Genomic DNA, 57,249 nt, shown 5'->3' with positions numbered 1-57,249 from the left:
CTGCTGATCGCCGCAGCGTCGCTGGGCACCGCCGCGGCGGTCTCCGCGACGGGGCTCATCGGCTTCGTCGGCATCATCGTGCCGCACACCGTCCGGCTGCTCGCCGGGTCGAGCTACCGCGTGATCCTGCCGCTGTCACTGCTGTTCGGGGCCGCTTTCCTGGCCCTGACCGACGTGGTGGCCCGTACCGCCGCCGCCCCGGCCGAGGTGCCCATCGGCGTGGTCACCGCACTGCTCGGCGGCCCGTTCTTCGTCCTCGTGCTGCGCACCGCCCGACGGGTGCTCACGTGAGCCCCGAACCCGGGCCGGTGGGCGTGCCGGCTCCCGGGCCGGCCGGCGTGCCGGCCGTCGAGGTGCGGGGTCTGCACGTCAGTCTGGACGGCACGCCGATCCTCACCGGCGTCGACCTCACCGTCGCGGCCGGCGAATGGGTCACCGTGATCGGCCCGAACGGCGCCGGCAAATCCACCCTGCTGCGCGCCGTCGGCGGCCTGCTGCCCGCGCCGGAGGCCATCACCCTGTTCGGTACGCCGAGCACCGCGCTGCGCCGCCGCGACCGCGCCCGGGTGGTGGCGACGGTGACGCAGTCCCCGGTGGTGCCGCCCGGCATGTCGGTGCTGGACTACGTGCTGCTCGGCCGCACCCCCTACATCCCGCCGCTGGGTCGGGAGTCGACAGCGGACATCGCCGCCGTGCAGGAGGTGCTGGACCGCCTGGACCTCACCGGCTTTCACCGCCGCGAGCTGGCAACCCTCTCCGGGGGCGAACGACAGCGGGTCTTCCTCGCCCGCGCGCTCGCCCAGGGCGCGACGCTGCTGCTGCTCGACGAGCCGACCAGCGCGCTGGACATCGGCCACCAGCAGGAGGTGCTGGAACTGGTCGACCAGCTGCGTCGCGCGCACGGTCTGACGGTGCTCGCCACCATGCACGATCTCTCCCTGGCCGGGGAGTACGCGGACCGGATGGTGCTGCTGGCCGGCGGTCGGGTGGTGGCGACCGGGACGCCGCACGAGGTGCTGACCGAACACCTCCTCGCCACCCACTACCGGGCCAGCGTCCGGGTGGTCGCCGGCACCAACGGCCCGCTGGTGGTTCCCGTCCGCCCTAACTCCCGTCGTCACCCAGGTCGATGACCGAGAAGAGTGCGCCCTGGGGATCGCGGAGGGAGGCGAACCGGCCGGTCGGGATGTCACGGGGTGGCACGAGGATGGTTCCGCCGAGTTCGGCGGCGCGGGCGGCGGCGGCGTCCGCGTCGGTAACCGCGAAGTACACCGTCCAGTAGGCCGGCAGGTCGGCCGGGAAGTCGTCGGCGAGCGGCGGCATCATTCCGGCGACGATCCGCGCGCCGAGCCGCCACCCGGTGTACGTCATGCCGCCGACCGGCTGCTCGTCCGGCTGCCACCCGAACACCAGCTCGTAGAAGACCTTCGCCCCGTCCGGGTCGGGGGTGACCAGTTCGTTCCAGCTCATCGCGCCGGGCACGTTGAACGCCTCGGCGCCGGGCATCGCCAGTGGCTGCCAGACGCTGAACGTGGCGCCCGCCGGGTCGGCGAACACCGCCATCCGGCCCCGGTCGAAGACCTCGAACGGCGGCACCACTACCTGCCCACCGGCGCGTTCGACGCGCCCGGCGGCCAGTTCCGCGTCGTCGGTGGCGACGTACGTCGACCAGATCGGCACCTGGTCGGGAATGGCCGGCGGGCCGACACCGGCCACCGGCCGGCCGTCGAGCAGGAAGACCGTGTAGCCGCCGGCCTCGGGCTCCGGTGTCACCCGTCCGGTCCAGCCGAAGAGTTCGGGGTAGAAGCGGCGCGCGTCGGTCAGGTCCGGGGTTGCCAGGTCGGCCCAGCACGGCGTACCCGGCGGGACGGTGCTCACGTCAAGACCCCTCTCGGCCGGCGGCCACGGGCGGCCCCCCTGCCGGAATCCTGGCACCGTCCCGCCGTCGCACGGGGCGGAAACGGACGAATCGTCAGCTGAACCGGCGACCCTCGTCCCGTCGGTAGGCCCAGGCGGCGAGGGAGGCGAGCAGCACGACCCAGACGCCGAGCATGATCAGCGCCAGCGGCTCGATCCGGTAGTCCCCGACCGCCGACCACATGAGTTCGGCCGCGCCCCGGGTGGGCAGGTACGGCGCGATCGTCTCGATGAACCCGGGCGCGTCTCCCGGTGCGGAGAGCAGCCCACCGCCGAACGCGAGCGGCAGGAAGACGACCTGCGCCACCACGACCGCCGCCTTGCTGGGCAGCGAGTAGCCGATGGCGAGCCCCATCAGCGTGAACGGCACCGAGATGACGGCCACCGTCACGGCGGTCACCAGGAACGCCAGCGGGGTGACCCGGGCCGGGGTCAGCGTCGCGCCGATCACCACGACCGGGATCAGCGAGAGGTACGTCAGCGCGAGGCCGGCCAGCACCCGACCCGCGAAGCGCGGCGCGGGTCCGGCCGGCAGAGTCCGCGTGTACGGGTTCCACGGCTGGTCGCGGTCCTCGGCGACGCCGACGCCGTACTGGAAGATGTTGGCGCTCATCACCGAGAAGGTGATCATCGACGCGGTGGCGAAGGTGGCGCCGACCGCGTCGTCACCGGTGAACGGCACCACGAAGAAGATCATGGCGGCGGCGGGGAAGAAAGCGCTGCCGACGACGGCCACCGGGATCCGGATGATCTCCAGAAGTTGGTAGCGGGCGTGAACCAGGGCGAGCTGCACGGTGCGCCTCCTCAGAGGGTGGTGGGTCGGCCGCCGGCAGCGGCGGGGGCGGGGTCTTCGGGGGCGGACTGCGCGGCGACGTGGGCCTGCTCCTGGCTGCCCGTCCCGCTGGTGATGGCGAGGAACGCCTCCTCCAGCGAGGTGGGCCGCACCTCCAGGTCGGCGAACGCCGCCCGGGAGCCGACCAGCGCCCGGACCAGCTCGTCGGCGTCGGTGGTGAGCAGGTGCAGTCGTCCGTCGACCCGTTCGGCGCGTACGACGCCGGGCAGTTCGGGCAGCTCGTCGGCGACCAGGCTGACCCGGCGTACGCCGACGATGCCGCGCACGGCCTCCACGGTGTCGTCGGCGAGGACCCGGCCCTGCCCGATCACCACCACGCGGTGGGCGAGCGCCTCCACCTCCTCCAGGTAGTGGCTGCTCAGCAGGACGGTTCCGCCGTCGGAGTGGAACGCGCGGATCGCGTCCCACAGGGTGTGCCGGGCCTCGACGTCCAGGCCGGTGGTCGGCTCGTCGAGCAGTACGAGCCGGGGTCGGCCGACGAACGCCAGCGCCACGGCCAGCCGGCGACGCTGGCCGCCGGAGAGCCCGCCGGTCTGCCGCCGGGCGAGGTCGCCGAGGCCGAAGCGGTCGAGCAGCTCACCCCGGGGCACCGGGTCGGGGTAGTGCGCGGAGACGAAGTCGACGACCTCGCCGACCCGCAGCGTGCCCGGCAGGCCGGTCTCCTGCGGGGTGACGCCGATCTGCCGCCGCGACGCCGGGTCGCGGGGGTCGCGGCCGAACAATTCGACACGGCCCGAGCTGGGCCGACGCAGACCGACCAGCAGATTCATCAGGGTGCTCTTGCCGGCGCCGTTGGGGCCGAGCAGTCCGACGAGCTCGCCGGCCCGGACCTCCAGGTCGACGCGGTCGAGGGCGAGGACGTCGCCGTACCGGCGGCTGGCCTGGTCGGCGCGGGCGAGGGTCATGACTGCTCCTTCGACGGGGTGGGGCCGAGCTGGGAGGGATCGAGCAGGGTGCGGATGGCTTCGGTGTACTCCTCGAACGCCAGCCGGCCCCGCCGGCTGAGCCGGATCAGGGTGGCCGGGGTACGTCCACGATGGGTCTTGCTGATCTCGACGTATCCGGCGTCCTCAAGCTTTCGCAGGTGGACGGATAGGTTGCCGGCGGTCATCGCGAGCAGTTCCTGGAGTCGGGGAAAGGTGATCCGGTCCCCGTCGCCGAGCGCGGAGAGCGCGGCGACGACCCGCAGCCGCGCTTGGGCGTGGATGACCGGGTCGAGGTCGGTCATGACCGGCGTCGCTGTCGCAGCCGGGCGATGGTTCCGGCGATCAGGATCCCGGCCCCGCCGGCCACCGAGATGACGAGGGCGTGCCAGCCCGGCCCGGCGATCACCCCGAGCACGTTGATCACGCTGATCCAGACGCCCAGCCGGAAGAGGTCCCGGTCCAGCCAGATCGCGCCGCCCGCCAGGTGCAACGCCCCGGTCAACCCCACGGCGGCGGCGGACCAGAGCAGCGCCGCCAGATCGTGCGGCAGGTGTTCCGAGACCCGGCCGACCGCCGCGTACACGCTCACCGACCCCAGGGCCCAGGCCCACCCGTACCACCGGCCGCGCCGGGCCGAGTCCCCGGTCACCTGGCCGTACGCCCGCGCGCCGGCCACGGCCTGGATCGCGCCGGCGGCCACCAGCAGGGCGAAGAGCGCGGTCAGGGGCAGCCAGTCGGGCAACCGGACCAGCACCCGCCCGTCCGGGGAGTAGCGCAGGAAGAACAGCCCGAAGCCGACCAGCCACGCCACGCCCCACGGCCAGTAGATGAGCCGGGCGTCGGGTTCCAGCCGGGAGACCGTGGCCGCCCGCTGGTCGCGGATCAGTTGGAGTGCCGTCGCGGCGTCGGCGGGCGGTCGATCGTCGTCGTGTTCCACGCAAACAACTTTACGGCGCAAAGTTGAAGCCGTGTGCCCCGCTCCCGTGGCGGGTACCCGACAGCGGCGCGGAGTGCCTACGGTGGGAGTCGTCTGTGGCTGACCCGTCGCACAGGACAGGAGGGCCGGCATCAATTACCAGGAACGGCTGACCGACCTCGTCGAGCCGGACGAACAGTTGCTCGCCGTCGCGAAGGCGGAGGTCGCCCAGGGCGTCGGGCCAGCCGATCCGCCCGCCGCCGATCCGCCCGCCGTTGACCGCCCTGCAGCGTCCCGTGCCGCTGGCGTCGTCTCCGGGGTGCTGCTCAACCTGCTCGTGCCGCTGCTGTCCTTTTCGGCGGGCGACCGGATCGTCGACCGCGTGGCCTTCGGGGTCGCCGGCCGGGGCACCCCCGGCTCGGCCGCCTCCACGCTGCGGTACGCCCGGCGGCCGGTGCCTCCGGTGACCTCGATCGAGGACACCGTCCTCGCGGTCACCGACCGGCGGCTGCTCGTGTGCGCGTCCGGGCCGATGACAATCTGGTCGAGCCGGGCCGACGACGAGCGGGCCGCCGCCGCAACCCGGATCGTCTGGTCCGTGCCCCGGCCGGCGGTGGCCGACGCCCGGGTGGGTTGGCACCGGCTCAACCCGAAGCGGCTGCGGATCGAGTTCACCGACGGCTCGTGGCTGGCGTTCACGGTGCCGATCGCCGAGCCCGGCAAGCCACTGCGCGAGATCGCCGCCGCCCTCACCGGCCGCTGACCCGCCCGACCCGCCGCGAGCACCGGCGAGCTGGCCGTGGACAGCGCGGTCTACAGCGGCGCCGGCTCCAGTGGTGCGGCCTGCGACGGCGTCTGCGACGGCGCGGGCAGCAGTGGCGCGGGCAGCGGTTCGCTGTGCAGCACCGAGAGGCGGGACACCGCGCGGGTGAGCACCACGTACAGCCGGTGCAGCCCGCGTGGCTCGGCCGCGACGATCGCGGCCGGCTCGACCACCACCACGTGGTCGTACTCCAGACCCTTGACCAGCGTCGCGGGCACCACTGTGACCCGCTCCGCGGCGGCGACGTCGTCGGCGGTCGCGGTGGCCACGCCCGCGGCGGCCAGCGCCGCGCGCAGCTCGTCGACCGCGTCGTCCGCGGCGATCACACCTACCGAGCCGTCGTGCGCGAGCGCCGCCCGCACCTCGGCCACCGTCGCGGCGGTCAGATCGGCCACGGTACGCACCTCCAGGCCGCCGTCGTGACGCAGCGACTCGGCCGGCGGTACGTCCACCGCCAGCGCCGGCAGCAGCAGGTTGGCGAACGCGACCACCGCGGCGGGTACCCGGAAACCGACAGTCAACGGCACCACCACGGCGTCCGGCTTGCCCAGGTGGGTCAGGGACTCCCGCCAGTCGGTCGCCGCCCACGGCGCGGTGCCCTGCGCGAGGTCACCGAGCAGGGTGACCGAGCCGTGCTCACTGCGGCGGGCGATGGCCCGACACTGCATGGGGGAGAGATCCTGAGCCTCGTCCACCACCACGTGCCCGAACCCGGAGGGGCGCTCCAGCAGCCCGGCAGCCTCGTCGACAAGCACCGCGTCGGCGGCGGTCCAGCGGGCGGCCTTCGGCGTACGGGCCGGCTTCGCCCAGAGCAGCTGCGCCTGCTCGGCGTCGCTGAGCAACCCGTCCGCAGCCGTGGCGAGTCGGGCCGGGTCGGAGAGCAGACCGTGTACCAGCCCCTCCGGGGTGAGCGCCGGCCAGACCGCGTCCAGGAAGTCCACCACCGGCCGGCACCGGCTCATCCGGCGCAGCCACGCGTCGCTGGGCGACTCCGCTCGCCGTGCCTCGGCCTGCCGTTGCAGGAGACTCACCACGCGCGCCCGCACCCGCTCCCGGCCGGTGCCGTACGGCAGCCCCTCCCGACGGGTCTCCTCGACGATCCGGTGCAGCGGCTCCAGCCCGATCCGCCACCGGAACGAACCGTCCGAGACGGTGATCGAGTCGCTCGGCGTACCGATCCGTGTCTGCACCGCGCGCCGCAGGACGCTCGCCATCCGCGCGTCGTGCTTGAGCGCCGCCACGGCCGGCGCCTCCACCGCCCGCACCGGCACCCGTGAAATCAGCTCCTCCACGGTGGCCTGCTCGACCTCGACCTCACCGAGCGCCGGCAGCACCGCCGCGATGTACGACAGGAACGCCCTGTTCGGCCCGACGATCAGCACGCCCGCCCGCCGCAACCGCTCCCGGTGCAGATAGAGCAGGTACGCGGCCCGATGCAGGCCGACAGCCGTCTTGCCGGTGCCCGGCGCCCCCTGCACGCAGATCGAGTCGGCCAGGTCGGCCCGGACCAGCTCGTCCTGCTCCGGCTGGATCGTGGCGACGATGTCGCGCATCGGCCCGACGCGCGGTCGCTCGATCTCGGAGGTGAGGATCCGACTGGCCGTGCCCAGTTCCTCGCCCCGGTCCAGCCGCTCATCCTCGAAACTCGTCAACACCCCGTTGCTGAACCCGAACCGCCGCCGGACCGCCACTCCCTGCGGATCGCGCGCGCTGGCCCGGTAGAACGACCGGGAAACCGGTGCCCGCCAGTCCAGCACCAGCGGCTCGCCGTGCTCGTCGGTGACATGCCGCCGCCCCACGTGATACCGCCGACCGTGATGATCGCCGCTGCCGCTGCCGCTGCCGCTGCCGCTGCCTTCGCTGCCGCTGCGTCCGGTGCTGCCTTCGCTGCCGCTGCCTCCGCTTGCCTCGCTGGCGCTGGTCGTGGTCGTGCTGCTGGTGGCGGTGCCTGCGCTGGTGGTGGCTGCGTTGGTCGTGGTGGCGTTGGTCGTGGTGGCGCTGGTCGTGGGTCCGGTGGCCGTCTTGTCGTCGCTCGTGGTTCCACCGAAGTCGAGGCGGCCGAAGAACAGCGGCGTGGTGGGGTCGTCGGCCAGTTCGGCCACCCGGCGGGCCAGCGTACGGCCGAGCATCTCCGCCGCGTACGGGTCGCCGGCCACCTGGTCGCCGGTCGAGAAGAGGGCTTCGGCCCGCTCCCGCATCCGGCGCAGCGCCACGCGCGAGGTGGCCAGATGGGCGCGTTCGGCGACCAGATCCGTTTCGGGGTGGGTGTCCAGGTCAGGTGCGGGCATGCTGACGTCCCATCGTTCACATCTGCTGCGCGCTCGCGTGTCCGGTGGCGGATGGCCGCCCGCCCGGCGCGGTGACGTCCGTTCCGGTGCAGCTCACCTCGGCCGTCAAGCGGGCTGCAACCCTACGCCCTCCCGAGGACCCCTTCCACCGAATTACCGACCAGACCACCCGTTCGCGTTGGCGTGGCGCAGAACGACGTAGCGCTGGGCGCGCACTGCGCGGGTCTGGTGCTGGTCCCGTCGGTCTTCGTCTGGCCGTCGGTGCTGAGCGACGCGGGATCATCGCGTGCGGCTGCCCTGGTGTTGCGGGCGCTACCTCGCGGGGGTATCCACGGGCCGGTGTTGGGCAGGTAGGCAGGGCGGGTCGACCTGGGCCGGGCCGGCCGGTCCTATCCGCGAGGGAGCGCCGGGCGCACCCGGGCCGGGCCGGGGTCCGACCTGGGCCGGGCCGGGCCGGCCGGGCCTATCCGCAAAGTAGCGCCACGCGCTCCCGAGCCGGGCCGGGGTCCGACGTGGGCCGGGCCGGCCGGGCCTATCCGCGGGGTAGCGCCAGGCGCACCCGAGCGGGGCCGGGGTCCGACGTGGGCCGGGTCAGCCGGGCGGGCCGGCGCGTCGGGGGGCCTGGCTAGGCGTGGGCGAACGGGCCGCCGGGCTTGGTTGCTGGGCTCGGCCGGTTCGCGATGAGTGAGCTTGGCCGGTCTCAGCAGCGCCGGTGGTAGAGGTTGCGCCGTGGGGTGCGGAGCGGGTCCATCCAGTCGGGCGGGAGGAATTCGGCCTGGCCGTCCGGCGCGATGCGGACGATCCAGTCACCCTGGTGAAGGAGCCGGTGATGGTGGCCGCACAGCAGGACCGCGTTGCTCAGCGTCGTCGTGCCGCCGTCGGCCCAGTGGCGGACGTGGTGGCCGTCGCACCAACGGGATGGCCGGTCGCAGCCGGGGAAGGCGCAGCCACCGTCGCGCAGCACCAGCGCGCGCCGCAGTGGGCCGGTGAAGAGTCGGCGTTGACGCCCGACGTCCAGGATCTGGCTGTTGCCGCCCAACACGGCCGGGAGAACCGAGGAGTCGCAGGCCAGGCGGCGGACCGCGCCCGGTGTGAGGCGCACCCCGGTTTCCAGGGTGCCTGCGCGTACGCCGTTGACCAGCGCGTCCAGTGACATGGTGACCACCAGTTGGGGGCGGTCCCCACCGTTGTCGGGCAGGTCGCCGGTGCGCAGTGCCAGCCGGCAGATCTCACCGAGTGCGTCCGCCCGGCGTTGACCGGGACTGCGCTCGTCGTGCTCACCGGCCGGGGCGCAGAGCGGATCGATGGCCTCGCGCAGCAGGCTCGCGGTTTCGGTGTCGAGGGTGCCGCTCAGACGTACCTGACCATCCTGCTGGTCGGAGAGGGTGACGTGCCGGCGGGCCTCGGCTCGCTCGGTGGCCCGCTTGAGAGCTGCCAGCTCTGCCTGGTCGGCCACGTCGGGCGCGACGTGTGCGAGGACGCGCTCCCCGAGGCGGCTCAGGGTGGCCGGATCGAACCGATCGGCCCACGTGATCAGCAGCTCGGTGGCTTTGTCGGCCACCTCCGGCCCGGCCTCGACGGGCAGGGCGGCGATGGTCTCCGCCAGCACCCGGCCCTGCTCCACGGTGATGGTGCCGGCGTGCACGGCAGCGCGGACCGCTGGTGGCGCGGCGTCGAGGGTGGCCGCGAGCTGAACGAGCTGGCGGGCGGACCGGCTGGAGAGCCGGAGGCGATCCCGCAACCAGACCGCGGTGGACGAGGCGCCTTCGGCGACGGCCAGACCTCGGGCGTCCAGCTCGCGCACCAGACCGAGCTGGACGGCGGCCAATCGCTGCGCCACCTGGTGAGCTGCGTCGAGCGAGGCGAGCAGTTCGTTGTCGGGGAGGGCCCACGCCGCAGCCTCGACGCAGTCGTCGACGGCACCGCTCGCCTGTGCCAACGCCCCCAACATGAAGCCACGATAGAACAGGTGTACGACAACTTTGCACTGCCGGATGACTCTCCGGCCCGGCTCAGCCAATCCGCCAATACGGGGTACGCGGCTCCCGGCGGCGACACCTGGCAGCCGGCTCCCGGGCGAAATGAGCGAACCCGGGCTCGGGGACGCGGAGGCGGGCCGCCACTGGCGTCGACGCAGCTCGCGACCCCGGGTTCGACCTTCGAGGCGGTCGGCCGGCTGTCGGATGATCGCGGCACAGTGCCTGCGCCGGGCGTCCGACGTGGCGGGATGTGCGGGGTGATGGCGGGTCGGGTGGGCGGCCGGGATCATGGAGGCATGACCGAGGCCCGTCCCAAGCCGCTTCGGATGGTCAGTGACCCGCAGGTGATGCGGGCGCTGGCCCATCCGGCCCGGATCGCGATCATGGAGTATCTCCACAGCCATGTCGATGGCAGCACCGCCACTGAGTGTGCGGAGATCGTCAGGCTGTCACCGAGCGCGACCAGTTATCACCTGCGGGCGTTGGCGAAGTTCGGCTTGGTGGAGCAGGCGCCGAGCCGAGGGGACGCCCGGGAGCGGGTGTGGCGCACGTCGAACCCCAGCCTGATGGTCGACGCGGGCCGCGAGGCCGGGCCCGAGGCACGGGCCGCGGAACAGGCCCTGGTGGAGGCGCATGCGGCGCGCGCCATGGAGCGGACCCGGGACTGGTTGCGCCGCGCCGGGGATGAACCTCCTGAGTGGTACGACACGGCGCTGTTCAACGAGGCGCTGCTCGTGCTCACGGCGGAGGAGTTGGCCGCCCTCAACGAAGCGGTCCTGGCGCTGCTGAGGCCGTACTACCCGCGGCACCGCACGGAGGTGCCGCCGGACGCGCGCTCCGTCGCCGTGCAGTACCGGACGGTGCCGCTGGCATAGACGGGGGTTGTGCTGACCAGTTGTGAAGGATTATTTTCGAAGTGTGTCCTTCACAACTGGTCCGCCGCGCTGGTCCGACGTGTGGCTCGCCGCCTCGGCTCGTGGAATCACGATCTGTGGCGACTTCCTCGCCGCCACCGCGCTCGCTCTCGCCCTCCAGGGTTCCGGAGCTGGCGGGCTCGCCGTGTCGGGGCTGCTGCTCGCGGCCACCCTGCCCCTTGTGGTGCTGGCACCGCTCGCCGGCCGGCTCGCCGACCGGGTCGACAGCCGTACCCTGCTGGTGACCGTCGGGCTGGCCCAGGCCGCGATCTGCACGTTGCTCGCCGTCGTCACCCACCCGGTTCTGGTGGTGGGGCTCGTCGCGCTGCTCGCCTGCGGGCTTGCCGTGACCCAGCCCTGCCTGGCGGCGCTGCTCCCGGCGATGGTCCGCCCGGCCGACCTGCCCCGCGCCAGTGCGATCAGTCAGACCGCTGTCTCCCTCGGCGCACTCGGCGGCCCGGTGCTGGCTGGCCTGCTGGTGGGGCAGTTCGGCACCCGCGTACCGCTGCTGGTCGACGCCGCGACCTACCTGGCGCTGGTGGCGGCCGGCCTGCTGCTGCGGACCCGACGCGGTGGTCGCCGGACCGCCGCCGGGCCGACCGCCCCCGTGCCGACCGCCGCCGCCGGACCGCGCGCTGCTGGGCCGAGTGCTGCTGGGCCGGCCGCTGCTGAACCGTGCGCTGCCGAACCGACCGCTGCCGGCTCGGGAACGCCGACCATAGGCCCGGAGGCCCAGGCCGGTCCGACCGAGGCCGGTCCGACCGAGGCCCGTCCGACCGCGGGCGGATCGGCTGGGGCCGTACCGACGGGGGCCGGGCCATCGGTGGCCGGGCTGCCTGCGGCGGGCGGTACGACCGAGGGCTGGCGACTGCGGCTGGATCCGCTGATGCTCGTCATGGTGGCGAGCACCGCAGTGGTGATCGCGGCGGTCGGCGGCATCAACGTGATCGAGGTCTTCTTCATCCGGGAGACGCTGAACGGCTCTGCCACCACGTACGGCCTCGTGGGTGCCGCCTGGATGGCCGGGATGTTGCCCGGTGGCTGGCTGGCGGCGCGGCTCGCGCGTCGGCTGGACGACGACGGCGCGCTGGTCCGTGCGGTGCTTGTCGCGCTCGCTGGGTGCAGCCTGATGGTGCTGCTGGCCGCGTTGGTGCCGACGGCGGGTGTGCTGGTGCCGCTCTGGCTGGTGGCGGGAGCGGCGAACGGCGCGGAGAACGTCTTCGCCAACCTTCTCATCGCTCGCCGGGTGCCGGAGGCCATGCACGCCCGCGCGTACGCCAGTTTCGGCGCGGCGGTGCAGGGCGGTTCGATGACCGGTTATCTGCTCGGCGGTGCGCTGCTCACGCTGGTTTCGCCCCGGCCGTTGATCGCGGCGGCCGGCGCGGCGGGGCTCCTGGTGGTGCTGGTGTTCGTGCCGGTCGTCGCCAGGGCGGTACGCAGGCCGGGGCGTGAGCGGTCGGCCGGACCGGTACCTGCGCAGTCGACCGGCCCCGAGCGCGAGGGAACGACGGCACCGGAGGGACCGCGACCGGGTGGGACGGATGCGGGGTTGGCCACTCCGGGCCGGCCCGCCGGGCCCGAGCCGGAGGCCGGGGATACGGTCGGGTCATGGCTGAGCGCGTCGCACGCCCGCGGGTCGGGCACATCCAGTTCCTGAACTGTCTGCCCATCTACTGGGGGCTGATGCGCTCGGGCACCCTCCTCGACGTGGACCTGCACAAGGACTCGCCGGACCGGCTGAGCGCGGCGCTGGTGGCCGGCGACCTCGACATCGGCCCCATCACGCTGATGGAGTACCTGAAGCACACCGACGAACTGCTCCTCCTGCCGGACCTCGCGGTGGGCAGCGACGGGCCGGTGCTCTCGGTCAACATGGTCTCCACCCGTCCCCTCGCCGAGCTGGACGGAGCCCGGGTGGCACTCGGCTCGACCTCGCGGACCGGCGTCATGCTGGCGCAGTTGTTGCTCGCCGAGCGGTACGACGTGCGACCCGACTACTTCCGCTGCCCTCCGGACCTGACCCAGATGCTGCTGGAAGCCGACGCCGGGGTGCTGATCGGGGACGTGGCGCTTCGGGCCTACTACGAGGCGCCGTTGCGGGGGCTCACGGTGACCGACCTCGGGCAGGCGTGGCGGAACTGGAGCGGGCTGCCGATGGTCTTCGCCGTCTGGGCGGTCCGCCGCGACTTCGCCGCCGCACACCCGGGCCTGGTGAAAGAGGTGCACGAGGCGTTCCTCCGCTCGCGCGACCTCTGCCTCTCCGAGCTGGACCAGGTCGCCGAGGCGGCTGCGCGTTGGGAGGCGTTCGACGCCGCGACGCTGGCCACGTACTTCCGGACCCTGGACTTCTCGCTCGGCGAGCGGCAGGTCGCCGGGCTGCGCGAGTTCGCCCGCCGGGTCGCCGCGCTCGGCGAGGTCCCGGCGCTGCCCGAGGGTGGCCCGGAGTTCTTCGCCGGCTGAGCAGCCGGCGCGAGCCTGCCGCGACCCGCTGACCGCTGGGCCAGGCCGACAGCCCGCGCCAAGCCGACAGCCCCGGGCGAGGCCGACAGCCCCGGGCCGAGCCAACCGCCGGGCCGAGCCGGCAGCCCCGGGCCGAGCCGACCGTCGGGCCGAGCCGACAGCCCGCGGTCGGCAGTTGATCAGGTGCCGGGGCGCAGCAGCGCCTCGGTGATCTTCTCGCAGTTCTTCATGCCGTAGTCGTAGCCCATGCCGATCGGGTACTTGACCATCACGCCCATCGTCCAGGTGTCGCCGATGGCCAGGCAGTTGATGTGCATCTCCTGCTCCTTGGTCCGGTCGATCCACCCGTTCTTGATGGCGATCTGCTTCTGCTCGGCGGCCGGGAACGCCTTGCGGATGCCGAAGTCACCGGCGCCGCGAACGAGCTTCATCTCGTTGAGCAGCCACTTGGTCCACTTCGGACCGGCGGCGGTGCCGGTGGCGATGCAGTTGCCCAGGCGGGCGGTGTCGCGGGGGGAGAGGGCCGTGCGGGACCACCCCTTGTCGGGGGCGACGCTGCTGTCGGTCAGCTTGCAGATGGAGAGCAGTCGCTTGATCGAGGCGTCCCGGCCGACCGAGTTGTAGAACTGTTCGGCCCGGGTGTTGTCGCTGTCCCGGATGATCCGGGTGGCGTCGGCGAGCTTCGCGTCGCTCGGCGTCTCGCCGGCGTCGGCCGCGCGACGCAGGTAGTCGGCGACGATCCAGGATTTGATCATCGACGCGGTGGTGCTGGTCTCGTCCATGTTCTTCGAACCGATGATCTTTCCGGTCCGGCGGTCGAGCACGCTCCAGGAGTACCAACCCTGAATGTCGAGGTTGAGGTCCTTGGCCTGGAACGGCAGCGGCTCCAGGGCGGCGCTGGGGCTCGGCGACGGCGGGGCCGGCTGACGGGCGCTGCGGTCGGTGGCCGCGCCGGTGGACCGGTCGCTGGTCGTCGCCTCGGAGTCACCCCACTTCGCGGCGGCTGCCGACTCGAACGGCGACCCGGGCAGGAGGCGGAGCGACACCAGGACCAGCCCGATGAGGATTACCGCGACAGCGATCAGGCGCAGCGGCGAGGTCTCGCCCGCGCCGCGCCGGTCGGCACGCCGGTTGCCGGCCATCAGAGCTTTCCGACCGGCTGCTGCGGCACCTTGAGCGCGGCGCCCGGCTGCGGGGTGACCAGTTGGGTGGCCACGCTGGCGCAGACCTGCGCGCCGTAGTCCAGGCCGCTCCTGATCGGGTAGCGCAGCATCACCGCGAGACTCCACTTGTCGTTGACGGCGAGGCAGTTGACGTGCCAGTTGCCGTCGTAGCTGATCGGGGTCCACCCGTTCTTGATGCTGACCGGACCCTGAGCGGTGATCGACTTCGGCAGACCGTCGATGATGCCCCAGCGGCCACCGCCGTACTCCGACTTCTGGTCCTTCTTCGCGGTGCTGCCCCGGACCTTGCTCATCTGATCCAGCACCCACTTGGTCCACGTCGGGCCGGCGGCCTTGCCGTCGGCGATGCAGTCGCCGAGCCGGACCGCGTCGCGGGGCGACATGCGGGTGAAGCTCCACCAGCCCGTGTAGGGCTCGACGTTGCCGCGCTTGGTGTCGGTCAGTCCGCAGATCTTGATCGCCCGCTGGATCACCGCGTCGGGGATGCTGCTCTTCGACGCCTTGTACGAACCGCCGGCGGCCCTGTGCACCAGGTTGGCCGCGGTGTCGTTGCTGTCGATGATGGCGAGCCGAGCCGCTTCTTTCAGCGCGGCGGTCGGCTGCTTCTTGGGGCCGAGCTGGCGCAGATAGTCCGAGACGATCCACGCCTTGATCATCGACTCGGTGGAGCTGGTCGCGGTCATGTTCGACGACCCGGAGATCTTGCCGGTCTGCCGGTCCATCAACGCCCAGGAGAAGAAATCGCCCTTGAAGCTCACCGATACCCGGCCAGCCGCCAGCGTGGGCGGTGGCGGCGGAGTCGGCTTGGGCGCGGCGACGCTGGCCCCGCCACCGCTGCCGCCAGTGCTGTCGTCGGTGGAGAGCCGGGCGTACGCGGTGGGGACCAGCAGGACGCCACCGAGAAGAACTGCCACGACGGCGAACACCATGGTCACGCGAGATCGCATGAGTTGGGTGAGCTCCAGATGTCAGGGCCGGGGGGACCGGCTGTGTTGTCCGGGGCGACCGGTGCGTTCGCCAAGGCCGGGGGAGGTGGCCTCTGTGGAGACGGCGTGGGGGCAGCCGATCGTGTGACCGGCAGAAGTCTACGTCCGGACAGGCCGGGCACCAGAGTTCGACACCAGGCAACGTGCGAAATCGGTGGAAAATCCCGCTGGTATGCGGCTTCTGGGAGGTTTCATCTTCTCCCCGTGACCCAAGTCATACAAGTCGTTGTCACGACTCGTAACCAGGAACTGCCCATCGGTGACGGAACGTCATTCGGGTTTCCTGTTACACCCCCTGGTGCATCGAGGTGCAAGCTGTAACACTTGTCCGCATGTATGGCAACGACTTCTCCGCCCCTGGCGACGCACCGGACGACATGCCCGGCGCCGGCCTGCTCGGCGAGGTCGAGGCCGCCGAGGCGGAGCTGCGTGCCGCCGCCGCGCGCGAGCGCCGCGGCGGCCCCGCACCGGACGAGGACCTGGCCGCGTACTTCACCGAAGTGGTCGACGCGGAGCAGAAGATCGAGCCGCGCGACTGGATGCCCGAGGCGTACCGCCGGACGTTGATTCGGCAGATCGCCCAGCACGCCCACTCGGAGATCATCGGCATGCAGCCGGAGGGCAACTGGATCAGTCGGGCGCCCTCGCTCAAGCGCAAGGCGATCCTGCTGGCCAAGGTGCAGGACGAGGCGGGCCACGGCCTCTACCTCTACGCCGCCGCCGAGACCCTCGGCATCAGCCGCGACGAACTGGTCCAGCTGCTGCTCGACGGAAAGCAGAAGTACAGCTCGATCTTCAACTACCCCACGTTGACCTGGGCTGACGTGGGCGCGATCGGCTGGCTGGTGGACGGCGCGGCGATCGTCAACCAGGTGCCGCTGTGCCGGTGCTCCTACGGCCCGTACGCGCGGGCGATGATCCGGGTCTGCAAGGAGGAGTCGTTCCACCAGCGTCAGGGCTACGAGATCCTGCACACCCTGGCGCACGGCACCCCGGAGCAGCAGGCCATGGCCCAGGACGCGGTGGACCGCTGGTGGTACCCGTCGCTGGCCATGTTCGGCCCGCCGGACGGCGACTCCACCCACTCCACCCAGTCGATGGCGTGGAAGATCAAGCGCTTCTCCAACGACGACCTGCGGCAGCGCTTCGTCGACATGTGCGTCCAGCAGGCGGAGATCCTCGGGCTGCGTATCCCCGACGACGGCCTGCGCTGGAACGAGGAACGGCGGGCGTACGACTACACGCAGCCCGACTACGACGAGCTGATGCAGGTCATCAAGGGCAACGGGCCGTGCAACCGGGAGCGGATGGCGCACCGGCGGGCCGCCCACGCCGACGGCGCATGGGTACGCGAGGCCGCCGCGGCGTACGCCGCCAAGCGGGCCGACAAGAGGGAGAAGGTGGCCGCGTGAGCAACGAGCACTCGCCTCTGTGGGAGGTCTTCGTGCGGGCGCGGCGCGGGCTGTCGCACACCCACGTCGGCAGCCTGCACGCCCCGGACGCCGAGCTGGCCCTGCGCAACGCCCGCGACCTCTACACCCGCCGGCAGGAGGGCGTGTCGATCTGGGTGGTGCCGGCGGGAGCGATCACCGCGTCCAGCCCGGACGAGAAGGACTCCTTCTTCGACCCGGCCGCCGACAAGGTCTACCGCCACCCCACGTTCTACGAGGTGCCGGACGGGGTGGCGCACCTGTGAACGGCCCCTTCGCCTTCGCTCTCGGCCTCGGTGACGACGCGCTGATCGCCGCACAGCGGCTGGCCGAGTGGACGACCCGTGCGCCGGAGATGGAAGAGGACATCGCGCTCGCCAACATCGCCCTCGACCAGCTCGGCGCGGCCCGCCTGCTGCTGTCGTACGCGGGTGAGCTGGAGGCGGCAGGTCGGGACGAGGACGCGCTGGCGTACCTGCGTGACGACCGCGAGTTCCTCAACGCACTGCTGGTCGAGCTGCCCAACGGCGACTTCGCGGTGACCATGGCGAAGCTGTTCTTCCTCGCGGCGTACCAGTTGCCGCTCTACACCGCGCTCGCGTCCTGCCCGGACGAGCGGCTGGCCGCCATCGGAGCGAAGGCGCGTAAGGAGTCGGCGTACCACCTGGACCACGGCGCGCTGTGGGTCAGGCGGCTCGGCGACGGCACCGAGGAGTCGCACCGCCGGATGCAGGACGCCGTCGACCACGTCTGGCCGTACACCCACGAGCTGTTCGCCGCGGACCCGGCGGCGCCGGTCGACCCGGCGGGCCTGCGGGCGGCGTTCGACGAGACCGTCGGCCCGGTGCTGGCCGAGGCGACGCTCACCCGCCCGGAGCGCGGCTGGGCGCCGACGGGAGGGCGCAAGGGCGTGCACACCGAGCACCTGTCCTACCTGCTGGCCGAGATGCAGGTGCTGCACCGCGCGCACCCCGGGGCGCAGTGGTGACCGACGCGCGACTGGCGGCGGCGAGCGTGGTGGACCCGGAGATCCGGGTGATCACCATCGACGAGTTGGGGATCCTGCGTGCGGTCGAGGAGGACCGGGCCAGTGGGCGGGTCACCGTCACCATCACCCCGACGTACACGGGCTGCCCCGCCATGGACGTGATCCGGGCCGACGTCCGGCGCGCGCTGGCCAGGGCCGGTTATCCGGACGCCGAGGTGCGGACGGTCTACAGCCCACCGTGGAGCACCGACTGGATCTCCGATGTCGGGCGGGCCAAGCTGGCCGCCGCCGGGATCGCCCCGCCGTCGCCGGCGCCCGCCCCGGGCGTGGTGGCGTTGACCCTCGCGGTCCGCTGCCCGCTCTGCGGCTCGCCGGAGACCGAGCAGGTCAGCCGGTTCGGCTCGACCGCGTGCAAGGCGTTGTGGCGCTGCCGTTCCTGCTCCGAACCCTTCGACCACCTGAAGGCGCTGTGACAGTCACCATCTCCCGCCCGGTCCGCCGCCGGCCGGCCTTCCACCCGCTGCCCGTCGCCGCAGTCGACCGGCTCACCGACGACTCGGTAGCGGTCACCTTCGACGTGCCGGAGGAGTTGCGGGAGGCGTTCGCGTTCCGCGCCGGTCAGCATCTCACCGTGCGGCGGGTGACCGACGACGGCGACGACGTGCGCCGGTCGTACTCCATCTGCTCCACCCCCGACGACCTGGCCCGGAACGGCCGGCTGCGGATCGGGGTGCGGGAGATTCCCGGCGGCGCGTTCTCGGCGTTCGCCTGCGGCGCGCTGCGCCGCGGCGACACCGTCGAGGTGATGACGCCGCTGGGCACCTTCACCACGGCGTTCGCGGCGGACCGGGTGCGGCACTACGGCGCGGTCGTCGCCGGCTCGGGCATCACCCCGGTGCTCGCGCTCGTCGGGACGGCCCTGGCCGTCGAGCCGGCCAGCACCTTCACCCTGGTGTACGGCAACCGCACGGCCAACCGGGTCATGTTCGCCGAGGAGTTGGCCGACCTGAAGGACCGCTACCCGACCCGGCTGCACCTGGTCCACGTGCTGTCCCGGGAGCAGGGTGAGTCGCCGTTGCTGTCCGGGCGGATCGACGCCGACCGGCTGGAGCGCCTGCTGGGCACCATCGTGCCGGGCGAGGTCATCGAGGAGTGGTTCCTCTGCGGCCCGTACGGCATGGTGGTCGACGCCCGGGACGTGCTGACCGCGCGCGGGCTGCCGGAGTCCGCGGTGCACACGGAGCTGTTCCACGTCGACGCGCCACCGGAGCCGGTGGCCCGCCCCGCCGACCAGCCGGGCACCGGGACGGACGTCACCATCGTGCTCGACGGCCGGTCGTCGAGCTTCACGATGGGCCGCGAGGAGCGGGTGCTGGACGCCGCGCTCAAGGTGCGCGGCGAGCTGCCGTACGCCTGCAAGGGTGGTGTCTGCTCGACCTGCAAGGCGAAGGTCGTCGACGGGGCGGTCACGATGGCCCGCAACTACGCCCTGGAGCCCGACGAGCTGGCCGCCGGCTACGTGCTGACCTGCCAGTCCAGCCCGACCACCGACAGGCTCACGGTCGACTACGACGCCTGACGGTCGGCCCGCGGACCGGGCGGGGTGCCGGACGGTCCACGGTCGATGCAGAGCCTGTCGAACTGCCCCACTGACGGGGCAGTCAGGACGGCCGCGCCGCGCGCTGGCCCCCGAACCCGGGGTGTGCGGAGCGCATCACAGCAGTCCGCACCCGTCCGGAAGAGGGCGCGGGGCGGGCGTAGGCTCGGAGGCGTGACGGTGAGCCGGGAGATCGACGACATCCTGCAGCGTGGCGCGGACGGCGGGCGGATCACGCCCGAGGAGGCCCTGCTGCTCTACACCGAGGCGCCCTTCCACGCGTTGGGCGAGGCGGCGGACACGGTGCGCCGGCGGCGCTACCCGGACAACGTCGTCACGTACCTGATCGACCGCAACATCAACTACACGAACGTCTGCGTGACGGCGTGCAAGTTCTGTGCGTTCTACCGGACGCCGAAGCACGCCGAGGGGTGGACCCACCCCACCGAGGAGATCCTGCGTCGCTGCGGCGAGGCGGTCGAGCTGGGCGCGACCCAGGTGATGCTCCAGGGCGGCCACCACCCGGACTACGGCGTCGAGTACTACGAGGAGCTGTTCTCCTCGGTCAAGCAGGCGTACCCGCAGCTCGTCATCCACTCGATCGGGCCGAGCGAGATCCTGCACATGGCCAAGGTCTCCGGCGTGAGCCTGGACGAGGCCATCGCCCGGATCAAGGCCGCCGGCCTGGACTCCATCGCCGGCGCCGGTGCGGAGATGCTGCCCGAGCGCCCGCGCAGGGCCATCGCCCCGCTCAAGGAGTCGGGTGAGCGTTGGCTGGAGGTCATGGAGCTGGCCCACCGGCAGGGCGTCGAGTCGACCGCGACCATGATGATGGGCACCGGTGAGACGCACGCCGAGCGGATCGAGCACCTGCGGATGATCCGCGACGTGCAGGACCGCACCCGTGGGTTCCGGTCGTTCATCCCGTGGACGTACCAGCCGGAGAACAACCACCTCAAGGGCCGCACCCAGGCGACCACCTTGGAATACCTGCGCCTGGTCGCGGTGGCCCGGCTCTTCTTCGAGACGGTGCCGCACCTGCAGGCGTCCTGGCTGACCACCGGCAAGGACGTCGGGCAGTTGTCGCTGCACATGGGCGTGGACGACCTCGGCTCGATCATGCTGGAGGAGAACGTCATCTCCTCGGCCGGCGCCCGGCACCGCTCCAACCTGCACGAGCTGATCGGCATGATCCGCTCCGCCGACCGGATCCCGGCCCAGCGGGACACCCTCTACAACCGGCTCGCCGTGCACCACACGCCTGCCGACGACCCGACCGACGAGCGCGTGGTCTCGCACTTCTCCTCGATCGCGCTGCCCGGCGGCGGCGCCGGGAAATCGCTGCCACTTGTCGACGCCCGTTGACCGTTCGGGTGATCGGGCCAGGTCCACAGGTATCGATTGGGTGAACGTTGCCCCGACAGCTGTCGCCGATCGGGGGCCACAGCCGCCATCAATCTGGACAATTCTCGATTCGCTCGCGCCGCCGCGCCCGGATAAGCCGGGTTCGGGGCTGCGGGGTTGATCGAGGCCCGCTAACGTCCCCGCCCGAACCCATCCTTCACTCACGGGCGGACCCTTCATGATCTACCGTAACCGGCCGCTGGCGCGGCTCGGCGCGGCGGCGCTCCTCGCGTCCTGCGCTCTCACCGCTTTTGGGGTCCCGGCGCACGCCGCCGGCACCCCCACCGACCTGTCGGTCGCGTTGGCAGGCACCAAAGTCGCGGCGGGCGCCGAGGCCAAGGTGGCGTTTGCCAAGATCATGAACAACGGGCCCGGCACCCCGAGCAACTTCCTGATCAAGCTCGACGTCTCGAAGGTCGACTTCGACCGCGTCGAGGTGGTGCCGCTGGCCGACACGCCGTGCACCATCGACGGCGCCGAGCGTCCGGTGAACATCACCTGCCGCATCCAGGACGACGAGGTCCCCGCTCCCGGTGAGACCATCGAGATCCCGATCATCATGTTCAAGGCCGAGCAGGGCGCTGAGCTGCCGTACACGGCTCCGCTCACGTTCGCGCTCGAATCCGAGGACGACACCACGCCGGGCAACAACGCGGCGTCCGCCGACCTCGTGCTGACCGACGAGAGCGGCGTCGACATGGGCATCGTCGTGCCGGACGTCAAGTTCCAGGTCTCGCCGTCGGAGCAGCCCCCGCTGCTCACGCCCGGCACCGAGACCGAGGTGCTCGTCGAGATCATCAACCAGGGCGACGTGATCGCCGACGGCGTCAAGCTCGACCTCACCCTGCCGAACGGCGTCACCTTCACTGAGGACCTGCGGGAGTGCACGTACTCGCCGGACCGCCGGATCGCGAACTGCCCCGCACCGCTGATCCAGCTGGGGCCGCAGGATGTTCTCGTGGGCGTCTTCCCGGTCAAGGTCGCCGCGAACGTCAAGGCGCCGGTCGCTCTCCAGGGGGGCAACGGCACCGTCGCCGCGATCGGCCAACTGCCGGCGACCAACGCCAACCTCGCCGCCCGGAAGTCGGCTCTCCCGTCGTTCCTCAAGGCCGCCACGACCGCGCAGGCCACGGCGGTGCGCGACATCGACGACACCGACAACACCGACGCGTACGCGGTGCTCGTGGCCGCCAAGGGCGGCACCGGCGGCGGCGACGGCGGCGGCGGCACCGGCGGCGGCGACGGCGGCCTCCCGGTGACGGGCGCCAAGGCGGGTCTCATCGGTGGAATCGGCGTGGCCGTGCTGCTCGCGGGTGGTGTGATGTTCCTGATCGCCCGGCGGCGTCGGGTGGTCCTGGTGGCGCCGGCCGACGAGAGGCCGACCGCCTGAGAAGGTCCTCCATCGGCCCAGGCGGGCCGTTCATATAACGCACGGCGGTACGGGCGGGATGGGTGACCATCCCGCCCGTACCGTTTGCCCGGTCCAGTCCGGACGGTTGAACTTCATCGCCCAGGCTGGCGGGGGAGTTTGACCTTCGATAACGTCCGCTCGTTCCGCAACCCATTCTTTCTTCCCTACCCCCCGGGGGACTGATGACAGCCTTCCACCGCTCGACGCTGGCTCGTGTCGGCGTCGTGGCACTGCTCGCGGCCGGTGGCCTGGCCACCGTTGCCGCCCCGGCGCAGGCCGCCGACCAGGCCGACCTGGCCCTGGTGCCCCTCAGCTACGAGCTGGCCCAGGGCGTCAAGGCGGCCAAGGCGAAGCCGTTCAAGTTTCAGGTCGACAACACCCGCAGCACTGTCGACGCCAAGGACGTCCGGGTCACCGTGGAGACGAAGGGCCTGAAGAACCGCAAGGTCGGCGTGCTCATCCCGGTCGGGTGCGACGTCACCGGAACGACCTTCACCTGCCTGCTCGGCGATCTGGCGGCCGGCACCACCGAGGACTTCGGCATCCCGATCTTCTCTACCGGCGGTCGCGGTGACGCCGGCACGCTCGTGGTCACCATCAGCTCGGCCACCGCCGACCCCAATCCGCGCGACAACACCGTGCGGCACGACATCACCGTCGCCAAGCCCGGTTACGACCTGACCTCCTGGGTGCAGGACGTCTACGCCGACGTGACGGTGGACGGCGACGAGGCCGGCGAGGCCGGTCTCAAGCCGGTCAAGCTCGGCGAGACCGCGCCACTGGACTGGGCGGTCTACAACGACGGCAGCCGCAAGGCGACCGGCGTCGCGTACGGCATCACCCTCCCGGCGGGCGTCACCTTCGCCGAGCTGCCGGACGGCTGCGTCGAGCAGCAGCCGCTGGGTGGGTTCGCGAACGCGTACTGCGAGGACACCGGCGTGGTGCTGAAGCCGGGGCAGTTCTACACCGCCGACGTGCGGGTGAAGGTCGGCGCCGACGTCACCGAGCCGGTGCTCCGGCCCGGGTTCGTCTGGGCCGCCGGCCTGGAGGCCGCCGAGGGCAGCCCCGAGGAGCAGCCGAAGGTGGCCTCCAGCGCGCAGCGCCGGGCGTTCACCGAGACCGACGAGGTGGACAACACCGCGCAGTTCGATGTCTTCGTCGACCTGAGCGCGCAGCCGACCCCGACCCCGACCCCGACCCCGACCGCCACGCCGACGCCGACGGCCACCCCGACGGCTACTCCGACGCCGGGCGGCACGACGACGCCGGGCACGACCACGTCGCCGACCACCGGTGGCGGTGGTTCCGGTGGCGGTGGGCTGCCGGTGACCGGTGTGCAGGCCGGCCTGATCGGCGGCATCGGCGGTCTGATCCTGCTCGCGGGCGGGGCGCTGCTGGTGCTCTCCCGTCGTCGCAAGGTCGTCCTGGTCGCCCCGGGCGACGAGAAGTCGACCGACTGACGTCGGCACGAGCTGACGGACGTGGGCACGATCTGACGTAGGCACGACGCGAGGGCGGGGTGGACGACCACCCCGCCCTCACGCATGCCGGGCCGCGCGGTCGTCCGCCGCGTCGACGCTTCCGGTCGCCACGGGGTACGCGGACCCAGCGGCCGAGGGCTTGAACGTGGCTGGCAGAGTGGGGCGGGTGAGCCGTACACCGCAGGGTCAGCGCGCCAGCCTGGACAAGCAGCCGCACGAGGTCGCCGCGATGTTCGACGGCGTGGCCGAGCGTTACGACCTGACCAACACCGTGATCTCGCTGGGCCAGGACCGCTCCTGGCGTCGGGCCACCCGGGCGGCGCTCGGGCTGCGGCCGGGCGAGCGGGTGCTGGACGTGGGCGCGGGCACCGGCGTCTCGACGCGCGAGCTGGCCCAGTCCGGGGCGTACGCGGTCGGGGTCGACCTGTCGCTGGGCATGCTGTACGCGGGCAAGCGCGCCCGGCCCGAGGTGCCGCTCCTGGCCGGGGACGCGCTGCGACTGCCGTTCGCCGACGCGAGCTTCGACGCGGTGACCATCTCCTTCGCTCTGCGCAACGTCAACGACACCGACGCGGCCCTGCGCGAGCTGGCCCGGGTCACCCGGCCGGGTGGACGGCTGGTGGTGTGCGAGTTCAGCACCCCGGTCAACCCGGCGTTCCGGACGGTCTACCTGTCGTACCTGATGCGGTCGCTTCCGGCGGTCGCCCGTACGGTGTCGAGCAACCCCGAGGCGTACGTCTACCTGGCCGAGTCGGTCCGGGCCTGGCCGGACCAGGCCGCGCTGGCCGGGCGGGTCGCGGCGGCCGGATGGGGTCGGGTGGCGTGGCGCAACCTGACCGGCGGCGTGGTCGCGCTGCACCGGGGGATCCGTCAGTAGCACGCGAGACGGCCACGCCTTTCAGGAATATCCGACTTTAGTCCACTTTGCCCCGTACGCTCGTCGGCATGACCGGAGCAGACCCGGCGGACCCGGTGGCCGCCACCGACGACGACGCGGCCGAACTCATCGCGCAGTTGCGCGCGCTGGCCGGCGCGGATCCGGCGGACGTCCGGCAGGTGGTGGCGGAGGTGCTGGCCGCGCTGGACCGGGCGGCGGGCGGCGCGCTGCGAGAGCATCTGCCGGAGGCGATCCGGGTCGACGCGGGCCTGGACGCCTCCCGAACGGCCTGACAGTCGCCTGCTGTGGACGGTCGCCAAGTGTCACATCGGCGAGTTAGGTACCCCTGATCCTGCGCAGGTATGACGCCGGTCATACACTCGTCCCGTCTGGCTTGTGAAGCATTTCACGAGCGTGCGGGAGGAGGCGCGAATGACCGCGGTGGAACACGACGCCGACGTCATCGTCGTTGGCGCCGGTCCCGGTGGATCGGCAACTGCGTACCACCTGGCCCGGCACGGCGTTCGGGTGTTGGTGTTGGAGAAGACCGAGTTCCCCCGGGAGAAGGTCTGCGGCGACGGGCTGACCCCGCGCGCGGTGCGCCAGCTCATCCGGATGGGCGTGGACACCTCGCCCGAGGCCGGCTGGCTGCACAACAAGGGCCTGCGGGTGATCGGCGGCGGCGTACGGCTGGAACTGGACTGGCCCGAGCTGGCCAGCTTCCCCAACTACGGCCTGGTCCGCACCCGACTGGACTTCGACGACCTGCTCGCCCAGCGGGCGGTGGCGGCCGGCGCCAAACTGCGGACCAACGTCAACGTGCTGGGCCCGGTGCTCGACGGCGACGGCCGGGTGACCGGCGTCGAGGCGGAGGTGGGGCCCGGCAAGGAGCCCGCCACCTTCCACGCCCCGCTGGTCGTGGCGGCCGACGGGGTGTCCGGCCGGTTCCCGCTCGCGCTGGGGCTTGCCAAGCGGGAGGACCGGCCGATCGGCGTGGCCGTCCGCCGCTACTACCACTCCCCGGTGAAGCACGACGACGACTACCTGGAGTCGTGGCTGGAGCTGCGCAGCAAGGACAGCGGCGACAACCTGCTGCCCGGGTACGGCTGGATCTTCGGCCTCGGTGACGGGCGGGTCAACGTCGGCCTCGGCGTGCTCAACTCGTCGTCCGCGTTCGGCAAGACCAACTACCGCCGGCTGCTCACCGACTGGCTGGCGAACACGCCCGCCGACTGGGGCATGACCGACGAGGCCAACGCCGACGGTCCGATCCTCGGCGCCGCGCTGCCGATGGGCTTCAACCGGGTGCCGCACTACACCCGCGGCGTTCTGCTCGTCGGCGACTCCGGCGGGATGGTCAACCCCTTCAACGGCGAAGGCATCGCGTACGCCATGGAGTCCGGCGAGCTGGCCGCGGAGGTGGCGGTGCAGGCCCTCGCGCGTCCCGCCGGGCCGGAGCGCGAGCGGGCCCTGATGGCGTACCCGAACGAGCTGAAGGCCCGCCTCGGCGGCTACTACCGGCTCGGCGGCATCTTCGTGAAGCTGATCGGCCGCCCCGAGATCATGCGGATCGCCACCAAACACGGCATGCCGCACCCGACGCTGATGCGTTTCGTGCTCAAGCTGTTGGCCAATCTGACCGACCCCCGTGGCGGGGACGCGATGGACCGGGTCATCAACGCGATGACGAAGGCCGCGCCAGCTGTGTAAGCAGGACGGCATCGGTGCTGGTCACAGCCCCGACGCCGACAAAGATCGACCCCCGCCGGCAGCCACCGCGAGGGACGTGAATAGTGTGATTTTCGTCAAGCACCGAGGGCAGGGAAGGACGAGCAGGAGAAAACGATGTCGCTCTCGCCTTACGCACCGATCATCGGGCTGTTCGCCCTCGCCGCGGCGTTCTCGCTGTTCTCTGTCGGCGCCGCCCGCTTCGCCGGTCCACGTCGCTACAACAAGGCCAAACTCGAGGCTTACGAGTGCGGCATCGAGCCCAGCCCCCAGCCGGTCGGCGGCGGCCGGTTCCCGATCAAGTTCTACCTGACGGCGATGCTCTTCATCGTCTTCGACATCGAGATCATCTTCCTCTACCCCTGGGCGGTCTCGTTCGACGCTCTGCCGATCTTCGGCTTCGTGGAGATGGTCCTGTTCATCGTCGCGGTCTTCGTCGCGTACGCCTATGTGTGGCGGCGCGGCGGCCTGGACTGGGACTGAGGAAGGAACGTCAGATGGGCATCGAGGAGAAGCTCCCCGCCGGCGTCCTGCTCACCTCGGTGGAGAAGCTGGTCAACTGGTCCCGGAAGTCGTCCGTGTGGGGCGCCACCTTCGGCCTGGCCTGCTGCGCCATCGAGATGATGGCCGCCGGTGGTCCGCACTACGACATGGGCCGCTGGGGCATGGAGGTCTTCCGGGCCTCGCCCCGGCAGGCCGACCTGATGATCGTGGCCGGCCGGGTGAGCCAGAAGATGGCGCCGGTGCTGCGCCAGATCTACGACCAGATGGCCGAGCCCCGCTGGGTGCTCTCCATGGGCGTCTGCGCCAGCAGCGGCGGCATGTTCAACAACTACGCGATCGTCCAGGGCGTCGACCACGTCGTGCCTGTCGACATGTACCTGCCCGGCTGCCCGCCCCGGCCGGAGATGCTCATCGACGCGATCCTCAAGCTCCGCGAGAAGATCATGTATGAGCCGCTGGGCCCGAACGGTCGCAAGATGCTGGCGGCCCGCCAGGAGCGCGGCGACGTTCCGGTAGTGCCGTACGGCTCCATGCCGTCCTCGTACCGCAACGACAAGGCCCGGCGTGCCGAGTGGACCCAGGCGGTCCGCGAGGGGCGCGAGGAGCAGTTGCGGATCGAGAACTGGATGAACGCCCAGAACCACCTTCACGCGCAGCGGGGCCCCAAGTGAGCGCGAGGAGTGCAGCGAAGCGGAGCCCCGCAGGCGCGAACGGAGGGCAGGCGCAGTGACCGCACCGAACGACAGGACCAACGACGGGGGTGTGCCGGTGCCGGTCACCCCGGCCGGCGCCAGAGGCACCGCCCCGGCCGAGTACCCGCCGTCCAGCCCGGCGGGGCGCGGCATGTTCGGCAACCAGGGCACGGGCGACGTGTCCGGCTACGGCGGCCTGGTCCGCCAGCGCCAGCCCATCGAGGAGGCGTCCCGCCCGTACGGGGGCTACTTCGACGAGGTCCGCGACGCTCTCGAAGAGGCGTACCCGGCCTTCGGCGACGCGATCGAGAAGGTGGTCGTCGACCGGGGCGAGCTGACCCTGCACGTCCGCCCGGAGCGGATCGCCGAGGTCTGCCAGGTGCTGCGGGACGACCTGGCGTTGCGCTTCGAGCTGTGCTCCTCGGTGTCCGGGGTGGACTACCTCGGCGCCGACGAGCGCCGGCTGCATGTGGTCTACCTGCTCACCTCGATGACCTACCGACGTCGGATCCGGCTGGAGGCCGCGGTCTCCGTCGAAGCTCCGCACCTGCCCAGCGTCACCGCCATCTACCCGACCGCGGACTGGCAGGAGCGGGAGGCGTACGACATGTTCGGCATCGTCTTCGACGGCCACCCCAACCTGACCCGGATCCTCATGCCGGACGACTGGGAGGGCCACCCGCAGCGCAAGGACTACCCGCTCGGTGGCGTGCCTGTCGAGTACAAGGGCGCCGAGATCCCGCCGCCGGACCGCAGGAGGTCGTACCAGTGAGCGCGAGGAGTGCAGCAGGTCGGCGCCCCATCCGCCCGCGCGAGGAGCGAGCGGAGCGAGCCCCGCAGTCGCGGGCAGGGGACCACCCAGTCGCGAACGGAAGGCCGGTGCTGTGACCACGTCGAACTACGCGACCGAACGCGAGACCACCGAGGGCCGGGTCTTCACCGTCACCGGTGGGGACTGGGACACTGTCGTCTCGGGCACCGACCCGATCAACGACGAGCGGATCGTGGTCAACATGGGTCCGCAGCACCCGTCCACGCACGGGGTGCTGCGACTGATCCTGGAGCTGGAGGGCGAGACGGTCCGCGAGGCCCGCTCGGTCGTCGGCTACCTGCACACCGGCATCGAGAAGAACCTCGAATACCGCAACTGGGTCCAGGGTTCGACGTTCGTGACCCGGATGGACTACCTCGCCCCGATCTTCAACGAGACGGGTTACGCCCTCGCGGTCGAGAAGCTGCTCGGCATCACCGACGACATCACCGAGCGGGCCACCACCATCCGCGTGCTGATGATGGAGCTCAACCGGATCTCGTCGCACCTGGTCTGGCTGGCCACCACCGGCATGGAGCTGGGCGCGATCTCGATCATGCTGTACGGCTTCCGCGAGCGGGAGTACATCCTCGACATCTTCGAGACCATCACCGGCCTGCGGATGAACCACGCGTACGTCCGCCCGGGCGGTGTCGCGCAGGACGTGCCGGACGAGGCGATCGTCAAGATCCGCGAGTTCCTGAAGATGATGCCGAAGAAGCTCAAGGAGTACGAGGACCTGCTCTCCGGTCAGCCCATCTGGCTCGAACGGACGAAGAACGTCGCGGTGCTGGACGTGACCGGCTGCGTGGCGCTCGGCATCACCGGTCCGGTGCTGCGTTCGGCCGGGCTCGCCTGGGACCTTCGCAAGACCATGCCGTACTGCGGCTACGAGACGTACGAGTTCGACGTGCCGACCCACCCCGACGGCGACGTGTGGGGTCGCTACCAGGTGCGGCTCGCCGAGATCCGCGAGTCGATGAAGCTGGTCGAGCAGGCGTTGGACCGGCTGCGGCCGGGCCCGGTGATGGTCGCCGACCGCAAGATCGCGTGGCCCGCGCAGCTCGCCATCGGCGTCGACGGCATGGGCAACTCGCTGGAGCACGTCGCGAAGATCATGGGTCAGTCGATGGAGTCGCTGATCCACCACTTCAAGCTGGTGACCGAGGGTTTCCGGGTTCCGCCCGGCCAGGTGTACGTCGCCATCGAGGCGCCCCGCGGCGAGTTGGGCGTGCACGCGGTCTCCGACGGCGGCACCCGGCCGTACCGGGTGCACTACCGGGAGCCGAGCTTCGTCAACCTCCAGGCCCTCCCGGCGATGGCCGAGGGTGGCCTCATCGCCGACGTGATCGCCGGCGGCGCCTCGCTGGACCCCGTGATGGGTGGTTGTGACCGATGAGTGTTGTCTTCACTGATGAGACGCGGGAGCGGGCACGCGAGATCATCGCCCGCTATCCGGCGGACCGGTCCCGCTCGGCGCTGCTGCCGCTGCTGCACCTGGTCCAGGCCGAGGAGGGGTACGTGTCCCCGGCCGGGGTCACGTTCTGCGCCGAGGTGCTCGGGCTGAACAAGGCCCAGGTCGGCGCGGTTGCCACCTTCTACACGATGTACAAGCGCAAGCCCACCGGTGACTTCCTGGTCAGCGTCTGCACCAACACGATGTGCAACGTGCTGGGCGGCCAGGAGGTCTACGACACCCTCGTCGAGCATCTGGGTGTCGGGCACGACGAGACGACCGCGGACGGCACGATCACGCTGGAGCACGCCGAGTGCCTGGCGGCCTGCGACTACGGCCCGGTGATGACCGTCAACTACGACTTCTTCGACGGCGTGGATCCGTCCACGGCGGTCGGCGTGGTCGACGAGCTGCGCGCGGGTGGCCGGCCGATGCCGACGCGCGGGGCGCGGCTCTGCACGCTCAAGGAGATGGCGGTGCAGCTCGCCGGTTTCGCCGACGAGCGCGACGGCGCGGTAGCCGACGGCGGGCCGGGCGAGCCGACCCTGCAGGGTCTGCGGCTGGCGCAGGAGCACAACGTCTCGGTGCCGGGCTTCGACCCGAACACCCCGATCCGCAGCAAGGCCGAGGCCGACAAGGCCGCCGCCGAGGCGAAGGCGAAGGCGGAGGCCGCCAAGCCGGCGCCCGCTGAGGCCAGCGCGGCACCGGTCAAGGGTGGCGACGGCGCGTCCGCCCCGACCGGGGTCGCCGAGCCGGCGAAGCCGGAGGCCGCCACCGGCAGCACCGCACCTGACGTCAAGGCACCTGACGACAAGTCGCCGCAGGTGCGTACCGCCGAGACCCGGCAGCCGGACGCGGGCACGGCGGTGCCGGACGCTCCTGGCACCAAGGTTCCGGTGGACGGCACCGGCACGGCGCCCGAAGCTGGCGACGCACGGTCGGCCGAGGCCGCCGGCGCGGCCGCCAACCCGCCGGCCGGCGACGGCAAGCCCGCCGGCGACGAAGCCGGGGCGCAGGAGCGCAACCTCACCGAAGCGAAGGCCGGAACGGACGCCGACGGCGCCGGATCGGCGGACGCGAGCGAAACGGGGGCCCAGAAGTGACCACTCCCCGCCCGGAGACGCTGGCCAAGCTGACGCCGGTGCTGACCAAGCGCTGGCTGTCGCCGGACGCCTGGCGGATCGGCACGTACGAGCAGCTCGACGGCTACGCCGCGCTGCGCAAGGCACTCAAGGCACACCCGGACGACCTGATCCAGCTGATCAAGGATTCCGGTCTGCGCGGTCGCGGTGGCGCCGGCTTCCCCACCGGCCTCAAGTGGGGCTTCATCCCGCAGGGCGACGGCAAGCCGCACTACCTGGTGGTCAACGCCGACGAGGGCGAGCCGGGCACCTGCAAGGACCTGCCGCTGATGACCCACGACCCGCACGCGCTGGTCGAGGGCGTGATCATCGCGTCGTACGCGATCCGGGCCAGCCGCGCGTACATCTACATCCGGGGCGAGGCGGTGCACGCCGCACGCCGGCTGCGCAACGCGGTCCAGGAGGCGTACGACAAGGGCTACCTCGGCCGGAACATCCTGCGCAGCGGCTACGACCTGGAGCTGGTGGTGCACTCCGGCGCCGGGGCGTACATCTGCGGCGAGGAGACGGCGCTGCTGGACTCGCTGGAGGGGTTCCGGGGTCAGCCCCGGCTGCGCCCGCCGTTCCCGGCCACCCACGGCCTGTACGCGAGCCCGACGGTGGTCAACAACGTCGGCACCATCGCCAGCGTGCCGCCGATCGTGCTCGGTGGCGCCGACTGGTGGAAGACCATGGGCACCGAGAAGTCCTCCGGCCCGATGATCTACTCGCTCTCCGGCCGCATCAACAACCCCGGCCAGTACGAGTGCTCGATGGGCATCACGCTGCGCGAACTGCTGGAGCTGGCCGGTGGCATGCAGCCCGGCCACAACCTGAAGTTCTGGACCCCGGGCGGCTCGTCCACCCCGCTGCTCGCCGCCGAGCACCTGGACGTGCCACTGGACTTCGAGGGGGTGGCGGCGGCCGGCTCGATCCTCGGCACCACTGCCACGCAGATCTTCTCCGACCAGGACTGCCCGGTCTACGCGACGTACCGGTGGCTGGAGTTCTACCACCACGAGTCGTGCGGCAAGTGCACCCCGTGCCGCGAGGGCAACTACTGGATGGTCCGGGTCTACCGGCGGATCCTCTCGGGTCAGGGCACCCACGAGGACCTGGACACCCTTCTGGACACCTGCGACAACATCCTCGGCCGCTCGTTCTGCGGCCTCGGTGACGGTGCGACCAGCTCGGTGACCTCGTCGCTGAAGTACTTCAAGCAGGACTACCTCGACTACATCGAGGGACGTACCGCACCCAAGCTGTCGGAGAAGACCCTGGTAGGGGCGCACTGATGACCGACGTAGCCAAGCAGACCGAAACCGTCACGCTCACCATCGACGGCGTCGAGGTCACCGCCCCGAAGGGGACGCTGCTGATCCGGGCCGCCGAGCAGATGGGCACCGAGATCCCCCGGTTCTGCGATCACCCGCTGCTGGCCCCGGCCGGCGCGTGCCGCCAGTGCCTGGTCGAGGTGGAGGGGCAGCGCAAGCCTGTCGCCTCCTGCACCCAGACCGTCGCCGACGGCATGGTGGTCCGCACCCAGCTCACCTCGCCGGTCGCCAAGAAGGCGCAGGAGGGGGTGATGGAGCTGCTGCTGCTCAACCACCCGCTGGACTGCCCCATGTGTGACAAGGGCGGCGAGTGCCCGCTGCAGAACCAGGCGATGTCCACCGGCCGCACCGACTCGCGCTTCCACGAGCACAAGCGGGAGTACGAGAAGCCGATGGCGATCAGCAGCCAGGTGCTGCTGGACCGCGAGCGGTGCGTGCTGTGCCAGCGCTGCACCCGGTTCTCCGAGGAGATCGCCGGCGACAAGTTCATCGACCTGATGGGCCGGTCGTCCGCCGAGGAGATCAACATCTACCGGGACGACGCGTATGGAGGGAAGGCGGACGACGGCAGTGCTGGCCGCACCGACTCGGCCTCCGCTGGCGCTCCGGCTTTCGCCGGTGGAGACGTGCCGTTCAACTCCTACTTCTCCGGCAACACCGTGCAGATCTGCCCGGTGGGCGCACTGACCGGCGCGCAGTACCGGTTCCGGGCCCGCCCGTTCGACCTGGTGTCCAGCCCGAGCGTCTGCGAGCACTGCTCGGCCGGCTGCGGGCAGCGCACCGACTGGCGGCGCGGCAAGGTGCTGCGCCGGCTCGCCGGTGACGAGCCGGCGGTGAACGAGGAGTGGAACTGCGACAAGGGCCGCTGGGGTTTCCAGTACACCCGCGCCGCCGACCGCCTGACCAACCCGCTGGTCCGCGACGAGCACACCGGTGAGCTGCGGGAGGCGTCCTGGAGTGAGGCGCTGACCCGGGCCGCCGAGGGGCTGCACGCGGCCCGCGAGGGCGGCCAGGGCACTGCGGTGCTCACCGGCGGTCGGCTGACCGTCGAGGACGCGTACGCGTACGCCAAGTTCGCCCGCGTCGCCCTGAACACCAACGACATCGACTTCCGGGCCCGGCCGGTCTCCCGCGAGGAGGCCGACTTCCTGGCCAGCTCGGTCGCCGGGGTCACCGACGTCACCTACACCGACGTGGAGAACGCGCCGGCGGTGGTGCTGGTCGGCCTGGAGCCGGAGGAGGAGTGCCCGATCCTCTTCCTGCGGCTGCGCAAGGCGTACCTCAAGAAGACCCTGACGGTGTACGCGCTGGCGCCGTTCGCCACCCGCGGCCTGGAGAAGCTCGGCGCCAAGCTGGCCCGGGTCGTGCCGGGCGAGGAGGCCAGCGTGCTCGCCGAGCACGCCACGGTCACCGAGGCGCTCAGCGCCCCGGGCGCGATCCTCATCGTCGGTGAGCGGCTGGCCACCGTGCCGGGCGGGCTCTCCGCCGCGGCCGACGTGGCCCGGCGTACCGGCGCGAAGCTGGCCTGGGTGCCGCGGCGCGCGGGTGACCGCGGCGCTGTCGACGCCGGCTGCCTGCCCAACCTGCTCCCCGGTGGCCGACTGGTCACCGAGCCGGCGGCGCGGGCCGAGCTGGGCGAGGCGTGGGACATCCCGGCCGGGGTGATCCCGAGCCAGGCCGGTCGGGACACCGACGGCATCCTCGCGGCGGCGGCCAACGGGCAGCTCGGTGCGCTGGTGGTCGGCGGTGTCGACCCGGCCGACCTGGCCGACCCGCGGCTGGCCGAGTCCGCTCTGGACGCGGTGCCGTTCCTGGTCAGCCTGGAACTGCGCGCGAGCGCGGTCACCCGCCGGGCCGACGTGGTGCTGCCGGTGGCGCCGGTGGTCGAGAAGGCCGGCAGCTTCCTGGACTGGGAGGGCCGCCTGCGTCCGTTCGAGGCGGTGCTGAACACGGCCGCGATGACCGATGGTCGGGTGCTCGACGCGCTGGCCGCCCTGCTCGACGTGCGGCTCGGCACCGCCGACGTGCCGAGTGTGCGTCGCGAGCTGGGCTCGCTGCCCGCCACGCGCACGTCCCGGCCGTCCGCACCGTCGGTGTCGCCGGGGACGGTGCCGCACCCGCGTGCCGGGGAGGCAGTGCTGGCGACCTGGCACCAGCTGGTCGACCTCGGCACCCTGACCGACGGCGACGAGCACCTCGCCGGCACCGCCCGCCCGCCGGCCGTCCGGCTGGGCAAGGGCACCGCCGAGGCGCTCGGTGTCGCCGACGGGGACGCGGTCACGGTGGGCACCGACCGCGGGGCGCTGACCCTGCCGGCGGAGCTGACCGAGATGCCGGACGGCGTCGTCTGGCTGCCGACCAACTCACCCGGTTCGACAGTGCGGCGCAGCCTCGGGGCGGCATCCGGCACGGTCGTCCGGATCTCCGTTCCCGGCCCGAGCGCTACCGTTCCGGCCGGGCGGGCCGCGGCGGACGAGGCCGGTCTCCCGGGTCCGCTGCTCAACACTGGGGGTAACCAGTGACACCGTCACTCCTGGCCCAGGACCCGACGCTCGCCGACTTCGGTCGGGATCCGTGGTGGCTGGTCCTTGGCAAGATCGTCTTCGCGTTCGCCTTCGGTCTGCTGGCCACCCTGCTCGGTGTCTGGTTCGAGCGGCGCGTGGTGGGCTACATGCAGGTGCGGCCCGGCCCCAACCAGGTCGGCCCGTTCGGCCTGCTGCAGACCCTCGCCGACGGCCTCAAGATGGCCTTCAAGGAGGACATCCTGCCGAAGGCGGCCGACAAGGTCGTCTACTTCTTCGCCCCGACGATCTCAGTGATCTGCGCGGTCACCGCCCTGTCGGTGGTGCCGTTCGGCCCGATGGTGAGCATCGCCGGTCACCACACGCCGTTGCAGGTCACCGACGTGCCGGTGGCGGTGCTGCTGCTGCTGGCCTGCTCCTCGATGGGCGTCTACGGCATCGTGCTGGGCGGGTGGGCCTCCGGCTCGACGTACCCGCTGCTCGGCGGCCTGCGGTCGAGCGCCCAGATGATCTCGTACGAGGTCGCCATGGGACTCTCCATCGTGGCCGTCTTCATGACTGCCGGCACGATGAGCACGAGCGGGATCGTCGCGGCCCAGGGTGACGCCACCCGGCTGACCATCGGCGGCTACGAGATCCCGGCGCCGGGCTGGTACGCGATCCTGCTGCTGCCCAGCTTCATCATCTTCTTCATCGCCACCGTCGGCGAGACCAACCGGGCGCCCTTCGACCTGCCCGAGGCCGAGTCGGAGCTGGTCGCCGGCTTCATGACGGAGTACAGCTCGCTGAAGTTCGCGCTCTTCATGCTCAGCGAGTACGTCGCCATGGTGACCATGTCCGCGGTCACCACCACGCTGTTCCTGGGCGGCTGGCGGGCGCCGTGGCCGATCACGCTGTGGGAGGGCGCCAACTCCGGTTGGTGGCCGATGCTCTGGTTCTTCGGCAAGGTGATCGCGCTGGTCTTCGTCTTCGTGTGGCTGCGTGGCACGCTGCCTCGGCTGCGCTACGACCAGTTCATGCGCTTCGGCTGGAAGGTGCTGCTGCCGATCAACCTGGTCTGGATCCTGGTCCTGTCGGGCCTGCGTTCCATCGAGGGTTGGGACTGGAAGGGCAAGGCGATCGCGGTCGGCATTCCGGCCGGCATCGCGCTGATCGCCACGCTCTTCTGGCCGAGTCGGAAGCCGCAGCCGACGCCGACGACGCAGGAACAGGTCGACAACCGGCCGTACGGGAGCTTCCCGTTGCCGCCGATGGATCTACAGGTACCACCGAGCCCGCGTATCACGCGCGTGGTCGCCGAGCGGGAGCCGGCCAACATCGTCGCCGGCTCGGACTCCAGGGAGGTGTGACGTGGGCGCGATCACCGGAACGTTCAAGGGATTCGGTGTCACCTTCTCGCACATGTTCAGGAAGGTCGTCACCACCGACTATCCGTTCAAGCCGCCGGTGTCGGCGCCGCGCTACCACGGGCGGCACATCCTCAACCGGCACCCGGACGGCCTGGAGAAGTGCATCGGCTGCGAGCTGTGCGCCTGGGCCTGCCCGGCGGACGCGATCTACGTCGAGGGTGGCGACAACACCGACGAGCAGCGTTTCTCGCCCGGTGAGCGGTTCGCCAGCACCTACCAGATCAACTACGCGCGGTGCATCTTCTGCGGGCTCTGCATCGAGGCCTGCCCGACCCGTTCGCTCACGATGAGCAACGAGTACGAGCTGGCCCGGGACAACCGGCAGGACCTGATCTTCACGAAGGAGCAGCTGCTCGCTCCGCTGCTCGAGGGCATGGAGCAGCCGCCGCACCCGATGCGACTGGGCGACAGCGAGAAGGACTACTACGTCGGCGCGCTGGACAACCCGGGCACCTCCGCCGGTGCCGAGACGTCCCCCATGGGTCCCGGCCGCTATCAGGTCGAGGAGCACCCCGGCGTGACGTTCCCGGGTGCCGAGCAGGCCGCCCAGCGCGCGGCGGCCGGCAAGGGAGAGGGAGCATGACCACGTCTACGGTGCTGGCCGCGGCGGGCGGTGTGTCCGGCGGCGAGGAGGTCACCTTCTGGATCCTCGCGCCGCTCGCGCTCATCGGCGCGATCGGGATGGTGGCGGCCCGCAACGCGGTGCACTCGGCGCTCTGGCTGGTGCTCACGATGCTCTGCCTGGGCGTGTTCTACGTGCTCCAGGCCGGGCCGTTCATCGGCATGGTGCAGATCATCGTCTACACCGGCGCGATCATGATGCTCTTCCTGTTCGTGCTGATGCTGGTCGGTCGGGACTCCTCCGACTCGCTGATCGAGACGCTGCGCGGCCAGCGGGTCGCCGCGATCCTGCTGGGGCTCGGCTTCGCCGGCCTGGTCGGCACCGCCGTCTACAACGCCATGGACAAGACCACTGCGGTCGGCCTGGACCAGGCCAACGCCGAGGGCAACGTGCAGGGCATCGCCCGGCTGCTGTTCACCAAGTACGTCTTCGCGTTCGAGCTGACCTCGGCGCTGCTGATCACCGCGGCGGTCGGCGCCATGGTGCTCGCGCACATCGAGCGGCGTAAGCAGGACAAGGTCGACCAGGTGTCGACCATGCGGGCGCGCTTCGCGCCGGGCAACTACCCCGGGCCCAAGCCGGGCCCCGGCGTCTTCGCCACCTCCTCCTCGGTGGCCACCCCGGCACGGTTGCCGGACGGCCGGCTCACCGAGCGGAGCACGCCGGACATCCTGCCGGTCCGCGAGCTGACCGCGCAGGAGACCACGCTGAAGGGGACCGACAGGTGAGCGCGAGGAGTGCAGCGAAGCGGAGCCCCGCAGTCGCGAACGAAAGGCTGGCCCAGCGATGACGCCCAATCATTACCTCGTGCTGGCGGCGGTGCTGTTCACCATCGGCGCGTCCGGGGTGCTCATCCGGCGCAACGCGATCGTGCTGTTCATGTGTGTCGAGCTGATGCTCAACGCGGCCAACCTGACGCTGGTCACCTTCAGCCGTATCAACGGTGACCTCAACGGCCAGATCATGGCGTTCTTCGTGATGGTGGTGGCCGCGGCCGAGGTCGTCGTCGGCCTCGCGATCATCATGTCCATCTTCCGGACCCGGCGCTCGGCGAGTGTCGACGACGCCAACCTGCTCAAGTACTAAGGGGCAAGCGAGTGGAAGAGACTGTGCAGTACGCAGAGGCCACGGGCTTGCTCGGCAGCGTCTGGCTGCTGGTGGCGATCCCGCTGGTCAGCGCGGCCATCCTGCTGCTGCTCGGCCGGCGGGCCGACCGCTGGGGGCACTGGTTGGGCGTCGCGGCCATCGGGGCCGCGTTCGTGCTCGGGCTGGCGTCCTTCTTCCAGCTGCGCGGCCTGGAGAACAAGTCGGCCGAGCTGAGCCTCTGGGACTTCATCGCGGTCGGTGACCTGCGGGTCGACTTCGGCCTGCTGTTCGACCCGCTGGCCGCGGTCTTCGTCCTCCTGATCACGGGCGTCGGATTCCTGATCCACCTGTACGCCGTCGAGTACATGGCGCACGACGCGGGTCGCCGCCGGTTCTTCGCGTACTTCAACCTGTTCGTCGCGGCCATGCTGCTGCTGGTGCTCGGCAACAACTACGTGATGCTGTACTTCGGCTGGGAGGGCGTCGGTTTGGCGTCGTACCTGCTGATCTCCTTCTGGTACGGGCGGCCGAGCGCCGCCACGGCCGGCAAGAAGGCGTTCCTGATGAACCGGGTCGGCGACACCGGCCTCGCCATCGGCATCTTCATCATGTTCGCGACCCTGGGCACCACCCAGTACGACGAGGTGTTCAACGGTGTCGGCGCGCTGACCGGCACCACGGTGCTGGTGCTCGGCCTGCTGCTGCTGCTCGGTGCGGCCGGTAAGTCCGGCCAGTTCCCGCTCCAGGCGTGGCTGCCGGACGCGATGGAGGGCCCCACCCCGGTGTCGGCGCTCATCCACGCCGCCACGATGGTCACCGCCGGCGTCTACCTGATCGCCCGGTCGAACCCGATCTTCTCCGCCAACTCGACGCTCCAGCTCGTGGTGGTCAGCGTCGGTGCGCTCACCCTGCTGATGGGCTGCATCATCGGCGCGGCGAAGGACGACATCAAGCGGGTGCTGGCCTGGTCGACGGTCAGCCAGATCGGCTACATGTTCCTCGGCGTCGGCCTGGGTGGTGGCGCGTACGCGCTGGCTATCGTGCACCTGCTGGCGCACGGCTTCTTCAAGGCCAACATGTTCCTGGGCGCCGGTTCGGTCATGCACGGGATGAAGGACCAGGTGGACATCCGCCGCTTCGGTGGGCTGTCGACGTACATGAAGGTCACCTGGCTGACGTTCATGATGGGCTGGCTGGCCATCATCGGCATGTTCCCGTTCTCGGGCTTCTTCTCGAAGGAGCCGATCATCGTGGCCGCCTTCGAGCGGGACGACTGGACGGCCTGGCTCTTCGGTGGTGCGGCGCTGCTCGGCGCGGGGCTGACCGCGTTCTACATGACGCGGCTGTTCGTGCTCACCTTCCACGGCCCGAAGCGGTGGACCGAGGACATCGAGCACCCGCACGAGTCGCCGAAGCTGATGACCATCCCGCTGATCCTGCTGGCGGTCGGTTCGGTCGGCGCCGGTTTCCTGCTCTCCACGTCCGTTCCGGACTGGCTGACCTCCACCGCCGGTCTGGGCGGTGAGCACGCCGAGCACGAGCCGGTCCTCTCGCACCTCGTGATCACCACGCTGTCGCTGCTGGTGACCGTGCTCGGCGCGGGCCTCGCCTGGTTCCTGTTCCGGGCCGGTACGGCCACCGCGTCGCAGCCGGCCGGGGTGCTGGTCACCGCCGCCCGCCGCAACCTCTACACCGACGCGGTCAACGAGGCGGTCTTCGAGAAGCCGGGCATCTTCCTCACCCGGGCGCTGGTCTTCCTCGACAACCGGGGCATCGACGGGCTGGTCAACGGTCTCGCCGCTGGCGTCGGCGGCGGTTCGGGCCGGCTCCGGCGGCTGCAGACCGGTTTCGTCCGCTCGTACGCCACCTCGATCCTGGCCGGTGCGCTGCTGGTGATGGCGGCGTTCCTGGCGGTGCAGGCGGGGTGGTTGGCGTGATCGACCTGAATACGCCCGCCCCCGCCGGCGGACCACGCATCCACGACGGAGGTAAGGCCGCATAATGTCCAACTTCCCGTTCCTCTCGGTGCTCACCGTGGCGCCGCTGGTGGGCGCCCTGGTGGTGGCCTTCCTGCCGCGCCACCGGCCGGAGCTGGCCAAGCAGGTGGCGTTCGTCTGGTCGCTGCTGGTGCTGGTGCTCTCGGTGGTGATGTGGGTCAGCTTCAACGCGGGCGGTGACCGGTTCCAGTTCCGGGAGTCGTACACCTGGATCCCGAACTGGGGCGTCAGCTTCACGTTCGCCGCCGACGGCATCGCGCTGGTGATGCTCATGCTGATCGCGGTGCTGGTGCCGCTGGTGATCCTGGCCTCCTGGCACGACGCGGAGTCCTCCAAGCGGTCCATTCCGGTCTACTTCGCGCTGCTGCTGATCCTCGAGAGCACGATGATCGGCGTCTTCGCGGCCGCCGACGTCTTCCTGTTCTACGTGTTCTTCGAGGTCATGCTGGTGCCGATGTACTTCCTGATCGGCAGCTACGGAGGTCACCAGCGGCAGTACGCGGCAGTGAAGTTCTTCCTCTACTCGCTGGTCGGCGGCCTGTTCATGCTGGCCGCGGTGATCGGCCTCTGGGTGGTCGGCGGGAAGACCTTCGACTGGCAGGCGCTGTCGCAGGTGGACATCAGCACCGGCACCGAGCGGTGGCTGTTCCTCGGCTTCTTCCTCGCGTTCGCCATCAAGGCCCCGTTCTTCCCGTTCCACACCTGGCTGCCGGACGCCGGTGGCGCCGCCCCGGCGGGTGCCGCCGCGCTGCTGGTCGGCGTGCTGGACAAGGTCGGCACGTTCGGGATCCTGCGCTACTGCCTGCCGCTGTTCCCGGAGGCGTCGAAGTGGTTCGCGCCGTGGGCGCTGGCGCTGGGCGTGATCGGCATCATCTACGCGGCGCTGCTGGCGGTCGGCCAGAACGACCTCAAGCGGCTCGTGTCGTACACGTCGATCGCGCACTTCGGGTTCATCGGGGTGGGCATCTTCGCCTTCACCACGCAGGCCGGCACGGGCGCGGTGCTCTACATGCTCAACCACGGTCTGGCCACCGGCCTGCTGTTCCTGGTGGTCGGCATGCTGATCTCCCGGCGCGGCTCGTCGTTGATCAGTGACTTCGGTGGCGCCGGCAAGCTGGTCCCGGTGCTCGCCGGCGTGCTGTTCTTCGCCGGTCTCGCCTCGCTCGCGCTGCCCGGCACCGCGCCGTTCATCTCCGAGTTCCTGGTGCTGATCGGCACCTTCACGGTGAACAAGCCGGTGGCGGTCATCGCCACCGTCGGCATCATCCTGGCGGCGGCGTACGTGCTGTGGATGGTGCAGCGCACCACGCAGGGCACGCTCAATCCGGCGCTGACCGAGGTCGACGGGATGCGCCGGGACCTCAACCTGCGCGAGAAGGTGGTGGTCGCCCCGCTGATCGCGCTGATCGTGCTGCTCGGCTTCTATCCCAAGCCGGTCACCGATGTGATCAACCCGGCCGTCCAGGCGACCATGGACGACATCGGCAGAACCGACCCGGCCCCGTCCGTGGGCGGCACCGTCCAGGAGGCGCAGCGGTGAGCGCGAGGAGTGCAGCGAAGCGGAGCCCCCAGCGCCCGCGCGAGGAGAGAGCGAAGCGAGCCCCGCAGTCGCGGGCAGAGGCTTGCGCAGTCGCGAACGGAAGGCTGGCCCAGTGACCGAGTTGAAATTGCCGTCGCTCGACTACGCGGCACTCGCCCCGATCATGATCATGCTGGGCACCGCGTTGCTCGGTGTGCTCGTCGAGGCGTTCGTGCCGCGGCGCTCGCGGCACGTCGTGCAGCTGACGCTGGCGCTGCTGGCCGTCCTCGCCGCGCTGACCATGGTGGTCCTCAACGCCGACGACCGGCTCGTCACGGCCGGTCAGGCCATCGCGGTGGACGGGCCGACGCTCTTCCTCCAGGGCGCCATCCTGGTGCTGGCCGCGATGGCGCTGCTGCTGATCGGTGACCGTACCGTCGAGCGGGGCGGCGCGTTCGTCGCCCAGGCCGCGGTGACCGCCGAGTCCGCCGACGACCGGAAGCAGGCCGAGGGGCGCAACGGGCTCACCGAGGTCTACCCGCTCATCACGTTCGCGATCGGCGGCATGCTGATCTTCGTGGCGGCGAACGACCTGCTGACCATGTTCATCGCGCTGGAGGTCTTCTCCCTGCCGCTGTACCTGCTCTGCGCGCTGGCCCGCCGCCGGCGTCTGCTGAGCCAGGAAGCGGCGATGAAGTACTTCCTGCTCGGCGCGTACGCCTCGGCGTTCTTCCTGTTCGGGGTGGCCCTGATCTACGGCTTCACCGCAGGTGTTCCGGGCCGTTCGGCAGGTGTCGACTTCGCCACCGTCAACGCGGCGGTGAGCGAGTCGCCGGCCAGCCAGGTGCTGCTCTTCGCCGGCATGGCGCTGCTCGCCATCGGTCTGCTCTTCAAGGCCGCCGCCGCCCCGTTCCACGTGTGGACGCCGGACGTCTACCAGGGTGCGCCGACGCCGATCACCGGTTTCATGGCCGCCTGCACCAAGGTCGCGGCGTTCGGCGCGCTGCTGCGCGTCTTCCACGTCGCGTTCGAGGGCGGGGGCTGGGACTTCACGCCGGTGCTCGGTGCGGTGGCGGTGCTGACCATGCTGGTCGGCGCGGTGCTGGCGGTCACCCAGACGGACATCAAGCGGCTGCTCGCGTACTCCTCGATCGCCAACGCCGGCTACCTGCTGGTCGGTGTGCTGGCGCCGAGCCGGGACGGGCTCTCCGGCACGATGTTCTACCTGGTCGCGTACGGCTTCTCGGTGCTGGCCGCGTTCGCGGTGGTGACCCTGGTGCGCGACGCCGACGGCGAGGCCACCCACCTGTCCCGCTGGGCCGGGCTGGGGCGGCGCTCGCCGTTCTACGCCGGGCTGTTCACGTTCATCCTGCTGGCGTTCGCCGGTATCCCGCTGACCAGCGGCTTCACCAGCAAGTTCGCGGTCTTCGGGCCGGCGCTGGACGGCGGTCAGGCCTGGCTCGTCATCGCGGGTGTGCTGACCAGCATGGTGCTGGCGTTCCCGTACCTGCGGGTCGTGGTGATGATGTGGCTGTCCGAGCCGGGCGAGTCCACGCCGACGGTCACCGTGCCGGGCGGCCTCACGTCCGCCGCGCTGATGGTCGGCGTGCTGGCCACCCTGGTGCTGGGTGTCGCCCCTGGTCCGCTGCTCGACCTGGCTACCGGAGCCGCAGAATTCGTGCGGTGAGACGTACCTCGGACACCGGGGGTCGGCGCGCGGACGCGTGCCGGCCCCCGCTGCGTATCCCCGACCCGGAGCAGGTCGAACGGGTGTGGCATGGTTGATGGTGTGGTGATTCCGGCTGGCGAGCGTTCAGGTGCCACCGGTTCCGGCGGTCGCCGGGGTCGGGCGAGCACGAGTCAGTTCGGCGCGCTCGGCCTTCATCTTGCCGATCCCCGCGTCGAGGCGTCCGTGCTGGGGCTGCTGGACGCGGTCGAGATCGAGCTGCGCGCCAGTGTGGCCAGCGCCGACCCGTTCGTCACGGAGGCTGCCCGGCACCTTTTGGAGGCCGGCGGGAAGCGGTTCCGGCCGCTGCTGGTGGCGCTCGGCGCACAGTTCGGCGATCCGTCGGGCGCGCAGGTGGTCCCGGCGGCCGTGGTGATGGAGCTCACCCACCTGGCCACCCTCTACCACGACGACGTGATGGACGAGGCCGCCGTGCGGCGGGGCGCACCGAGCGCCAACTCGCGCTGGACGAACTCGGTCGCCATCCTGGTCGGCGACTACCTCTTCGCCCGCGCCGCGGACATCGCGGCCGATCTGGGCCCCGAGGCCGTCCGGTTGCAGGCGCGCACCTTCGCCCGCCTGGTGCACGGTCAGATCGCGGAGACGGTGGGTCCGCGCGCCGGGGAGGACCCGGTCGCGCACTACCTGAGCGTGATCGCCGAGAAGACCGGCTCGCTGATCGCCACGTCGGTCCGGTTCGGCGGCATGTTCGGTGGCGCCCCCGCCGAGCAGGTCGAGGCGCTCGCCGGTTACGGCGAGACGATCGGCGTCGCGTTCCAGCTCACCGACGACCTGCTGGACATCGCGTCCGAGTCGGTGCAGTCGGGCAAGACGCCCGGCACGGACCTGCGCGAGGGTGTCCCGACGCTGCCGGTGCTCTACGCCCGTGCGGCCGACGACTCCGACGCGGCGTCGGTGCGGCTGCGGGAGATCCTGGCGACCGGCCCGTTGACCGACGACGCGCTGCACGCCGAGGCCCTGGGGCTGCTGCGGGAGAGCCCGGCGCTCAAGCGCGCCCGGGAGACCGTCCGCAGCTACGCCGAGGACGCCCGCGCGCGCCTGGCGCCGCTCCCGGCGAGCGCGTCCCGCCAGGCGCTGGAGTCGCTCTGCGACTACATCGCCGACCGCACCAGCTGACCCCCACCGGCCCCCACCCCGGGCCGTCACTCCGTTGATCATGAAGCTATCGCCCCGACACGCCGTGTGATCGGGCAACAACTTCATGGTCACGCGCGGGTTGGGGGTGCGGCGGCTGTCAGTAGGCGGCTGCCCATCAGCATCAGGGCGGCGGCGAGCAGCATCGCCACCGCCGCCGTGACCCACATGGTCGGGTAGCCGAAGTGGGCGGCGAGTGGGCCGAGGCTCAGCGGGCCGAGGCAGCCGCCCGCGTACACCCCGGTCTGCGTGATCGAGGTGGCGGCGGCCGGAGCCTGCGGATGCAGCCGGACCACCGCGAAGTTCACCAGGCCGGGCCACGCCCAGCCGAGGCCGAAGCCGAGCACCACGCCGGCCACCAACGGCACCGGACCGGCCACCGCGAGCAGACCGAGCCCGGCCGCCCCGACCACCAGCATCGCGGCGATGAGTGCGACGTGCCCGCTGGCCCGGCGGTCGGCCAGTCCGCCGGCGCCCACCCGGGCGGCCACGCAGACCGCGCTGCCCAGCGTCAGGGTGAGGCCGGCGAGGCCCGGCGACAGACCCCGGGCGGCGGCCGAGTCCACCAGGAAGGTGCCCAGCGCGTTGGCCGCGCCCGCCGCCAACGTCGCCGCCGCCCCGATCACCACCAGGGCCGTCGTGGCCCGGCCCGCGCGTGCCGCGGCGGCCCGTCGGTCCCGGCCGGGCAGTTGCCGGGGTACGGCCGGCAGCGTCATCAGTGCCGCGACCGCTGCGGCTACGAACGCCCAGCGCCAGCCGGCGGTGAGCGCGATGGTGGGCACCGCCGCGCCGGCCAGCAGGGTGGAGACCGGAATGGCCGCCTGCTTCACACCGAACGACAGCCCCTGCCGGTTCGGGGGCACGTGCTGGGCCAGCGCGGCGTTGCTGGCCAGTTGGCCGAGGGCGTTCGCGGCGGCGCTGAGCGCCAGCAGGGCGAGCAGCACCTCGTACGAGCGGGCGAACACCGCCACGGCCAGCATGGACCCGGAGGCCAGCACGATGCCGCTGCGGGCCACCATGGCCGGCCCGTACCGCTCGACGAGCCGGCCCGACGGCACCGAGGCCAGCGCGCTCACGCCGAAGTAGACGGACACGGCCAGGCCCAGCCCGGCCGGGGAGAAGTCGAGGTCGGCTCCCATCTGCACGGCGAGGCCGCCGAGCAGGAAGACGGGCAGTACGCAGGCCACGGTGGTGGCGACGGCACCGGCGCTGGCCCGGATCGGGCGGGTGCGGGTGCGGTCTTCAGCGGGGGTGAGGGCGGTGTCGGTCATCGTCCGGCAAACCTACGCGAGTCAGGCTCAGACCACTCCTGGTGACCATCGGCCTACGAAGAGTGGATGGTGATCTGGCATCCTCGACCCGAACAGGCATTTCGCGCCCGGCCTGTTTTTCATATGGTGTAAGTCCCCGGCGGCGGAGGTGGTTGTGCGCGACCCCTTGGCAGAACCCTCGGATCTGATCCGCAGCGTGTCCCGAGCCCTGCGGGTGCTCGAGTCGGTCGGTCGCGCCCCGAAGGGCCTGACCGTCAAGCAGATCGCCCGACGGTGCGAGCTGACCGTGGCCACCACCTACCACCTGGTCCGCACCCTCGCCTACGAGGGCTACGTGATCCGTCGCGAGGACGGCACGTACATCGTGGGGCTGGAGGTGGCCGACCGCTACCGCGAGCTGGTGACCGCGTTCCGGGGCCCGCCGGTGGTCGGTGAGACGTTGCGCCGGGCCGCCGTGGACACCGGCTACAGCCACTACCTGGGCCGCTTCGTCGGCGGTCAGGTCGCCATCACCGCCGTGGCCGAGGGGCACCGCTCGCCCTACCTGGAAGACCTGGTCCCCGGCTTCGACGAGGGGGCGCACGCGACAGCCCTCGGCAAGTCCCTGCTCGCCACCCTCACCACCGAGCAGCGTTTCCGCTACCTGCGCGAGTACGGCATGCGCCCGTTCACCACCGCCACGCTGACCACCACCGAGGCGTTCGAGGCCGACCTGGCCGCCGGCGACCGACGCGGGATGCAGCTGGAGCTGGGGCAGTTCCGCCAGGGCGTGGCCTGCGCGGCGGTGCTCGTCACGCCGGACAAGGACATGGAACGCCGGGTCGTACTGGCCTGCGCCCTGCCGGCGAGCGAGATGATGACGTCCGCGCGCGTCGTCCGGGCCAAGCTGCTCACCGTCGCCCGCACGGTCGCCGACGGCATCGCCTCCGACCACTGACCCACCGGATGCCGAGAGGCCCTCTCCCGGGCTGGGAGAGGGCCTCTCGGGGCGGTCCAGCGCCGAACCGCCTGGGGGAACGTCAGCGGCCCGCCGGCCGCGGCGGCACCGTCAGCTGCCCATCGGTCCGCCGTCGAGACGCCAGGTGACCACCACGCCCGGCTTGGCGTAGTCGCCGTCCGGCCAGTTCGAGGCCGGGTTCTCCACCGACGCGCCGGTGATCTCACCCGGGTGCTGCACCGCGACGAACACCGAGCGGTTGTCGCCGGTGATGAACGGGCCGCAGGTCTCCGCACCGAGTGGCACGGTCAGGAACTGCTTGAGGTGACCCTTCTCCGGACCCTCGACGGCGGTGGCGAAGAGGCCGTCGTTGCTGCCCAGGGCGTTGCCGTCGGTGGAGATCCACAGGTTGCCGGTGGCGTCGAAGGCGACGTTGTCCGGGCAGGAGATCGGGGAGACCTTCGTCTTGTCGTACCCGGAGAAGAAGGTCGACGGGTCGGTCGGGTCGCCGCACACGATCGGCAGCGACCAGGCGAAGGTCTCCGAGGTGTTGTCGTTGCGGTCCTCGACCAGCTCCAGGATCTGCCCGTGCTTGTTGGCGTTGCGCGGGTTGGCCTCGTCGGCCGCCGCCTTGCCGGCCTTGCCACGGTCGGTGTTGTTGGTCAGCGCCACGTAGACCTTGCCGGTGAGCAGGCTCGGCTCGACGTCCTCCGGGCGGTCCATCTTGGTCGCCCCGACCTTGTCGCCGGCGAGCCGGGTGAAGGTCAGCACGTCCGCGGCGGTCATCCCGTCGACGAACGAGCGGTTACCGCTGACCAGCTTGATCCAGCGACCACGACCGTTGAACGCGCCGTCGGCGGGGAGGTTGCCCGAGCCGTCGATCTCGCCCGCGCTGGTCTGGTCGAGCTGCGCGACGTAGAGCGTGCCGGACTCCAGCAGCGTGAGGTTGTGCTTGCGGGCCGCCCACGAGTTGCCCTTGAGGAACTTCTTGTCCGAGACGAACTTGTAGAGGTAGTCGAACCGCTCGTCGTCGCCCATGTACGCGACCACATGGCCGTCCCTGGCGATGATGACGTTCGCGCCCTCGTGCTTGAAGCGGCCCATCGCCGTGTGCTTGCGCGGGCGGCTCTCCGGGTCGAACGGGTCGATCTCGACGATCCAGCCGAACCGGTGCGCCTCGTTGGGGTGCTTGGCCAGGTCGAAACGCTCGTCGGCGCGCTCCCACTTACGGCTGCCGCTGGGGTAGCGGGACGCGGTGGTGATGCCGTAGCGGTCCAGCTTCGGCTTGAGGTCGGCCGGAGCGGCGTCCGCGCCGACGAAGTACTGGTTGAAGTTCTCCTCACCGGAGAGCACCGTCCCCCACGGGGTCACGCCACCGGAGCAGTTGTTCAGCGTGCCGACGACCGTACGACCCTTGGGGTCGGCGGCGGTCTTCAGCCAGGCCGAGCCGGCGGCCGGGCCGGTCAGGTCGAACCTGGTGCTGAGCGCGGTGACCCGCCGGTTGTACGGCCGGCGACCGTTGTCCACGGGCTTCCACTGCCCGGTGCCGGCGACCCGCTCCAACTCCACAACGGACATGCCGTGCGCGGCCATCGCCGTGCGCAGCTGCTCCACGGAGAGCCCGTCCAGGCCGGGGAAGCCGGGGAACATCAGGTCCTCGTTGGTGTACTCGTGGTTGACCACGAGCAGCGCCCGCCTGCCCTGCTTGTCCAGCGGCAGCACCCCGACGAAGTCGTTGTTGTAGCCGAACTGCTTCGACTGGGCGGCGGCGGTCTGGTGGTGCAGATCGAACTCCGGCGCCCCCGGCAGCACCGGGTCGCCCCACTTGATCACCACGGCGTGGTCGTAGCCGTTCGGCACGACAAGGGTGTCCAACTTGTTCGGCGGGATCGGCTTGAAGGTCAGCGCGCCACTGCCGACACCCGTGGTGGGACGGCCGAAGCCGAAGTTTTCCGGCACGTCCGGGGTGGCGGAGTACGCGGCGGCGGCGGGGGCCGCGCCGGCCAGCACGCCGGCCGCCGCGCCACCGAAGCCGAGGACCAGGGCGCCTACCGCGCCGGCCCGGACGACGCCGCGCCGGGAGACCTCCGCGTTCACCACGTCCCCGAAGTACGCGTTGTCCGACGTGTTCGGGACGGGGTGGTCACAGGCGTTGCCGCAGCGGTACAGACAGGTCATGGCGTCACGGGTGCCATGACGGTTGCCGGTCAACAGGGGGAGCAGCCGGGGACGGTCGCTCATGGAAGTGGCCTCCAGGAAAGTCGGTGGCACGACAGGCGGCGTACCAGCCGGACGCTAGGAGGACGTGGTGAGCGGTCGTCGGCCGCAGTGTGAACCGGGCGTGAACACCTGCGCGGGCACCAGCGGTCTGACCTCGGTCTGAACCGTTCGGCGTGACCGCACGTATTCCCGAGCGGACACACCGCCGGACGCGCGCCGGAAGTGAGGAGACCGCCATCAGCGACCATGACGCCCAACTGCTGCGGGCGCTGCACGACGAGCACGCGGAGGCGCTGTACGCACACGCCCTGCGGCTGGTCAACGGCGACCGGCAGCGGGCCGAGGACCTGGTGCAGGAGACGCTGCTGCGGGCCTGGCGGCACCCCGAGTCCCTCGACCCGCGACGCGGCTCCGTACGCGCCTGGCTGTTCACCACCGCCCGCAATCTGGCCATCGACGCCTGGCGGCGACGGTCCACCCGGGTCGGCGAGGTGTTCACCGACGAGCTGCCCGAGCCGCCCGAGGTGGTCGACGAGGCGGAGCGCGCGGTGGAGGCGTGGACCGTCGCCGAGGCCTTGAACCGGCTCAGTCCCACCCACCGTGAAGTGCTTGTCGAATGCTTCTACCAGGGGCGGTCGGTGGCCGAGGCGGCGTCGAGGCTGGGCGTACCGCCGGGCACGGTGAAGTCGCGCACCCACTACGCCCTGCGCTCACTACGGTTGGTCCTGGCCGAGATGGGGGTGACGGGATGACTCGGTGCGAGTTCGCGCACGACGACGGCGCGTACGTGCTGGGCGCCCTGGCCCCCGCCGAACGGGCGGCCTACGAGCGGCACCTCGCCGGCTGCGCCTCCTGCCGGGACGCGGTCGCCGAGATCGCCGTCCTACCCGGGCTGCTCGGCCGTCTCGACCCGGCGGGTCTGGAGCAGTTCCTGCCGCCGCCGTCCCCACCCCGGGTGCCCGCGCTGCTCGAGGAGGCCCGGAGCCGCCGGCGCCGCGAGCGCGCAGCGACCCGTCGGCGGTACGCCCTCACGACGCTGGCCGCCGCCGCGCTCGCCCTGGTGGTGGGTGTCGGCGCGGCCGCGGTGCTGCCCCGACCGGTCGCCCCACCGGTGACCCCGGGCGCGCAGGGCACCCACCCCGGCCCGCAGGTGTCGATGGTCGCCATGCGGCCGGTGGCGACAGCCGGGCCGGTGCACGCCGAGATCGGGCTGGCCGGCAGCAAGTGGGGCACCGAGGTGACCATGCACTGCGGGTACGACGCGCGGACGAGCTACGGCAAGGCGTACCCGTTCCGGCTGGTGGCCCACGGCCCGAACGGCAGCAGCGAGCAGATCGGCTCCTGGCTGGCCGCCCCCGGCGACGACCTCAGCTTCACCGGCGTCACCCGCTTCACCGACGCCGAGCTGGTCAGCGTGGAACTCCAACGTTCCGACGGCACCCCCCTGCTCACGTACGCAGTCCCGTAACCCCGCCCCGCCCTTCGCCGCGATCTTGCACTTTCTGTCGTCCCGTAACGGGTCAAGAACCGCAAATCGACGACAGAAACTGCAAGATCGCGGGGGCGGGGGCGGGGGCGGGGGCGGGGGCGGGGGCGGGGGTGGGTTAGGGGGTTGGGACGGGGCTGGGGAGGCGTGGGGTGCTTCTGGACTGGCGGGCCTGGCGAATGGCGTCGGCGGTGAAGACGACCAGGGCCAGCCAGACCAGTGCGAAGCCGGCGAGGCGGGCCGGCGGCATCGGCTCGTGGAAGATCAGCACGCCGCAGGCGAGCTGGAGGATCGGCGCCAGGTACTGGATCATGCCGAGGCCGGTCAGTGGCAGCCGGTTGGCGGCCCCGGCGAAGAGCAGCAGCGGGATCGCGGTGGCCGCGCCGGCCAGCACCAGCAGCGCGGTGTGCCCGGCGGAGACATGCCCGAAGGTCAACCCGCCGTGCCGGCTCAGCCAGGCGAGATAGCCCAGCGCGGGCAGCGCCAGCACCGCCGACTCGACGAAGAGCCCCTCGGCGGCGGGCAACCCGAGCTGCTTCTTGATCAGGCCGTAGCCGGCGAAGCTGAACGCGAGGCTCAGGGCCAGCCAGGGCAGCCGGCCGTAGTCGACGGCGAGCACCGCGACGGCCGACGCGCCGATGCCCAGCGCCACCCACTGCGCCGGGCGGAGTCGTTCCCGCAGCACCGTCACCCCGAGCAGCACCACCACGAGGGGGTTGATGAAGTAGCCGAGCGCGGTCTCCACCACCCGGTTGGAGCTGACTCCGTAGATGTAGATGCCCCAGTTGATGGCGATCAGCGCGGACGCGGCGACGATCCCGGCGACCGTCCGGCGGCGGCGTAGCAGCGCCCGCAGGAAGCCGATGTTGCGCAGCGCGCCGAGCAGCAGGGCCACGAAGAGCACCGACCAGACGATCCGGTGGGCCAGGATCTCCAGCGGGCCGGTGGGTCGCAGCAGCTTGAAGTAGAGCGGAAAGAAACCCCAGAGCAGGTACGCGCCGATGCCGTAGAGGTATCCCAGGCGGAGTGGCGTCACGCCTCCACCGTAAGGTGTGAACCTCCGCTTTGTTCCTTTCCGGTGATCGGCGTCACCGGTGGGCGCCGGTCGAGCTGCATCCACCGCTGCGGAACGTCCAACGGGGTGAAGCCGACCCGCGCGTACACCTCGTGCGCGTCGCTGGTCGACAGCAGAATCCGGCGTACGCCCAGCTCGGCCAGGTGGTCGCGGACCGCGCCGGCCAGCCAACCGCCCAGCCCGCGGCCCCGGGAGGAACGGTCGACGTACACGTCGCAGAGCCAGGCGAAGGTGGCGCCGTCGGTGACCACCCGGGCCACCGCCACCTGGTGGCCGTCCCCGGGTCGGTAGACGCCGAAGGGGAGTGACCCGGCGAACGCCCGCACCACCGTCTCCCGGTCACGCCCCAGCGCCCAGTAGGCGTCGGTGGACAGCCAGTGGTGGATCCGGTCCAGGTCGAGCCGGGCGGGGTCGGTGCTGATCAGGTGGCCGTCGGAGCGGGTCAGCGAGAACACGTCTGTGAGGCTAACCAACCCGACCGGCTCGCCGGCCCGCCAATTCCCGAACCCTGGTCACCGGACCGCCCGGCCCATCGGGGGCCGGGCGGTCCGGGTCGGTGGTGGTGGGTCGCCGTCAGTCCCGGTCGAGAACGGCGCCCAGGATCCAGGTCACGATGCTCACGAACAGGGCGCCGAGCACGGCGGCCGGCCAGAAGCCGTCCACCGAGAACGGCAACCCGGCCTGGTCGGCGATCCAGCTGGTGAGCAGGAACAGCAGCCCGTTCACCACCAGCGCGATGAGACCCAGGGTGAGCAGGTAGAAGCCGCAGCCGACGGTCTTGATGACCGGCTGGAGCACCGCGTTGACGACGCCGAAGATCACCGCCACCAGGATCAGCGTGGTGACCGTCTCCACTGCCGAGGTCGACTCCAGGTCGATGCCCGGAATGAGCAGTGTGGCCAACCAGAAGGCCAGCGCCGTGGTGGCCAGCCGAATCAGCAACCCTTTCAGAAAACCCATGGCCGGGATCGTGCCACGGACCACTCACCGGCGTAACCCACCAGTTGACCATCCACGACGACGCGACCCCGGGAGCGCCCGGCAGCACTCGGGTCGGCGTCTCCGCCGGCTCAGCCGCGTGCCGGCGGGCCGATCAGCTGGGCCTCGATCGGGGTGGGGGAGAGCAGCGCCCAGCGCAGGGCTCGGCGGTTCACCACCGCCACCATGTCGTCCCGGATCCGGGTGAGCCAGTCGGCCGAGCCGCCCAGCCCCAGCGCCGTTCCGGCCAGCGCGGCCTCGGCCCCGTGCAGCGGCTGCAACACGGCCAGATCCGCGCGGCTCAACGCGTCCACATCGGCCGGGGTCAGCTCGTCGCGCACCACGAGGGTGGCCCGCCACGCCGGACCCGGCTCGGTCTCGGCCGGCACCGGCCCGGCGTCGACCACCAGCAGCAACGGTTGAAGCGCGGTGCCCACCGAGTCGGCGACCGGTCGGCCCGGCGGGATCAGCGGGATCGTTCCGCCCGGAGCGCCCACACCCCGCACGAACGGCTCCCAGGCACGGGGTCGCGCCGTCTGCACCACCACCAGCGCGCCCAGGGCCATCGCCCGCAGCGCCACCAGCTGCGCGGCCCGCACCCCGCCCACCAGCATCACCCTGGTGCTCTCCGGCCGGAACAACCGTACGGTCACCGCGCCGCCGTGCCGGTTGGTGCCGACCATCATCCCCGCCTCGCCCAGGGTCAGCTCCCAGTCGTCCAGCGCCACAGCCGATTGCCCCCCGGCGCTGGTGAGCGCCACCGGCAGCGTGCCAGCCAGCCCGTTCAGGTGCGCGCCGTCGAGTCGGCGCAGCGTCCCGCCGACGCCGTCGACCAGTCGACTCAGCGCGTCGACGGCCACCGTCAGCTCGGCGGTCGACGTGGCGGCCAGGCGTACGGCCATCTCGGTCGGCGCGGCCCCGGTGTCGCCGGCCGCCGGCGGCCCGACGCAGAGCGACACCGTCGTCGCGGTCGCCGGCAGGGCGAGCAGCCGGGGCACCAGCCGCCGCGCGGCAGGTGCGCCGGTCTGCGGCCAGTCGACCAGCCGGAACGTGGCCTGCACGAGTGCGCCCGAGCGGAGCAGCGGCCACGACTCCCGCACCGGCTGGCCGTCGTGGTGGGCCAGTTCGCCCAGCACGCGCAGTGCCGCCGGCACGCCGAGTGGCCGGGCGGTCAGCGGCCCGAGTCGGCGGACGATCCGGCGTACCGTGCCGGCGAGCGCCCGACGCAGGGCCTCCTGCGTCCACCCGTCCGCCCGCAGCACCCGAACCGCCAGCACCGCCCGCTCCCGCCCGGCGAGCCGGCCGTCGGTGAGCTGCCGGTACGAGGTGCCGACGGTGCCACCCGCCGTCGGGACGGGTGCCGGCGTCCCGCTGAGAAGCAGTTGGATCCGTAGCGGCGGGACGTCCGGACCGGGCGTCGGCAGCAGCGCGGCCGGCGCGGGGATCTCCCGGGACGCGTCGCCGAGCAGGTCGCCGGGGTCGCCGAGCTCCAGAAGCGCCACCATGCCGCCGGTGTCCTCCAGCACCGCCGCCGGCCCGCCCGACAGCTCCGTCGAGTGGACCACGGCACCGGGTGCGACAAGGGCGAGCAACCCCGCCGGGTCGGCCTGCTGACCCAGCACGCGCCGCCGGGTCAGATGCGCGGCGGCGGTGCCCAGCCACTCGAAGAGCCACCTGCCGCGCATCCGCACGCCGGCGACCGCGACCAGGAGCGTCGCCATGAGCAGCGCGGCGACGGTGAGCGGCGTGCCCCGACCCAGCGCGGCGAGGACGACCGCGACGGCGACCTGCCAGGTGACCAGTTGACCCGCGCGGATCCCCGCGCCGCGTCGGCTGAGCGCGGCCCAGCGACCGCGGGATGGTCGACCCGGTACGCCGTCCCTGGCCGCCCTCGGCCCCGGAACACCGAGCGCGGCCGGCGCGGCGCTGACGGCTTCGGTCGCGGTCGCTCCGGTGTCGACACCCGGCGCGGTGCCGACAGACGTTCCCACGGCGGTGGGGGCGCCCGACCCGGCTGTCGGGGCGGCGGCGGCCGGGACCGGGCCCCAACCCTGCCGGCTCGCCGGGTGCGGGCCTCCGGTGGTGATCGGCGACACCGCGCCTCCTCGACCAGTTGGGACGTGCCGGGCGGCCGACCGCCCCGGGACTGCCCGTCACGCGCCGCGACGTGGCTGCGGCACATAGTAAGCGACCGATGGCTGCCGTGGTTGTCCACAGGGGAGCCCGGTGGGGTAGCAGAACTGCTACCGGGCCGCTACCGTCAGCCACGAAGTTCATCGCTGACCCGCGTCCAGCCATGCTCGCCGACCGGGCCACGCGATAGGTGCGCTCCCCCTGGGCGCACAGCCGGCCAGGCACGACCGAGGAGACGAGGTGATGTTCGGGTGTCCCAGACCCAGGCAGAAGCAGCGGTGATGCGGCAGACCGCCGCGAAGTTCGAGCAGGTGGACCAGTCGTTGCAGTCCATGCTGACCGGCCTGCTGGCCGAGCTGGAGGTGTTGCAGCAGGCCTGGCGCGGCGCCGGTGGGCGGTCGTTCGAGCAGGTCAAACGGCAGTGGTCACAGGATCAGGCCGCGTTGCACCGGGCCCTGCGGGAGACCGCCGGGGCCATCCGCACCGCCGGCCGACAGTACGACGTCTCGGACGACGAGGCGGCCAGCCGGGTGGCCGGCACCAACCGCGGCGGCATCCAGCTGCCGCTCTGACCTGCCGGGAGGGACTTCCGATGGACCACGGTGTGCTGGTCGTCAACTTCGCCGCGCTGCAACAGGCCGGCGTGGACATTCAACGGGCGCTGAACACGCTCGACTCACAACTCGGCCAGCTCGAACGCGACGCCGCGCCGCTGGTGTCGGCCTGGGCGGGTGACGCCCGACAGGCGTATGAGCAGCGCCAGGCGCGGTGGCGGTCCGCCTCGCAGGACCTGCAGGCGATGCTGCGCGCCATCAAGGTGGCGGTGGACGACTCTGCGGCCGACTATCTGGACACGGAGAAGAAGAACACCGGGCTGTTCCAGTGACGCCGGTGGGCCGGGAGCGCTGACCGTGCCCGCGTCGGCGCCCCGGCCGCCCTCCGACGAGGGCCACCGAGGCGACCCGGTCGGGTCAGACCGGCTCGGCCGGTCGCCAACGCCGGCGCGCGCCGCGGGGCAGCACGACCGCGAGCAACACCACGGCGACCGCCGTCAGGCCGATCGCCGCGCCGGCCACCAGAGCCCGGTCCCGGGCGGTCGCGCGGCGGGCCTGGCGGGCGAGCACCGCCGGATCGGGCCGGTCCTCGGCGAGTACGGCAACCGACCGCGCGGCGGCCGACCGGCCGCCGCCCGTCTCGGTGACCGCCCGGTAGGGGTTCAGCACACCGGCGCCGTACCCGCCGCCGTGTCCCGGGCCGGGCGCCGGATCGACAGTGGCGACGATCCGCTCCACCACCTCGGCGGCGGTCAACTCGGGTCGGTAGGCGCGCAGCAACGCGGCGGTGGCTGCCACGAACGGCACCGCGTAGCTGGTGCCCTCGACCTGCTGGTGACCCTGCACGGGCGCGGCGACCAGCACTCCGCTGCCCGGGGCGACCAGATCGACGTACGAGCCGGTCTGGGAGAAGGTCGCCCGTGCACCGTCCGCCCCGATCGCGCCCACCCCGAGCACCCCGTCGTACGCGGCGGGGAACGGGCGCGGGTCGCCGCTGTCGTGCAGGTTGCCCACGGCGGCCACCAGCACCACGTCCCGCTCGACGGCGTACCGCACGGCGGAGCGGACCTCCGGGTCGTCGGCGTACAGCACCACGGAGAGGTTCACCACGTCGGCGTCGTGGTCGACGGCCCAGCGGATGGCGTCGGCGAACTCGTCGGCGCTCACCGTGCGCCCCGACTCCCGACCCTGCACCACCTGCTGCTCACTCACCCGTACCGGCAGGATCCGGGCGGCCGGGGCCAGGCCGTGGAAGGCGACACCGGGCCGGGGCGCCGCGGCGATGATGCTCGCCACGCCGGTGCCGTGTCCGGCGCAGTCCCGGCTGCCGTCCCCACCCGGGTCGAGCAGGTCGGTGCCGGCCAGCACCCGTCCGGTCAACTGGGGATGCGCCCGGTCGACTCCGGAGTCGACCACCGCGACCGTCACACCGGCGCCCGTGGTCAGCGGCGCGAGTCGCGTGGGGTCGTACCGCTGCTGGGGCCAGGGTGTGGCCTCGACCGGCCGGACGGGCGCCAGTGGCGTCGCGCAGGCCGGGGCCATCCCCAGCCCGGCGCTGGCGGCGGCGGCCGGACCGGTCGCAGCGGTCAGCAGAGCAGCCGCCAGACCTGCCAGGACGGGGCGCGCGATCGACCGGGACATCGACAGCCTCCGTATCGTGTCGGCTCCGGAACGGGATGTTATCGCCTCGACGCCGCCCCGGCGGACCGCCACCGGCCAGCCATTGTGATCTTGATACCACCTTGTAGGTTGTACGCGATACCTGTGGCCTGTTCTCGGAAGGAGAGGTGGCCGTGACCGAATGGGAGCCGGCCACGGAGGCCGAGGTGGCGATGCGGGACGCGCTGCGCGCCAACGACCAGGAGCTCTACTTCCGCCTCCTGTCCCGCACCGATCTGCTGTTGCCGGTCTCCACGCCGGCGCCGTCCGGCCAGTCGTCCGCCGGCTGGGGCACCTGGACCACCGGCGGCCGGACCCACGTGCTGGCCTTCACCTCCGCCGCGGCGCTGCGGGCCTGCCTCGGTGAACACGCCGGCACCAACCGGCGCGTGCCGTTCACCGACCTCGCCCTCGGTTGGCCCAACCACGAGTGGTGGCTCGCGGTCAACCCCGGGTTGCCGGTCGAGGGCTACCTGCCCGCCTGGTTCGTGTCGCAGCTCTCCCGTGGGGACGTCCGGCTGCCGGGCCGTGCCATGGGCGCCCGCGCCCGGCTGGAGCGGGCCGAGACGCTGGCCCGATCGAGAGCCGGTACGACCGGCCGGGACGGCTCGCCCGCCACCGGGTTCGTGCCGCCCATGCCGCTTACGCCGCCCACGCCGCCCGCGTCGGACCCGACGCCGTCCGGACGGTCCGCGCCGAGGAACGCGGTGCCGCCGGTGGGTACGCCCTCGGGATCGGCCACCCCGGCCCGCGCGCCCGGCCCGGGTGAGCTGTCGCGCCGGTCCGGCCCGGAGGATCTGCCCGCCGCCGGTCAGCGGCA

General features: G+C 71.7%; 55 protein-coding genes (1 of these 55 only partly in view). 39 read left to right on the top strand and 16 right to left on the bottom strand.

The window, feature by feature from the left end:
* A protein-coding gene (locus B0E54_RS17505; RefSeq protein WP_234584828.1) for an iron ABC transporter permease crosses the window boundary here: on the top strand, positions 1-291 show its end. The gene continues 807 nt to the left of window position 1, outside the view; the window shows 291 of its 1,098 coding nt (coding positions 808-1,098); its start codon lies off the left edge, out of view; the stop codon is at positions 289-291.
* Positions 292-338: 47 nt separating this feature from the next.
* A complete protein-coding gene (locus B0E54_RS17500) occupies positions 339-1,133 on the top strand; it encodes an ABC transporter ATP-binding protein (protein WP_234584892.1) in 795 nt (264 codons plus the stop codon).
* On the opposite strand, the gene B0E54_RS17495 is transcribed toward B0E54_RS17500, so the two are convergent.
* From B0E54_RS17495 to B0E54_RS17475, 5 genes are all read right to left on the bottom strand, one after another.
* Complete coding sequence (locus tag B0E54_RS17495) at positions 1,105-1,878, bottom strand: VOC family protein (RefSeq protein WP_234584824.1); 774 nt, start codon at positions 1,876-1,878, stop codon at positions 1,105-1,107. The two genes, B0E54_RS17500 and B0E54_RS17495, sit on opposite strands and share 29 nt — an antisense overlap.
* A gap of 94 nt (positions 1,879-1,972) precedes the next feature.
* Positions 1,973-2,710, bottom strand: a complete 738-nt coding sequence (locus B0E54_RS17490) for an ABC transporter permease (protein WP_234584820.1) — start codon at positions 2,708-2,710, stop codon at positions 1,973-1,975.
* Positions 2,711-2,721: 11 nt separating this feature from the next.
* On the bottom strand, positions 2,722-3,675 hold the full coding sequence (locus B0E54_RS17485) for an ABC transporter ATP-binding protein (RefSeq protein ID WP_234584816.1): 954 nt from the start codon (positions 3,673-3,675) through the stop codon (positions 2,722-2,724).
* Positions 3,672-3,998: a transcriptional regulator gene (locus B0E54_RS17480; protein WP_234584813.1), complete on the bottom strand. Its 327-nt coding sequence runs from the start codon at positions 3,996-3,998 to the stop codon at positions 3,672-3,674. The genes B0E54_RS17485 and B0E54_RS17480 overlap by 4 nt, the downstream gene beginning before the upstream one ends.
* Positions 3,995-4,633 (bottom strand): transporter, encoded by a 639-nt coding sequence (locus B0E54_RS17475; RefSeq protein ID WP_234584801.1) that lies wholly within the window; start codon positions 4,631-4,633, stop codon positions 3,995-3,997. The genes B0E54_RS17480 and B0E54_RS17475 overlap by 4 nt, the downstream gene beginning before the upstream one ends.
* 178 nt (positions 4,634-4,811) lie before the next feature.
* On the opposite strand from B0E54_RS17475, the gene B0E54_RS17470 reads away from it, so the two are divergent.
* The gene (locus B0E54_RS17470) at positions 4,812-5,375 is read left to right on the top strand and encodes a hypothetical protein (protein ID WP_234584799.1); all 564 of its coding nucleotides are present in this window, start codon (positions 4,812-4,814) and stop codon (positions 5,373-5,375) included.
* Positions 5,376-5,425: 50 nt separating this feature from the next.
* Here the strand turns inward: B0E54_RS17470 and B0E54_RS17465 are convergent, their stop codons facing one another.
* On the bottom strand, positions 5,426-7,723 hold the full coding sequence (locus tag B0E54_RS17465; RefSeq protein ID WP_234584797.1) for an AAA family ATPase: 2,298 nt from the start codon (positions 7,721-7,723) through the stop codon (positions 5,426-5,428).
* 700 nt (positions 7,724-8,423) lie between these two features.
* The gene (locus tag B0E54_RS17460; protein WP_234584785.1) at positions 8,424-9,674 is read right to left on the bottom strand and encodes an HNH endonuclease signature motif containing protein; all 1,251 of its coding nucleotides are present in this window, start codon (positions 9,672-9,674) and stop codon (positions 8,424-8,426) included.
* Between the two features lie 324 nt (positions 9,675-9,998).
* Between B0E54_RS17460 and B0E54_RS17455 the strand changes: the two genes are divergently transcribed.
* The 4 genes from B0E54_RS17455 to B0E54_RS32920 are packed head-to-tail and all read left to right on the top strand — an operon-like array spanning position 9,999 to position 13,255.
* Positions 9,999-10,577, top strand: coding sequence for a winged helix-turn-helix domain-containing protein (locus tag B0E54_RS17455; protein ID WP_234584783.1), 579 nt, complete (start codon positions 9,999-10,001; stop codon positions 10,575-10,577).
* A 43-nt stretch (positions 10,578-10,620) separates the two neighbouring features.
* On the top strand, positions 10,621-12,273 hold the full coding sequence (locus B0E54_RS17450) for an MFS transporter (RefSeq protein ID WP_308195372.1): 1,653 nt from the start codon (positions 10,621-10,623) through the stop codon (positions 12,271-12,273).
* Positions 12,225-13,076, top strand: a complete 852-nt coding sequence (locus tag B0E54_RS17445) for a menaquinone biosynthetic enzyme MqnA/MqnD family protein (RefSeq protein WP_234584780.1) — start codon at positions 12,225-12,227, stop codon at positions 13,074-13,076. The genes B0E54_RS17450 and B0E54_RS17445 overlap by 49 nt, the downstream gene beginning before the upstream one ends.
* A 35-nt stretch (positions 13,077-13,111) precedes the next feature.
* A complete protein-coding gene (locus B0E54_RS32920) occupies positions 13,112-13,255 on the top strand; it encodes a PT domain-containing protein (protein WP_374109283.1) in 144 nt (47 codons plus the stop codon).
* On the opposite strand, the gene B0E54_RS17440 is transcribed toward B0E54_RS32920, so the two are convergent.
* Together B0E54_RS17440 and B0E54_RS17435 are read right to left on the bottom strand one after the other, a co-directional pair.
* Positions 13,256-14,218, bottom strand: a complete 963-nt coding sequence (locus tag B0E54_RS17440) for a class A beta-lactamase-related serine hydrolase (RefSeq protein WP_234584778.1) — start codon at positions 14,216-14,218, stop codon at positions 13,256-13,258. It abuts the gene before it with no gap.
* Positions 14,218-15,207 (bottom strand): class A beta-lactamase-related serine hydrolase, encoded by a 990-nt coding sequence (locus B0E54_RS17435; RefSeq protein ID WP_234584776.1) that lies wholly within the window; start codon positions 15,205-15,207, stop codon positions 14,218-14,220. Before B0E54_RS17435 ends, B0E54_RS17440 begins: the two co-directional genes overlap by 1 nt.
* A 371-nt stretch (positions 15,208-15,578) precedes the next feature.
* Here B0E54_RS17435 and paaA point away from each other — a divergent pair, with 371 nt between their 5' ends.
* From paaA to B0E54_RS17305, 26 genes are all read left to right on the top strand, one after another.
* A complete protein-coding gene (gene paaA, locus B0E54_RS17430) occupies positions 15,579-16,658 on the top strand; it encodes a 1,2-phenylacetyl-CoA epoxidase subunit PaaA (protein WP_234584773.1) in 1,080 nt (359 codons plus the stop codon).
* Positions 16,655-16,942, top strand: coding sequence for a 1,2-phenylacetyl-CoA epoxidase subunit PaaB (gene paaB, locus B0E54_RS17425; RefSeq protein ID WP_234584771.1), 288 nt, complete (start codon positions 16,655-16,657; stop codon positions 16,940-16,942). The genes paaA and paaB overlap by 4 nt, the downstream gene beginning before the upstream one ends.
* Positions 16,939-17,664, top strand: a complete 726-nt coding sequence (gene paaC, locus B0E54_RS17420) for a 1,2-phenylacetyl-CoA epoxidase subunit PaaC (RefSeq protein WP_234584758.1) — start codon at positions 16,939-16,941, stop codon at positions 17,662-17,664. Before paaB ends, paaC begins: the two co-directional genes overlap by 4 nt.
* On the top strand, positions 17,661-18,137 hold the full coding sequence (gene paaD / locus B0E54_RS17415; RefSeq protein WP_234584736.1) for a 1,2-phenylacetyl-CoA epoxidase subunit PaaD: 477 nt from the start codon (positions 17,661-17,663) through the stop codon (positions 18,135-18,137). The genes paaC and paaD overlap by 4 nt, the downstream gene beginning before the upstream one ends.
* Positions 18,134-19,243, top strand: coding sequence for a 1,2-phenylacetyl-CoA epoxidase subunit PaaE (paaE, locus tag B0E54_RS17410; protein WP_234584724.1), 1,110 nt, complete (start codon positions 18,134-18,136; stop codon positions 19,241-19,243). The genes paaD and paaE overlap by 4 nt, the downstream gene beginning before the upstream one ends.
* 192 nt (positions 19,244-19,435) lie before the next feature.
* Positions 19,436-20,626 (top strand): cyclic dehypoxanthinyl futalosine synthase, encoded by a 1,191-nt coding sequence (gene mqnC / locus B0E54_RS17405; RefSeq protein ID WP_234584712.1) that lies wholly within the window; start codon positions 19,436-19,438, stop codon positions 20,624-20,626.
* Positions 20,627-20,843: 217 nt separating this feature from the next.
* A complete protein-coding gene (locus tag B0E54_RS17400) occupies positions 20,844-22,055 on the top strand; it encodes a hypothetical protein (RefSeq protein ID WP_234584687.1) in 1,212 nt (403 codons plus the stop codon).
* 203 nt (positions 22,056-22,258) lie between these two features.
* Positions 22,259-23,536, top strand: a complete 1,278-nt coding sequence (locus B0E54_RS17395; RefSeq protein WP_234584685.1) for an LPXTG cell wall anchor domain-containing protein — start codon at positions 22,259-22,261, stop codon at positions 23,534-23,536.
* A gap of 187 nt (positions 23,537-23,723) precedes the next feature.
* Complete coding sequence (locus B0E54_RS17390) at positions 23,724-24,434, top strand: demethylmenaquinone methyltransferase (protein ID WP_308195371.1); 711 nt, start codon at positions 23,724-23,726, stop codon at positions 24,432-24,434.
* A 68-nt stretch (positions 24,435-24,502) separates the two neighbouring features.
* The gene (locus B0E54_RS17385; protein WP_234584667.1) at positions 24,503-24,727 is read left to right on the top strand and encodes a hypothetical protein; all 225 of its coding nucleotides are present in this window, start codon (positions 24,503-24,505) and stop codon (positions 24,725-24,727) included.
* Positions 24,728-24,866: 139 nt separating this feature from the next.
* A complete protein-coding gene (locus B0E54_RS17380; RefSeq protein ID WP_234584654.1) occupies positions 24,867-26,144 on the top strand; it encodes a geranylgeranyl reductase family protein in 1,278 nt (425 codons plus the stop codon).
* A 135-nt stretch (positions 26,145-26,279) separates the two neighbouring features.
* Positions 26,280-26,645 carry an NADH-quinone oxidoreductase subunit A gene (locus B0E54_RS17375; RefSeq protein WP_007454588.1) on the top strand — a complete coding sequence of 122 codons (366 nt, stop codon included), beginning with the start codon at positions 26,280-26,282 and terminating at the stop codon, positions 26,643-26,645.
* A 14-nt stretch (positions 26,646-26,659) separates the two neighbouring features.
* The gene (locus B0E54_RS17370; protein WP_234584640.1) at positions 26,660-27,337 is read left to right on the top strand and encodes an NADH-quinone oxidoreductase subunit B family protein; all 678 of its coding nucleotides are present in this window, start codon (positions 26,660-26,662) and stop codon (positions 27,335-27,337) included.
* 55 nt (positions 27,338-27,392) lie between these two features.
* Complete coding sequence (locus B0E54_RS17365) at positions 27,393-28,130, top strand: NADH-quinone oxidoreductase subunit C (protein ID WP_234584626.1); 738 nt, start codon at positions 27,393-27,395, stop codon at positions 28,128-28,130.
* 112 nt (positions 28,131-28,242) lie between these two features.
* Positions 28,243-29,568 carry an NADH-quinone oxidoreductase subunit D gene (locus B0E54_RS17360; RefSeq protein WP_234584613.1) on the top strand — a complete coding sequence of 442 codons (1,326 nt, stop codon included), beginning with the start codon at positions 28,243-28,245 and terminating at the stop codon, positions 29,566-29,568.
* Positions 29,565-30,728: an NADH-quinone oxidoreductase subunit NuoE gene (gene nuoE, locus B0E54_RS17355; protein WP_234584611.1), complete on the top strand. Its 1,164-nt coding sequence runs from the start codon at positions 29,565-29,567 to the stop codon at positions 30,726-30,728. The genes B0E54_RS17360 and nuoE overlap by 4 nt, the downstream gene beginning before the upstream one ends.
* Complete coding sequence (gene nuoF, locus B0E54_RS17350) at positions 30,725-32,041, top strand: NADH-quinone oxidoreductase subunit NuoF (RefSeq protein ID WP_234584607.1); 1,317 nt, start codon at positions 30,725-30,727, stop codon at positions 32,039-32,041. The genes nuoE and nuoF overlap by 4 nt, the downstream gene beginning before the upstream one ends.
* The gene (locus B0E54_RS17345; RefSeq protein WP_234584604.1) at positions 32,041-34,602 is read left to right on the top strand and encodes an NADH-quinone oxidoreductase subunit G; all 2,562 of its coding nucleotides are present in this window, start codon (positions 32,041-32,043) and stop codon (positions 34,600-34,602) included. The genes nuoF and B0E54_RS17345 overlap by 1 nt, the downstream gene beginning before the upstream one ends.
* Positions 34,599-35,951, top strand: a complete 1,353-nt coding sequence (nuoH, locus tag B0E54_RS17340; RefSeq protein ID WP_234584602.1) for an NADH-quinone oxidoreductase subunit NuoH — start codon at positions 34,599-34,601, stop codon at positions 35,949-35,951. The genes B0E54_RS17345 and nuoH overlap by 4 nt, the downstream gene beginning before the upstream one ends.
* A 1-nt stretch (position 35,952) precedes the next feature.
* Positions 35,953-36,594, top strand: coding sequence for an NADH-quinone oxidoreductase subunit NuoI (gene nuoI, locus B0E54_RS17335; protein WP_234584599.1), 642 nt, complete (start codon positions 35,953-35,955; stop codon positions 36,592-36,594).
* A complete protein-coding gene (locus tag B0E54_RS17330; RefSeq protein WP_234584596.1) occupies positions 36,591-37,361 on the top strand; it encodes an NADH-quinone oxidoreductase subunit J in 771 nt (256 codons plus the stop codon). The genes nuoI and B0E54_RS17330 overlap by 4 nt, the downstream gene beginning before the upstream one ends.
* A gap of 58 nt (positions 37,362-37,419) precedes the next feature.
* The gene (gene nuoK, locus B0E54_RS17325; RefSeq protein ID WP_007454601.1) at positions 37,420-37,719 is read left to right on the top strand and encodes an NADH-quinone oxidoreductase subunit NuoK; all 300 of its coding nucleotides are present in this window, start codon (positions 37,420-37,422) and stop codon (positions 37,717-37,719) included.
* Between the two features lie 11 nt (positions 37,720-37,730).
* A complete protein-coding gene (gene nuoL, locus B0E54_RS17320; RefSeq protein WP_234584594.1) occupies positions 37,731-39,656 on the top strand; it encodes an NADH-quinone oxidoreductase subunit L in 1,926 nt (641 codons plus the stop codon).
* 64 nt (positions 39,657-39,720) lie between these two features.
* A complete protein-coding gene (locus B0E54_RS17315; RefSeq protein WP_234584591.1) occupies positions 39,721-41,256 on the top strand; it encodes an NADH-quinone oxidoreductase subunit M in 1,536 nt (511 codons plus the stop codon).
* A 112-nt stretch (positions 41,257-41,368) separates the two neighbouring features.
* Positions 41,369-42,922, top strand: a complete 1,554-nt coding sequence (gene nuoN, locus B0E54_RS17310) for an NADH-quinone oxidoreductase subunit NuoN (RefSeq protein ID WP_234584574.1) — start codon at positions 41,369-41,371, stop codon at positions 42,920-42,922.
* A gap of 90 nt (positions 42,923-43,012) precedes the next feature.
* Positions 43,013-44,098, top strand: a complete 1,086-nt coding sequence (locus B0E54_RS17305; protein WP_234584573.1) for a polyprenyl synthetase family protein — start codon at positions 43,013-43,015, stop codon at positions 44,096-44,098.
* 89 nt (positions 44,099-44,187) lie between these two features.
* Here the strand turns inward: B0E54_RS17305 and B0E54_RS17300 are convergent, their stop codons facing one another.
* Positions 44,188-45,387 (bottom strand): MFS transporter, encoded by a 1,200-nt coding sequence (locus tag B0E54_RS17300; protein WP_234584572.1) that lies wholly within the window; start codon positions 45,385-45,387, stop codon positions 44,188-44,190.
* 154 nt (positions 45,388-45,541) lie between these two features.
* Here B0E54_RS17300 and B0E54_RS17295 point away from each other — a divergent pair, with 154 nt between their 5' ends.
* On the top strand, positions 45,542-46,324 hold the full coding sequence (locus tag B0E54_RS17295; protein ID WP_234584571.1) for an IclR family transcriptional regulator: 783 nt from the start codon (positions 45,542-45,544) through the stop codon (positions 46,322-46,324).
* A 111-nt stretch (positions 46,325-46,435) separates the two neighbouring features.
* Here the strand turns inward: B0E54_RS17295 and B0E54_RS17290 are convergent, their stop codons facing one another.
* Positions 46,436-48,565: a PhoX family phosphatase gene (locus tag B0E54_RS17290; RefSeq protein WP_234584570.1), complete on the bottom strand. Its 2,130-nt coding sequence runs from the start codon at positions 48,563-48,565 to the stop codon at positions 46,436-46,438.
* A gap of 215 nt (positions 48,566-48,780) precedes the next feature.
* On the opposite strand from B0E54_RS17290, the gene B0E54_RS17285 reads away from it, so the two are divergent.
* Entirely contained in the window at positions 48,781-49,296 is a 516-nt protein-coding gene (locus tag B0E54_RS17285; RefSeq protein ID WP_266249813.1) for a sigma-70 family RNA polymerase sigma factor, read from the top strand.
* On the top strand, positions 49,293-50,012 hold the full coding sequence (locus tag B0E54_RS17280) for an anti-sigma factor (protein ID WP_234584569.1): 720 nt from the start codon (positions 49,293-49,295) through the stop codon (positions 50,010-50,012). The genes B0E54_RS17285 and B0E54_RS17280 overlap by 4 nt, the downstream gene beginning before the upstream one ends.
* 136 nt (positions 50,013-50,148) lie before the next feature.
* Here the strand turns inward: B0E54_RS17280 and rarD are convergent, their stop codons facing one another.
* The 4 genes from rarD to eccE form a co-directional block, all read right to left on the bottom strand.
* Complete coding sequence (gene rarD, locus B0E54_RS17275; RefSeq protein WP_234584568.1) at positions 50,149-51,066, bottom strand: EamA family transporter RarD; 918 nt, start codon at positions 51,064-51,066, stop codon at positions 50,149-50,151.
* The gene (locus B0E54_RS17270) at positions 51,063-51,560 is read right to left on the bottom strand and encodes a GNAT family N-acetyltransferase (protein WP_234584567.1); all 498 of its coding nucleotides are present in this window, start codon (positions 51,558-51,560) and stop codon (positions 51,063-51,065) included. Before B0E54_RS17270 ends, rarD begins: the two co-directional genes overlap by 4 nt.
* Positions 51,561-51,678: 118 nt before the next feature.
* A complete protein-coding gene (locus tag B0E54_RS17265) occupies positions 51,679-52,065 on the bottom strand; it encodes a phage holin family protein (protein WP_234584566.1) in 387 nt (128 codons plus the stop codon).
* Between the two features lie 110 nt (positions 52,066-52,175).
* Complete coding sequence (eccE, locus tag B0E54_RS17260; RefSeq protein ID WP_374109282.1) at positions 52,176-54,074, bottom strand: type VII secretion protein EccE; 1,899 nt, start codon at positions 54,072-54,074, stop codon at positions 52,176-52,178.
* Between the two features lie 393 nt (positions 54,075-54,467).
* On the opposite strand from eccE, the gene B0E54_RS17255 reads away from it, so the two are divergent.
* Both B0E54_RS17255 and B0E54_RS17250 read left to right on the top strand, forming a co-directional pair.
* Complete coding sequence (locus B0E54_RS17255) at positions 54,468-54,788, top strand: WXG100 family type VII secretion target (RefSeq protein ID WP_234584564.1); 321 nt, start codon at positions 54,468-54,470, stop codon at positions 54,786-54,788.
* A 20-nt stretch (positions 54,789-54,808) separates the two neighbouring features.
* Complete coding sequence (locus tag B0E54_RS17250; RefSeq protein ID WP_234584563.1) at positions 54,809-55,102, top strand: WXG100 family type VII secretion target; 294 nt, start codon at positions 54,809-54,811, stop codon at positions 55,100-55,102.
* 85 nt (positions 55,103-55,187) lie between these two features.
* On the opposite strand, the gene mycP is transcribed toward B0E54_RS17250, so the two are convergent.
* Positions 55,188-56,411, bottom strand: coding sequence for a type VII secretion-associated serine protease mycosin (gene mycP, locus B0E54_RS17245; protein ID WP_234584562.1), 1,224 nt, complete (start codon positions 56,409-56,411; stop codon positions 55,188-55,190).
* Positions 56,412-56,563: 152 nt separating this feature from the next.
* Between mycP and B0E54_RS17240 the strand changes: the two genes are divergently transcribed.
* The coding region (locus B0E54_RS17240) for an SseB family protein (protein WP_234584561.1) at positions 56,564-57,249 on the top strand (686 nt) is incomplete at its 3' end.

It is taken from the genome of Micromonospora sp. MH99 (assembly GCF_021442385.1).
In the GTDB taxonomy this organism is placed as follows: domain Bacteria; phylum Actinomycetota; class Actinomycetes; order Mycobacteriales; family Micromonosporaceae; genus Micromonospora.
This window is presented reverse-complemented; position numbering and strand designations above follow the sequence as displayed.

What these genes read in the sequence shown, in the direction of transcription:
- B0E54_RS17485 (WP_234584816.1), bottom strand. Translation starts at nt 3,675, where the DNA reads ATGACCCTCGCCCGCGCCGACCAGGCCAGCCGCCGGTACGGCGACGTC.
- B0E54_RS17480 (WP_234584813.1), bottom strand. Translation starts at nt 3,998, where the DNA reads ATGACCGACCTCGACCCGGTCATCCACGCCCAAGCGCGGCTGCGGGTC.
- B0E54_RS17465 (WP_234584797.1), bottom strand. Translation starts at nt 7,723, where the DNA reads ATGCCCGCACCTGACCTGGACACCCACCCCGAAACGGATCTGGTCGCC.
- B0E54_RS17460 (WP_234584785.1), bottom strand. Translation starts at nt 9,674, where the DNA reads ATGTTGGGGGCGTTGGCACAGGCGAGCGGTGCCGTCGACGACTGCGTC.
- B0E54_RS17455 (WP_234584783.1), top strand. Translation starts at nt 9,999, where the DNA reads ATGACCGAGGCCCGTCCCAAGCCGCTTCGGATGGTCAGTGACCCGCAG.
- B0E54_RS17445 (WP_234584780.1), top strand. Translation starts at nt 12,225, where the DNA reads ATGGCTGAGCGCGTCGCACGCCCGCGGGTCGGGCACATCCAGTTCCTG.
- B0E54_RS17440 (WP_234584778.1), bottom strand. Translation starts at nt 14,218, where the DNA reads ATGGCCGGCAACCGGCGTGCCGACCGGCGCGGCGCGGGCGAGACCTCG.
- B0E54_RS17435 (WP_234584776.1), bottom strand. Translation starts at nt 15,207, where the DNA reads ATGCGATCTCGCGTGACCATGGTGTTCGCCGTCGTGGCAGTTCTTCTC.
- paaA (WP_234584773.1), top strand. Translation starts at nt 15,579, where the DNA reads ATGTATGGCAACGACTTCTCCGCCCCTGGCGACGCACCGGACGACATG.
- B0E54_RS17400 (WP_234584687.1), top strand. Translation starts at nt 20,844, where the DNA reads ATGATCTACCGTAACCGGCCGCTGGCGCGGCTCGGCGCGGCGGCGCTC.
- B0E54_RS17395 (WP_234584685.1), top strand. Translation starts at nt 22,259, where the DNA reads ATGACAGCCTTCCACCGCTCGACGCTGGCTCGTGTCGGCGTCGTGGCA.
- B0E54_RS17385 (WP_234584667.1), top strand. Translation starts at nt 24,503, where the DNA reads ATGACCGGAGCAGACCCGGCGGACCCGGTGGCCGCCACCGACGACGAC.
- B0E54_RS17380 (WP_234584654.1), top strand. Translation starts at nt 24,867, where the DNA reads ATGACCGCGGTGGAACACGACGCCGACGTCATCGTCGTTGGCGCCGGT.
- B0E54_RS17375 (WP_007454588.1), top strand. Translation starts at nt 26,280, where the DNA reads ATGTCGCTCTCGCCTTACGCACCGATCATCGGGCTGTTCGCCCTCGCC.
- B0E54_RS17370 (WP_234584640.1), top strand. Translation starts at nt 26,660, where the DNA reads ATGGGCATCGAGGAGAAGCTCCCCGCCGGCGTCCTGCTCACCTCGGTG.
- nuoE (WP_234584611.1), top strand. Translation starts at nt 29,565, where the DNA reads ATGAGTGTTGTCTTCACTGATGAGACGCGGGAGCGGGCACGCGAGATC.
- B0E54_RS17345 (WP_234584604.1), top strand. Translation starts at nt 32,041, where the DNA reads ATGACCGACGTAGCCAAGCAGACCGAAACCGTCACGCTCACCATCGAC.
- B0E54_RS17330 (WP_234584596.1), top strand. Translation starts at nt 36,591, where the DNA reads ATGACCACGTCTACGGTGCTGGCCGCGGCGGGCGGTGTGTCCGGCGGC.
- nuoK (WP_007454601.1), top strand. Translation starts at nt 37,420, where the DNA reads ATGACGCCCAATCATTACCTCGTGCTGGCGGCGGTGCTGTTCACCATC.
- B0E54_RS17315 (WP_234584591.1), top strand. Translation starts at nt 39,721, where the DNA reads ATGTCCAACTTCCCGTTCCTCTCGGTGCTCACCGTGGCGCCGCTGGTG.
- B0E54_RS17305 (WP_234584573.1), top strand. Translation starts at nt 43,013, where the DNA reads ATGGTTGATGGTGTGGTGATTCCGGCTGGCGAGCGTTCAGGTGCCACC.
- B0E54_RS17300 (WP_234584572.1), bottom strand. Translation starts at nt 45,387, where the DNA reads ATGACCGACACCGCCCTCACCCCCGCTGAAGACCGCACCCGCACCCGC.
- B0E54_RS17290 (WP_234584570.1), bottom strand. Translation starts at nt 48,565, where the DNA reads ATGAGCGACCGTCCCCGGCTGCTCCCCCTGTTGACCGGCAACCGTCAT.
- B0E54_RS17280 (WP_234584569.1), top strand. Translation starts at nt 49,293, where the DNA reads ATGACTCGGTGCGAGTTCGCGCACGACGACGGCGCGTACGTGCTGGGC.
- B0E54_RS17265 (WP_234584566.1), bottom strand. Translation starts at nt 52,065, where the DNA reads ATGGGTTTTCTGAAAGGGTTGCTGATTCGGCTGGCCACCACGGCGCTG.
- B0E54_RS17250 (WP_234584563.1), top strand. Translation starts at nt 54,809, where the DNA reads ATGGACCACGGTGTGCTGGTCGTCAACTTCGCCGCGCTGCAACAGGCC.
- mycP (WP_234584562.1), bottom strand. Translation starts at nt 56,411, where the DNA reads ATGTCCCGGTCGATCGCGCGCCCCGTCCTGGCAGGTCTGGCGGCTGCT.